The following is a 57671-nucleotide window of genomic DNA, read 5'->3' on the forward strand; positions in this document are numbered from 1 at the left end:
TTTGTTTTTCACTAAAAATGTATATGTTGATTTAGGTTATCTTGGTATTCAGAAAGAATACAAATTTTTGTCTTTAAAGATTCCATTTAAAAAGCCCAAAAAAAGCAAAAAAAATCCTTATCCAAGCTTAACATTAGAGCAAAAAAACTACAACAAGTCTATTAGTAAAAAGCGAGTTTTTGTAGAAAATGCAATTGCAGGAATAAAACGTTATCATATTTTAATTAACAAGTATAGAGGAAAATCTAAGGAAAAATTTGATGAAAGTATTGAATTATGCGCAGGCCTTTGGAACTTCAAAATCGACTTTAAGAAAAAGATAACTTGTTAGTAATCAACAAGAAAACAACTCTACTATTTTAGAATCACTATTTGTATCTATGACTTTAAGAGGCATTGTTACTTTGTTTTCCGTTCGTATTGCTGAAAAGCTTCTATAATTGAATTGTCAATACTCAAATATCCATCTGATTTTTTGTCAAAAAGTTCTCTAAAGAAAAAATGAAAAAACAATCTTTGGTCATTACCTATTTTTTTTGCAACAACTCTAATACTATCAAGCCGTAGAATCAAATTTGTTAAAGTTGTATTGGCATTTACAATTGTTAAGGCTTCAATTTTATCTTTTATATCAGAGGGATTTTTTATTGCACCAAAATCTACAAGTTTCCCCAATGCAGAGCCGAATCCCGTCATAACTTGCGACTTATTGAAAATTTTCAAAGCATTTTTCGCAAAGGGTTGTCCTATAAGTTTTTGTTCAAGATTTTCTTCATCAAATTCCCAACCTTCTGAAATAGCAATCATTTTCCGCACAAACTTGTCATATACTATTAAAAACTCTGAGAATAAATCATTATCTTGATTTTCTGTTGCAAGCTTTTCTAAGCTTTTAATGTTGTCTAGTATATCAGTCCTGTCAATTGTTAGATAATCTCTATCCAAATAGGAGGTAAAACCTTCTATTATATCCCTAAACTTATACTCACCAGTTTTATTGGGTGTATCCCCGTCCACTTCTGTAAGTAAGGTAATTCCCTCAATACCATTTTGAATATAGTCCGAATATATTATTTCAATTTGATGTCTGCTTGACATTGGCGTTTGTCCAGTATTAAGCGTTAGCATACGATACAGAATACCCAACTTGTTTATTCCGATATAAACCTCTACTCGTAATTTCCTTTTTAAGATATTATCTTTTTCTGGGTCGCTCCTTTCATTTAATTCATTGACTAAATCCCGGATTGTGTATGTTCGTTGCAAACCATCAAGGATAATTAGTTTTTCCTTATGTTGGTTGATTGTACTTACAAGGTCCTCATCTGTTTCATCTTGTTTGGGTTTAGCTGCAATTGAAAGAGCAAGAACAATAGGTGGTATAACACAACCCGCGCGAAGGTCATTTTTGAGTAAACTATAAACAGAAGAAGATGATTTAACCCTTCTTCTTTGAAATTCATTTTTATCTAAAATATCTTTAGAAAGGCTAAAATATTCTTCAAGGGTTGTTTCTATTAATAGATTTAAAGAATCTATTCTGTTGTCATACATTTTATCTTTTACAATCATTTCTCACTTTTTTTATTTATGATAGTCAACTATCTATTCTGGTTGGATGTCGCCAACGGGTTACCACTAAATCCCCGTAAATATACCTAATTTCATTTATACCTCCTATGAGAGGGATAAGACCTTCTGAGATTATTTTTCGGGGTTCAAGATGTGTCGGGAGTGGAGTTCAAAGATGGCTTATCCCTTCTTGGGTCAATTAAAACGTGTTTCATTGTCACGCAAATAGTACATGGCTTCTTTTACTGCTTGCGTTGGGTTTTTGGGATTGAAACCCAGCTCTTTTCGTGCTTTTGAAATATCAAAGTCTTGCTGAAGTCCCGAAAACATAGCGATGTCTTTGGTGGTCAACAAAGGTGCTTTACCGCTTATTTTGCTTCCAATTTCCATCAACCACGCCACCCCAAACAAAATGGGTTTGGGTACAGCAGTGGGTAGTTTTATTTTTAATTCGGGAAAAAGTTCCTGCGCGATTTTTGTGGTTTCTTTGAGAGAAGTACATTTTTCGTTGGCCAAAATATAACGTTCGCCATTTCTACCTTTTATAGCGGCCAAATAACACCCCTCTGCCACATCTTTTACATCAATCCAATTGAGGGTAATGTTGGTTTCGACCGGAATTTGCTTCTTCAAAATCAAATGTATAATGTTGTAAGACACATTGAGCGGGGCAAATGCTTCGCCGCCAATCATTCCTGACGGCAATACCGCCACTAGCTCAATGTCGTGTTTTTTTGCCAACTCAAACGCCAGTTTTTCTCCGTCATTTTTTGAATTGTAATACATATCTCTGCGGTCGGGATTATAGCCATTTTGTTCTTTGGTAGGGAGTCTGGAATAATCCAAAGCCGCCACCGAACTCACGTATACAATACGCTTTACCCCTGCTTCGGCGGCGGCCTCTATCATATTTTTTGTTCCTGAGAGATTTACGTCGTAGATTTCTTTTTTTGGGTCTTTTGCCCAAAGTTTAAAAGCAGCCCCCACAGCATAAAATGTCTCGACGCCTTGCAATGCTTTTTTCAAAGATGGCTTATTTGTGATGTCGGCTTGTACAACTTCGCAATCCAATCCCGTAAAAGGTTCTCTGTTTTTGAGGTTACGAACCGACGCCCGAACAGGTACGCCTTTTTCAATCAGCAACCTTACTAAGTTGTTGCCCAAATGTCCGTTTGCTCCTGTGACCAATGCTAAATTTTGCTGTGCCATATTTTTAAAGTTTTAATGATGGCACAAAATTCTATCGACCAAGCTTAAATCTACTTCACAAATGTTACTTAATCATTTCTTTTCGTATTCGGCTCAGGCTTTTGGGGTTCATCCCCAAAAAAGAGGCGATGTATTGGAGCGGAACGTTGTGCAAAATAGCGGGATAGTTGTCCATCAGTTTTTGATAACGTTGTTCTGCTGTAAGAGTAGCCAACTCCCTTGAGCGGTTTTCGTTGTACGCAAGTGATTGTTGAAAAACCGAAATACTAAAATCTTTAAATGCAGGGCTTTGCTGCGTCAATAGCTCCAAATTAGCTTTTGTAATTCTTAGCAAAGCACATTCCGTAATACATTCTAGGTTTTCGGGGGCCTTGGTCTGATGGATAAAATTGAAATAGGAGGTAATAAATCCAGGCGGACAATTGATATGAGTCGTAACTTCCTCGCCTTTGTCATTGTAGTGAAACAGCCGCACAAAGCCCGACACCACAAAATACAAGTGTTTTGGAATTTTGCCTTCTTCTTCTATCACGCGGTTTTTGGGAAAAAGCACAGGTTCAAAATACTGCTCACACAATACTTGATCAGCATCGGTGAGGGTGATGCTTTCCGCTATGAGTTTTAGTAGTTGTGCGTGCATTTGACAAAATTATGAAAATGACAAAAGTGGCGATTTTGCCAAGAATCTTGCTTTAGAGAACCAATATTTGATTGGAAATAAAAATATCTTTGAAGTACAAAACCGCCACTTTTGTCAAAATGATGCTAGCCGTTATTTTTATTTTCTTTTGTTATAGTTCACAAAAACTTCAAACTCCACTACATCAATATTGACTGAAATGAGAGTTTTATTATACAACTATTTTATAAAGGTGAACTATCAGAAACGTACCCTTTAACTTCTTCACCATTTATTTCTGTTGTTACTCTATAAATTTTAAAGGGCTTTTGTTTTAATAACTCAAAAACACCATTTAATTCATCTTTATCCAAATTTTCATTATTTGGCAATTTTAAGGTGTAATATTTATCTCCAACTGCTTTGTGAATATTACTTTTTAGTTTTTTCAGTTTACTGTTTATTATTTTTACATTTTTATCAGAAACCTCTTCTTCTTGTAATGTAATCGAATTACAATTATTTATATATGCAATCAACATCGGCAAACTAACTGTTGTATCTTCAAAATACGTCCTTCCAAGAAAATTATTATCTTCGAATTCAATAATTGACGAATTTGTATATTGTATTGCTAAATCTCTTGCCGTTTGAAAGTCGGTAAACTTTGCTGACTTACGACCTTTTGGTGGTTTATTGACTAGATAGAATCCTTTTTCAGGTGTGCTTCTGCTTTCAATTACTCCGTCGGTTTTTAACTTATCAAAGACTTTTTTTCCCCAGAAATCATAATTCAATTTTACATAAATTGATTCTTTTATATCTTTATATTCAATTATACGATGAAAATATGCTTTAGCTATTCTCAAAATTTCATCTAACTGATCATCTGTAGCATTCTTAGGCGGAAGAACTTCATAATGATTAAATTTTCCGTCATAAAAAACTTCTTTTATACTATCATGCCAATTTTGACTTTTGTAATATTCAATCAAACTATTAGTAAAATCATTGCCGTAAGCATTTTCACTGAAGCCCATTAAATCACTTGACAAATCATAGCTATTCATAGTTAGCAATGATTTTCTGTCAGCATTAGCTTTAGCATTTAATGCTTCTTCATAAGTATCATATATTCCGATACAATGCGCTAATTCATTAGAAGTTACATACCATTCATCGGTATAAAAAAACCAAAGTTTGTGTACTGCGTATTTGCTCATATTAATAAATTTTGATTTTGTTTAGCACTATTTGGGTAATCAAATCCATTGTTCATCCAAGGTTCAAATCTCATCCTATCGAACAATTGATTAGGCTTAATATTAAAGTTTTTAATTTCCGGTTCTCTTTTGAGTATTTTGGGCACGATTTCATTGATGAACCAACTATTATGAGTTATCAAAAGCGACTTAATACTACCCGTATTTGCCAAAGGTGAAAGTAGTAAATCTGAAAGCTCCTTATCATCTTTATAAGAGGCAAAAAAATCATTAAATCTTTGTAAATCATCTTTTTCTTCTTCAATAGCCATTACAAAATCATTCAATGTTGGAATAAATCTATCCCTATAATCAGGCAAAATATGATCTTGTTCACACAAATCTTTAACGTTCACTAGTTTATTATCTGAATTTTTTATGGTGTGGCCAAAAATAGGTATTATTACTCTCTTTACTCCCCACATCGTATGCAGAATTCGATGTCTATTATCACTACATAATTCTTTAGTGCAATCAATAAAATCATGTATTGAATAGTAATCTTCAATAATTCCACTTCTTCGCCTAACTGATATTTCCGAATGTTTATAAGCGTTCAAAATATTATTTATGTTTTATGTAAGTTGATTTAGCTTAATTTCTCAAAATAATGCGGCTAAAATAGCCACCAACCTCTACGCAAATGTAATTAATCTCACCCACATCCGCTACGGCCGTACTTTGTTTTAATGCTTTGAATAACATAGGGCCGCTCCCTCTAACCATATTACCCCAAAAAGTTTGGCTCTTTGTAATTGGCTTTCTCAAACAAAGATGACAAAAGTTGGATGATTCCTAGTACCTTAGTGTTTATTTTAACCGCATAGGTATGACTTTTGAAGAATTAAATCTCAACAAACCACTCCTCAACGCCCTCTCTGACTTAGGACTTACTACCCCTACTACGATCCAACAAAAAGTGTTTTCGGTGGTGATGTCGGGGCAAGATGTGTATGGAATCGCTCAAACAGGTACGGGCAAAACCTTTGCTTACTTATTGCCCTGCTTGCGCCAATATCAGTTTTCGAAAGAAAAAAATCCCCGATATATTATTCTGGTTCCTACCCGCGAGTTGGTGACTCAAGTGGTAGAGTCGGTCAAAAAACTATCTACTTATCTCAATCTGAGAGTAGTAGGTGTATACGGCGGTGTCAACCTAAAACCCCAAGCTTTGGAAGTCTCCAATGGGGTGGATGTACTCGTTGCCACGCCTGGCCGTTTGGTAGATTTGCTTTCGAGTGGGGTTATCAAACCCAATACCGTCAAAAAATTGATCATCGACGAAGCCGACGAAATGCTCAATTTGGGCTTTCGTGCCCAGCTAAAATTGATTTTGGACGCCCTGCCCGAAAAACGTCAAAATTTACTTTTTTCGGCCACTATCACCGAAGAAGTAGAACAATTGATGACCCAGTACTTCAACAACCCCACCAAAGTAGAGGCCGCGCCTACGGGCACACCGCTCGACAATATCTACCAAATGGCCTATGAAGTCCCTAATTTTTATACCAAAGTCAACTTGCTAGAGCTGCTGCTCGAACACGACCCCGAAATGCACAAAGTGCTGGTGTTTGTGGCAACGAAGCAATTGGCCGACCAATTGTACGAGCAAGTGGAGAAAGATTTAGGAGAAAAAATAGGCGTGATACACTCCAACAAAGCCCAAACGCAACGTTTTGAGGCAGTAAATCGCTTTCAGAGTGGCGACTGCCGAGTGCTGATTGCTACGGATGTTATTGCAAGAGGCTTGGATGTGTCGGAAGTATCGCACGTCATTAATTTTGATTTGCCCGAACTTCCCGAAACCTATATCCACCGCATCGGACGGACAGGAAGAGCCGATAAAAAAGGGATTGCGATAAGTTTTGTTACCGAAAAAGAAAAGGAACAACAAGAAGCTATCGAAAGCCTCATGAAACTTCCGATTCCAGTGCGGCCTTTGCCCAAACTTCTTGAAATATCCGAAGAGCTTACCGACGACGAAAAGCCCAAAGGTTTTATGAAAACTATTGAGGTAAAAATCGTTAAGAGCGACACTTTTGGCGGAGCTTTCCACGAAAAATCAGAAAAAAATCAAAAAGTAAACGTGCGCCGCAATCACGCCAAAGAAATGATGAAAAAATACGGAAAGCCGATCAAAAAAACCCGTAAATCTTAATGCCTTAAAACAGCAAATTTCCACCAAATCAAGTATATCCGCCTTCATTTTGCCTTCCTAAGTTTTAGACTTTTTAGGTTTAGCCTATAAAAAAAATGAAGGAAAAGTGCTTGATTTTGGTGTTGCTGTGGAGTAGCGGGCTATTTATAGCGGCGAGTTATTCGCCTTTTCATGCTCCCCCTCAACGCCCCTTAGATATTTGGGCTTTTCGGTCGGTTTTGGATAAAAAACCACGGATGCTCACCATCGCTCTCCACCAAGAATGCTACCTTGCCTATGATTTGACCCAATGCAAAATCTACAAAGTGTGGAAGGGGGGAGTCGCGATGGACGGAGCCGCCTATACCAACAAAAAAGATGTTCAACCTACTTCGTGGGGGGCGCCTTATCTGCTTGACAGCCTTCAGCCTTTTCGGTGGAATATCCAGATTTCTCAACAAACGCACACACCTAAGCCCCTTTATAAGGGTTATGTTTTCAGAAATCAGCAGATTTATCTACAATACGCCTTTGTTCTTCCTTCTCGCGATACCATTTGGGTAGAAGAAAGACCCGAATTTGTAAAAAACAAAGAGGGAAAACCGACTTTGGAGCGCGTTTTCAAAACAACTCGTGTACCACAGGGGGTACAAATCACATTGCAATCTCCTCAGACCAAGATTGTTTTAGCACCCAACGCCGAGACTTCTTTTGTTCATACTTTTGACCCGCTACCCGACCAAGCTCCTCCTACACCTACCCAAACTTTTGCACACGTAGGCAGAGCATTGATGGAAAAAAGCGATTGTTTTGTTTGTCATAAAATCGCCGAAGATGAGGTAGGGCCATCTTTCCAAAAAGTGGCCCAACGCTACCAAAACGACAAAAAAACCACCGAGAAGCTCGTCGAAAAAATCAGAGACGGTGGCACAGGTGTGTGGGGAAATGGCGTCATGAATTCTCATGCGTTGCTTACGGAAGGCGACCTTACGGCAATGGTCAATTATATCTTTACGCTCAAGCCCAAAGCCGCTCCTGCCCCTAAAACTACCACCTCCAAAGACCCCTCTCCTACTCGCCCTACCAAGCCGGGCTTTGGGATGCCGCTAGAAGGGGTACACCCAAGTTATGATTTGCAAACACTCCACACCCCACGCTTCAACCCTCGCGTGGGAGCCATCGCTTTTTTGCCCGATGGGCGCTTGTTGGTCACCACTTGGGACACCGTAGGGGGAGTGTATGTATTGGACAATGTCACTACCGGAGATACCAACCAAATCACCGTCAAACGCATCGCCTCTGGCTTGGCCGAACCTCTTGGGATAGAAGTGGTTGATGGCAAAATATATGTACTTCAAAAACAAGAGTTAACCCAGCTTATCGACCACAACAACGACGACATCATCGACGAATACCGCGCTATTTGTCATGGTTGGGGAGTCACGGCTGATTTTCATGAATTTGCTTTTGGACTGGTTCAAAAAGACGGATTTTTCTACGCTACTCTCTCCATGGCAATGCGCCTCAAACCCGACGAAAAGCAACTTCCCGACCGGGGCCGAACTATCAAAATAAGCAAAGATGGTAGTTTTGAGTCGGTAAATTATGGACTGCGTACCCCCAATGGCATCGGGCTGGGAGTAGATAATGAGCTATTTGTGACCGATAATCAAGGGCAGTGGCTACCAGCCAATAAGCTCATTCATATCAAAAAAGACGAATATCACGGCATGGAGTGGGGATGGCTCCACCACGAAGCTCCGCCTAAAATGGCTTTACCCGCTATTTGGCTACCCGAACATGAGATTGGAAATTCGCCTTCTGAGCCTGTTTTGGTCAAGGAAGGCCCCTACCAAGGGCAATTGCTGCATGGCGATGTCACTCATGGCGGTATCAAACGCGACTTTTTAGAAAAAATAAAAGGGGAATACCAAGGAGCTGTGTTTCGGTTTTCGCAAGGTTTTGAAGCGGGCGTCAATCGCCTTAGATGGGGGCCTGACGGAGCGTTGTACGTAGGCGAAGTGGGTATGGTAGGCGGTGGTTGGAGCTGGCACGATAAGGTACGAGGGCTTCAAAAAATCAAATACAATGGCAAATCTACCTTCGAAATGCTGGCCATAAGGGCTAAAAATCGCGGTTTTGAAATAGAATTTACCCAACCTCTCGCGGAATCTCAACAGCTTCGTCCCAACGATTTTTTGATTCAGCAATGGTGGTATCAACCTACCAAAAACTACGGCGGCCCCAAGAGGGGTTTGACTACCCTATCGATTGCCCAATGGACTATTTCGAAAGACCGCAAACGACTTTATCTTGAAATCCCTCATTTAAAAAAAGAACACGTGATTTATTTCCGCCTTCCTGACGATTTGAAAAGCCAAACCGGTAACGTCTTGTGGTCGTCGGAAGCATGGTATACGCTCAACCGCATTCCCGATTGATTTCCCAAACCTTTTCTATCCAAATGCTTGACAATCCTTCCCTCAATCGTCGCGAATTTATGAAATACAGCGCATCGATGATGGCTATCGGCCTCAATGAGCCTTCCTTCGCAGGTCTTTCTGAAAAACGCATTCATATCAAAAATGTAAGTGCCAATTTTGAACGCGAGCCCTTGACACCTTACCGATTCAAGGGAAGCGCTATTACGGATAGTTGGCAAGTAGCGGCCATGTTGGAGTCGAGCAGTGGAGTCCGAAAAGTAGGTTTAGGAACCCAAGGCGTATTGTGGTCAGATGCGCGCGTGTTTGCGTGGCATTCTGAAAGCGCTGGCAATGCCCTCATGTATGCCATGAGCGAGCACGCCCTTCAACTCGTCAAAGGCCAATCATTTACCAATCCTGTGACGCTCATGGAAGAGCTTTTGCCACAAGTATTGGCCTATGGCAAAAAAATCACGGGCATTAGCGACCTCCGCAAAACCTTTGCGCTCAATGCCTTGGTATGTGTTGACAACGCCGCTTGGATGCTCTATGCGCACGAAAACAACCTCAAAACTTTTGATGAACTCATTCCCACCGCTTATCGTGGAGGTTTATCAAATCGGCACTCCAAAGTAGCGAGTATCCCGTCTTTTAGCGTTGGCACTACCGCCGAGCAAATCAAAACCGCCGCCGACCAAGGGTATTTTATTATGAAACTCAAAACTGGCGCAGCAGGTACACAAAAAGAAATGTTGGAGAAAGACATTGCTTTTCTTACGGCTGTTCACAAAGCCATTGGTCATTACGAAACCCCTTATACGAAGACGGGCAAAATCCCTTATTATTTTGATGCCAATGGCCGCTATGAGCACAAAGACACGCTACTGAGGTTTTTGGATCATGCCAAAAAAATCGGTGCTTTTGACCAAATCGCCGTGGTAGAGGAGCCTTTTGAAGAAAGCAATGAGGTGTTTGTAGGAGACTTGGGCGTCAGAATCGCCGCCGATGAAAGCGCTCACACCGTGGAAGATGCCGCGCGGCGTATTGAGCAAGGCTACGCGGCCATAGCGGTCAAGGCCATTGCCAAAACCCTTAGCATGACCATGAAAATCGCCCAACTTGCTTACGAAAAAAACATCCCCTGCTTCTGTGCCGACCTCACTGTCAATCCTATTTTGGTAGATTGGAACAAGTCGGTGGCGGCGCGTTTACCGTCTTTTCCGGGCATGACTATCGGGCTTCAAGAAACCAACGGACATCAGTATTATAAAAATTGGAACAAACTAATGAGCTACCATCCCAAAGCCAACGGCTCATGGACACAAACCCAAAAAGGAGTCTATGAAACTGATGCTTCGTTTTATACCCAAAGTGCGGGTATCTTGGAAGATTCGGAGCATTATTTATCGCTGTTTCCAGTGTAACGTAACATTACCCCTTTTACGAATGCTACCACTTTTTTGGCCTCGAAGAGGCTCAAAGTTTGTAGCCAACAAGTCCCCACAAAAAACAAACGACTTCGGAGAAGTCAAAAGTTGATTTAGCAGAACATTCATTACATTGTTAAGTAAAAAAAGTTTTGTTTTTTACCCGCAGAAGTGCGCTGAATAATACAGACGCAGATTTTCGCTAAAAAAGGGCTTGAGACAGTCTCCTATCTGCGTTTGTCTGCGACTTTCAATCTGCGCCAATCGGCGGGTAAAATTTAAAAAACTTAGCTAACAATGCATTCATAGGTATAAAAAAAACCTTCTGCTCAGATTTGAAAGGTAGTACCTATTCAAACACAAATCAGAAGGTTTTTTATGAATCATCTACATTCGAGATGACTTTGCTATTTCTTAGGTGCTTTGTAAGTGATGCGGAAGAGCGCACCGTTCAAGTCGTCGGTCACAAACAGAGAGCCGTCGGGGCCTTGGGCAAGGCCGCAAGGACGGTGCTGAACCGGGCCTGTAGGTTTGGCGAGGTCAGTTCCGGCAAAATTGTCCGCAAAAATCTCCCATTTGCCCGAAGGTTTGCCATTTTTGAAAGGCACAAAAGCTACCATATACCCTTTTTTGAGCACGGGCGATTGACCATGAAAGGCAATAAAAGCGCCATTTTTGTATTTGGCAGGAAACATTTTTCCCGTGTAAAAAAGCAACGCATTGGGACCTAAGTGCGCCGGAAAATCCGCCACGGGGTCAATCGCCTTTTCGCCCCCTGTTTTTTTACCATCTCCTCCATATTCAGGACAAAGGATTTTCTTTTTCTGAAAAGGGTCATAATACACATACGGCCAGCCGGCATCATCACCTTGGTGCACTTCATACATGGTTTCGGCAGGAAGCTTTTCGCTGTCTTGGGGCGAGTAATATTGCGGAAAAGTATCATGAAATTTACCGCGACCGTGCATCATCACAAAAAGCGAATTAGTGCTCGTATTCCAATCTAGGCCGACTACATTTTTGAGTCCAGTAGCATACTTTACCCCATCACTGTATTGTTGGTTGAGTTGATTGGTTTTAAAACGCCAAATTCCCCCTACCGAATCCAACAACGGACAAGGGATTTTACCTTTGTTGGTGCCCGGTTCTTTACATATTTCATCAGGCGAGCCTATGTTTACATACACGTAGCCATTTTTATCGACCGCCAAATTTTTAGCTTCATCGCGCCCTTTCGCTACTAGCCCTTTGACAATCAATTCGGGATTGTTATAGTCAATTACCTCTTCTTTATCATTGAGTTTATAGCGATATACTCCCGTATTAGATGAAGCATACAAATAGCCGTCACGGATAAAAATCCCTGAGCCTTTATAGTCTCCAAAGCCAATTTTTTCGTCAATCACCCCGTCACCATTGGTATCTCTTAGGCGATAAATGGCCTTGCCGTCTTTGAGTTTATTGATTTTGACATAAATATCTCCACCCTTCGAAACTGCCAAGTGGCGCGGCGTTTCGAGGTCTTCGGCCAACAGGCTCACCGAAAAGCCCGCCGGCACTTTTATATCTACATTTTTAGGTTTATTGTGGGTAGCCCCAGGACCACTTTTATAGGCAGTCAACGTAGCCGCCGTAGCTACCAAAGCCCCCGCTACCATGATACGTACAGAAGAATTCATATAATAAAAAAAAGAGGTTGTTAAATACTTACTTTTCTATAAAGCAATTAAACCTCCGATTTTAACCCCGCTTCGTAAACAACCCTTCAAAATAACCACTAAACAACATACAGTATTTTCAAAATATAAGATATATTAGCTCTCGAATTCAGGAGAGGAGTCATGAAAAAATCTTATTATATACTAAAAAACGGAGTTATATCCCTAAATAACGAATCATTAATTATTGAAGACAACGCTCATAAAAGTCATAAATTAGAAAAGCTAATAGGTATATCAAGTGTTGTGTATGGGGTTTCAACTGCCTTGAAAAGTTATGAAGAAAAAGACGCTTTAAACCTTTTTTTTGGAATATTTTTAGCAATATTCTGGACAGGTCTTTTGATTCATTATTTCTTTAGAATCACAAACCGTTCTGAATTTTCGCTTCGCGAAATAAAAAGAGTAGAATTAAAAAAGAATCGGTGGGACATAACAATAACAGCCCGATTTGTTGTTTCTAGGCAACAAATCAGGCTTATTTACATTGATAGTTCAGAAAAAAATCTTCAAAAGCTAATCCAAGACCTCCGAAATCATGACATTGAAGTGATTGAATGAAGCCTCAATCACTTCACTTCTGTAAAATTCAACTTGGGAAGTTTCATCGCATTTTCGATGAGTTTTATTTCTACTTCTAGGATACCTACTTCTGATTTTACGTCTATTTTTTCCCAGTCATCAGTAGGCATATGATAGTCGTCGTGCCCCCCTGTATGAAAAAACAAAACAGGGAGCTTTTTGGTATAAAACGACGCGTGATCCGCCCCACCGCTACCCGAACGGTCAGTAAAAAATTTGATGCTTCCCGTCACCCCTTTAAACACCTCAGGCCAGGCGTCGCTTGTGCCATAGCCACCAATTCCTACCCCACGGTCAGCATTATAACGGCCAATCATGTCCATGTTGACCATGAAATTGATTTTATCCAAAGAAAGCGTCGGATTGTTTACAAAATACCTCGAACCCACCAACCCTAATTCTTCAGCTCCAAAAGCGATAAAAAGAAAATTGTAAGGTTCTTTGGCTTCGTTTTTAGAAAAATAACGTGCCAATTCCAACAGCCCCGCCACTCCAGAGGCGTTGTCGTCGGCACCATTGTGAATCTGCCCCACGGCTTTGGGGTCGCGTAAGCTCCCTTGTTTTCCTTCTCCCAAGTGGTCATAGTGTGCCCCAATCACAATCGTATAAGGCGCACCATTATCCAAAAAACCCAGTACATTGTTGGCTTGACGAATGCTATCAGGCACTACTACTCTTCTGACTTTGGCCGTAAAAGGCTGCAAAAAACCGTTGGTGCCGAGTGGTTTGAGACCTAGTTTCTTAAAATTTTTGGTGATGTATTTGGCCGCCTTGGCGTTTTCTTTGCTTCCAGTACCTCTCCCTTTCATTTTATCGACAGAGAGGTATTTGATATGTTTGATAACCATATCTTCGGAGGGACTTTGACCCAAGACCGAAAAAGAGACAAGCAATAAAAAAATGGCGCGTAGTTTTTTCATGTAATTTTTTTGAGGATAATCAACCCCGCAAAGATAAGGCGATTATTCCTTAAAGAAATACATCACTAGCATCAAGGCCGTTGTGTCGCCCGTGTTGAGGGGCTTGTGGGGGAGGTTGGCATCAAAGAAAATCGAATCCCCCGCTTTCAGAGCGTATCTTTGATCGCCTACGATGTACTCTACTTGTCCACTGATAACGTACTTATACTCAAAGGCATTGGTCTTTACCATAAAAGACCTGGTCGCTTTAGGAGCCAATTCGAGTATCACAATATCGGTAGGGAGATTTTGGATGTTGCGCGTCATCACTCGGCGGTATAAAAAGCCTTTTGATTGTTCTTTTTCGAAGGGATGATACTCTTCACTTCTTTTCACAATCACCTTACTTTCGGAAGCTTGCTCTACATCGGCAAAGAAATCATTTAAGTCCACCCCCAACGAACGAATCAGGTTGATAAGTACCAAAAGCGACGGAATAGTACGATTGTTTTCGATTTGGGAGATAAGTCCTTTGCTCACTTGAGCGCGGTCGGCAAGCTGCTGAATAGTGATTCCTTTGGATTTACGATAATCTTTAAGTTTACTACTGATTTGCAGGATTACTTCATTGGCCATAAAACTCAAAGATAGTTTAAGTGGGTATTAAATAATAACGTAAGAGATAGTTTTAAAACCCCAAAATAGTCTATTGTTACTTATCTACCGACACTTTCTAGGCAAATACCGCAATCATTTTTAGGAAGCGGTTTTGTTTTGTAATTTTCCTTTCTAAAATATTTCCTCATGAAAAGCCCCTTTTGGCGTATAGGTATCCATCTATTATTGGGAGTATCGTTTTTGGTTTTACCCTATATATTTGCCCCCAATGGTCTGGGTCAAATAGCACAAGTGGCCCATAACCCCCATGAACGCACTAATCTTTTTGCATATATCCTGATGTTGGGCTTTTTTTATCTCAACTATTATGTACTTATCCCTAAGCTTTATTTCACCCAAAAATATATTTATTATGCCCTAAGTATATGCGTTTCGTTTGGGATTATCGTCGGCATGTTGTTGTCGATAGATAGACAAGATATTTTAGAAACTACTACTCACTTGGAAGTGCCACCGCCACCCTCACCTCACTTCCCTCCGCCACCTCCTCCTAAATCATATCAGCAAAAACCTCCTTTGGGATTTGAATTGAGTCATGCCTTGTTTTTGTTTTTAGTGGGCATTTTTGTGTCTCTTTCTCTTCAAATCAACGAGCGACTCCGCCAAACCGAACGCGAAAATCTAAACACTAAGCTTTCGTTTTTGAAAGCCCAAATCAATCCTCATTTTTTGTTCAATACGCTCAATACGATTTATTCGTTGGCCATTGAGCAGTCGCCCCGTACCGCCGATGTAGTCGTAAAACTTGCCGCTTTGATGCGGTATGTGATGCGTGAAGCAGATACCGAAAAAGTGCCTTTGGCTAAAGAACTTGAATACATCGATAATTATGTAGCCCTTCAACAACTACGCCTCGACGAAACCGCCGCTATTGATTTCAAAATCGAAGGATACCCCAATGGGCTCCAAATTGCACCGCTTATTTTGATTTCTTTTATCGAAAATACTTTCAAATATGGTATCAATCCCCAAGAAAAATCAATTGTGAAGATTCATCTTTCGATTGAAAAAAGTATTTTGCATTTACATACTTTCAACAAAAAAGTAAGGAGATTTCATGACGAAGAAACCTCTAGCGGAATTGGCCTTGAAAACGCCAGAACGAGACTAGGCTTGTTGTATCCCAACAAAAACTTATTGTTTGTTAATGAAACCGATGAGGATTTTACGGTAGAGTTAACTTTGGAGTTGAGTTGATATGTTTTTTTTATAACGATTCACTGATGGGTTGAAGCGTATTTACTGGTATTCAAAAAATTCATTTACAGGCTGGTAGCCTGTGCTACATATTTATTTATAATTTATTGACAGGCTGGTAGCCTGTGCTACAATATGCTCAAAGCTGTTGCTGTCGACGACGAACCTCCCGCTTTACGGGTCATCAAACATTTTTGTGGTCAAGTGGATTTTATTACCCTTGAAAAAACATTTTTGCGTACCGACGAAGCCCTCGCTTACCTTACTAATCAGGAGGTTGATTTGATTTTTTTGGACATTAATATGCCGTCTATGTCGGGCATTGATTTTTATAAAATCCTGCCCAAAGAAGCAATGGTGGTTTTCACTACGGCTTATGCAGAGTATGCCGTGGAAGGATTCAACCTCAATGCTGTCGATTATTTATTGAAACCTTTTACTTTCGAACGTTTCTTACAGGCGGCACATAAAGCCAAAGAGTATCATCAATTTCTTAAAAATGCCTCCGCTGCCCCCGAAGCGCCTCAGTATTTGTTTATCAAGGCAGATTATCGGGTGTATAAGATTGCTTTTGGTGAGATTTTATTCATTGAGGGCTTGGATGATTATCTCAAAATCCACCTTGAGACTGGCAAGCCTATCGTAGCCCGTATGACCATGAAAACAATGGTAGAAAAACTCCCTGCTGCTGATTTTATGCGGGTACATCGGTCTTTTATCGTCCCTTTCAAATGGATTGAATCTGTTCGTAACAAAATCATCACGCTCCGGGGCGAAGAAATCCCCATAAGTGCGAGCTACGAAGCCGATTTTTTCAAACGTTTTCAACCCTAAATAAACAATAAGGCTCCATTTTTAGGTACCTTTTTTTTTAAGATTAACTTTTCTAAAAATAATTACCATTAGCAACGCCCAGCTGTAGCCTTGCGTACTGTGTATTGTCAAAAGACAATCTTTATACGTTTTGTCAATCACTTTTACCCTCATTCTCTATTTGAATTTGCTCAAACTCTCCCTGTTTTTTCTTTCACCTTAAACTAAAAACAGACAATGAGTAACATTGCAAAATTCACCGTGGGGAGTGTGATAGCCTTCGCTTTGATGGTAGTGAGTTGCAAACAAAACGACCTCGACCCACAAAATACAAACCCAAGTACCACTACTACCACCACTACAGCCGATATTCGCGATTCGCTGTTGGCCTATATGCAGGATGTGTATCTGTGGTATGATAAACTTCCTTCCAACTTCAATCCGCGCTCTTATGCTACCCCCGAAAGTGAAATGGATGCACTCCGGGCTTATCAACCGCTCGACCAATGGTCTTTTGTAGAAAAAGCGAGCTCGTTCAACAGTTATTTTTCTGATGGCGAAACGAGCGACTTTGGGTTTTGGATTAAATATGACGCCAACAACGACCTACGCGTGAGATATGTCTACGCCCAATCACCCGCTGGAAAAGCAGGTGTCGAACGCGGCTGGAAACTTACTACTATCAACGGGCAATCTGTCAAATCGCTTTCGGACGATGCTCTCATCAGTGCTTTTTATGAAGCGACTTCTACTACATTTGGTTTCCAAAAACCTGACGGTAGCACCGTAACAGCCCCTCTTACGACCGTCACTTATACGCTCAATACGGTACTATACAATAAAGTATATGAAGTAGCCGGCAAAAAGGTAGGGTATTTTGTGTTTAATAGTTTTACAGGAACACCTTCTCAAAACGAACTCAAAACTGTATTAAGCACTTTTGAAGCGGCGGGTGTCAATGAAATGATTGTGGATTTGCGTTATAATGGCGGTGGAGATGTAGATACCCAAGTTATGCTCGCTAATGCCCTTGCCCCTAGTTCGGTTAGTCGGTCGTCGGTGATGTTTAGTTATCTTCACAATACGAAGCTTTCGGCTTGGAACGAAACCATCCGATTCTCCAAAACTGGCTCCCTGAATCTTTCTAGGATATTTTTTATTACTTCGGCGGCATCGGCCTCTGCTTCGGAGTTGCTCATCAACAATCTCAAACCCTACCTCGACGTAAAAACCCTCGGCAAAACCACTCACGGCAAACCCGTTGGAATGTACGGTTTTGAAGTGATGGATTATGTCATAGCTCCCATAGCCTTCAAAACAGTCAATGCCAAGAATGTAGGAGATTATTATGATGGCATCGCAGTGGATGCCGATGTAGCGGATGGACTTGATAAAAACTGGGGTGACCCGCTCGAAAGTTGCCTCGCTAGTGCTTTGAATTATATTCAAACAGGCAGCTTTGCCACTACCACTCAAGCTAGAATATCGGCCGAAACTGAAGCCTCCAACCGCCCATTAGATCAAAAATCGGTGCGCGATTTAGTGGTCAAAGCACCCGCCATAAAGTAAAATTCACCGCAACAAAAACCTCATTTACCTCAATTGGCGGCCATGACACAACGTCATCATATGATCTAACGTATTGGTAAGTGAAAAACAATCACATCTCCAAATAAACACAAAGAACATGGAACGTAAGGATTTTTTGAAAAGAAGCTTGTCAGTCTTAGGAATCGCGACCGTAGCCCCGTTGGTAGGAGCTTGCAGCAAAGACAGCGTTGACCCCATTACGACTGGAGGCACTACTACCAACCAAGGCTCCACCAATGGCACTACGGGTGGCACCTGTGACGTGACTCCCTCCGAAACCGAAGGCCCCTTTCCTACCAAAACTCCTAGCTCGCTTGTCATGAAAGACATTCGTTCAGACCGAACGGGGGTTCCGATGACTGTGGCTATTACTATCAAAAATAAAAACAGCAGTTGCGCAGCTTTAGAAGGAGCTATCGTGGATATTTGGCACTGCGACAAAGACGGCAACTATTCTGAATACGGTGGTACAGGCATGCAAAGTACCAATTATACTTCAGTACACTTCTTGAGAGGTCGCCAAACTACTGATGCTAGTGGGGCAGTCTCTTTCACAACGATTTTTCCGGGATGGTATTCGGGAAGAGCCGTCCACATCCATGTTCATATTTATAACGCTAGTGGCAAATCATTGTTGGTGACTCAGATTGCTTTTCCTGCCACGGTATGCGACACGGTGTTTATGACCGCTACCAATTTTTATACCAAAGGAAAAGCCGACACCACCAACGAAAGAGACAATATATTTAGTGACGGCTATACCAACGAATTAGCCACCGTAACAGGTAGCGTCGCCAACGGATATGCTCTCACTCACACCATTGTAGTAAGTGCCTAAGCCATGAAAGGTATTATCAGTTTATGTTATCAAAAAGTGATTGATGCTTCTTCACAAAAAGCATGGGACAAGTTCGTGTTTGACGATACTTATCTTGAGTTTTTTATGAGAGCCCAATACTTTGACCCTCAGGGACAATACACTACTCTAAAGGCTCTAGAGGAAAACATTCCCCAAGCCCACCAAATTCATGGTATGGTGAGTACAGCAGCTATGGGATATCTCCAACAACTAAAAGATATCATGCCAGAGATAGTGAATGCACATGGCAAGTTGTGTCTTTCATTTAAGCGTTTTAAATTTGAAATCATCCATTCTCACATCCAAAATAAAAGCGAGCACAAAATCGCTATTTATTTTTATAGTGAGCCTCTTACTTGGATTGATTCCGTAGGCAACCATCTTTTGGTTGCCTATGGAAATCAAACAGAAGCAATTAAAAATGGCATAGATGTTGCTACAGACATCATTGATTTACAACCTAATCTGAGCATTTCTTTTTTCAAAAAACACTTACCCTATGATTTCCCAACCTGAAGCTACCATTTTTTTGGCTGAGCAGCGCGGCCATTCTGAAGTAGATTGGTTCCGAAGTTTTCATATCTTCAATTTTGGTGAATACCACGTAGAGCATCGTCAACCTTTTGGCACTTTACAGGTTTTTAATGACGACACACTCGCTAGCCAAAAAAGCCTCTCTATGAACGTCGATGACAATATGGACGTAATTTTGTTGCCTTTGGTAGGAGCAATAGAATATGAAAATAGTTTAGGAGAGGCAGGTATCTTAGAAGCAGGTCAAGTACAGATTCTGAAATCCTCACCTTCTCTCACTTATAAGCTTACCAATCCCTATTCTGACGACCTTATCAATTTTTTGCAGATTTGGATTAAAAACGAAGGTGAGTCTTCCTCTCCTCAATTGAATAATTTCACCTTTGACTTTAAGAAAAAAAACCAACTCTCACCTCTTTTTTCCACCCAAGCTCACGGTTGGTTGGGACGTTATGATGGCCGCGCCGAAGACACGTATCCCTTACTGGACGAGACTCACGGAGTATTTGTATTTGTGATTGAAGGGGCATTTGAAGTACAAAACCGTTTATTGCATCCTCGTGATGGTTTGGCTCTTTCACAAGTATCGGAAGTTGAGTTTGAAGCACTGTCAAACAATGCTATCATTCTCATCATCGAATTGCCGATGTAAATCTCATAACATAATTATATATCTCTTTGCGACTCATTTTCGTTCATGAATTGCGTTTTCATTGGATATGAATTGGTTTAGTCTTAGTAGCTTAATCCGATTATGATAACTTATGGCAGCCCTCGCAATTCTTAACGAACAAACCAAAACCGTCACACTTTTTGCCAAACTCTTCTTTTATGGAAGTGAGGCAAAAGAAACAATAGCCTTCAAAATCACCGAAGAAATTCGGACGATGTACCACGAGCCAAAAGGCATTGTCCTACTCTATAACATTCCCTACTCTATCAACTTTCAAATTGATTTTGAAATAGTTAGTTTAGAACAAGCGTTTGGATTGGCGTATCAAAACACGGATTTTAGATACAATTTCGTACGTATCGAACCTCAAAACCACGTGACACGTTCGTTCATGGGATTTGGATTAGGCGACAACGTGGGTCATTGGATTACCTCCGACAACCTAGGACAATCTACTACTGCCGCGCACGAGTTTGGTCACGCTCTTGGCCTAGACCACCCCGTGCTTACAGATTTTCGCGGGCTTGGCAATCCTGGCATTATGTCGCCACGCGGCACCCTCGTCGATGCGCATCTACAGTGGAGTCCCCTTGCCAAAGCAGGCGAATACGGCGGCACCCTCAATCCTATACATCGGCGTGTACAAGCCTACGAAATTGAAGCTATTTTTGAGGGAGTTGTTTTTGACGACCAAGGCCACGCAAAGATTGGTTATCTAAGCAATATTTTGTTTTCAGAAAATGGGGAAGTCCTCCGTTTTATCGTGTAAAAACTTGGAAAGTCTAACTCATGTCATTCCAAAAAGACTTTCCAAGTTTGAAATGAGCCTTAAAAACAAAACTTGGAAAGTCTGGTTAGAACCCCTCTACTAGTTTTGCATCAGACTGAGTTTGCGATAAAAGCCTTTTTCTTCCATCAACAAATCGTCGTGCGTGCCACGTTCGATGATTTTTCCGCCGCTCAATACCAAAATCTCGTCAGCATGTTGAATAGTGCTCAAACGGTGCGCAATTACCAGCGTAGTACGGTTTTTCATTAGATTGGTCAAGGCTTCTTGTACCAATTTTTCAGATTCAGTATCAAGGGCCGAGGTGGCCTCATCTAAAATCAATATAGGGGGGTTTTTGAGAATAGCGCGTGCAATACTCAATCGCTGACGCTGCCCACCCGAAAGCTTCGTGCCTCGGTCTCCGATAACGGTCTGATAGCCTTCGGTTTGCTCAATGATAAATTGGTGCGCATTCGCGATTTTGGCGGCTGCTATTACCTGCTCTTCAGTAGCCTCAGTTCCAAAAGCGATATTGTTGTAAATGCTATCGTTAAATAAAATTGATTCTTGGGTCACTATGCCCATAAGGTCGCGGAGCGATTTGGTGGTTACTTCTCGCAAGTCTACGCCATCGATTTCAATTTTTCCTTTTGTAGGGTCATAAAAACGCGGAATCAAATCCGCAATCGTGGATTTGCCTCCTCCTGATGAACCTACTAATGCGATAGTTTTACCTTTTTTGATTTTGAAAGAAATATCCTGCAATACGGGAATCCCCTTTTCGTACTCAAAAGACACATTTTTGACCTCAATCATATTTTCAAAACCACGAATTTCGGAAGCTCCTGGTTTATCATTTACTTCGATAGGGGTATCTATCAGTTTCATGATACGCTCGCCCGAAGCCACGCCGCGCTGAATCCCGCTGATGGCGTTGGAAATCTCTTTAGCTGGACGCAACACTTGAGAGAAAATAATAATGTAGGTAACAAAGGTTGAAGGTGAAAGCTCAAAATTGTTGGACAATACCATCGAGCCACCGTACAATAAAATCCCCGCTACGACCGACACCCCCATAAACTCTGACATAGGAGGGGCGAGCTCTTGGCGAAAGACCATTTTCAGCAGGGCATGACGATAACTTTGGTTTTCATTTTCAAAACGTTTTCTGATTACTTTTTCGGCATTAAATCCTTTCACCACCCTAATCCCCCCAAAAGTTTCGTCCAGCACTCCGATGATATTGCTGAGTCGCTGCTGCACTTCCGAAGCAGACTCTTTGAGTTTTTTGGCCAAACTCCCAATAATAACCCCTGACAATGGAATGACCACCAATGTAAAAAAAGTCAGCTTTACCGACATGGCAAACAACGTAACAAAATAAAAAATCAGGGTAAAAAGCTCCTTAAACAACGCACTGAAGGCTCGCCCGAGAGAGTTTTCTATTTCTTGTACATCGGTAGTGACGCGGGCTATCAAGTCGCCTTTGCGCTCGTTGGAGAAAAAAGAAAGGCTCAATCGAATGGCATTGTCAAAAACAGCCTGTCGAAGTTGGGCCACCGTATGGGCTTTAAAATTTTCGATGATGCGAATCGATATGTACCGAAATACATTAGCTAAAAAAACACAAAGCAAAATAGCGCCACACACAAACTGCAATGCCCCCAACTTTCCGTAATTCTGGATGGCATTTCCAAAATAATATTGAAATAAATCTACCAGATACTCAGCATCGAATCTAAACGCTGGAAATACAAGCTTGGCAGGAATCTGGGCTTTGCCAAAAAGCACATCCAAGAGGGGTTGAATCAAGGTAAAATTGAGTACACCAAACAAGCTACCCAATAATGAAGTAAAAAAGTAAGGCCCTACATATCGGCTTAGAGGGCGTGCATACTGTAAAATGCGCCAGTAAATTTTCATGACGCAAAGGTAGGGGTTTTTGGGAGTGACTACAAAACATGCAGGAAGTTAGACACAAAAAGAAAAACGGGAAAAATCCCGTCCCAAAAAGGGGAAAAATCCCTTATTAAAATCTTCGCAGGTTTCAGAGTTTTGCTACCGTATTAGTCTATTTCTTTATTACTTACATTTTCTCCAATGAAAATAATTATACCTTCATTTTTAGTTTCCTTTCTCTTTTTTATTAGTTGTAAAGGCCCAGCTGGACCCATTGGCCCTACAGGTCCCACAGGTGCTCAAGGAACAACAGGCCCACAAGGCCCTGCGGGACAAAACGGCAATGCCAATGTTCAACAAATCAATTTTACGGCCAAAACTCATACAGGTACTACTGATTTATTTCTAGCTTTTCCCAGCACTATTACTTTCGAAATTGCCGAAAAGAGCCTGTTTTATGCCTATGTCAAACAAACTACAAAGGGTACAGATGGTAAGGATTACAGTTATTGGTTTTCTATTCCAGGCGAAACTATCACGGGCAACGAATACAGTTTCTATACTTTTTCTGGTAGTACTAGCAATACGGGCGGTATTTTCTTGAGAAGAGTGGTAAACTATATCCCTGGCAATGAATCTTTTGAGGGGATTCGAATTTTGGTTATTCCCGCCAATACCGTCACTAACGGGCGCGTCAGCACTGTCAATTTTAAAAATTATCAAGAAGTCCGTACGGTATTCCAGTTAGCTGATTAAAACTTGTTTGTAAAGACCTTTTTATGAAAAAGTTTCTAGTTTTCATTCAGGGGCAGTAGCTTTCCACCATGCGCGAGAGTAATGTTTCCACCTTTTTTAATCAGAAATCATGAACCTATTCCGATGTATATTGTATTTCAGCCTTATAATCATGCTAACATCTTGTCCGTGGAACGAACCACCCGCTCCATTAGCACCTCTTAGTACGCCTAAAACCAACAAAGAGAGTTTCAAAACGCAAGTATGTCGCCTCAAGGTAATTCAAACTATTTCAGGCTCCGGAAATACATTCCGCTCTGAGTATTTATACGATATACAAGGCAATCTCATCAAAGCCGGTAGCAATACTTACGAATACAATTCAGCTGGTTTTTTAATTAAATCTACTTTTCCAAATCAAACTCTTACTCATGAGTACGATGCGCAAGGATTGATCAAAAGAGAAATTATGGTATTTTCGCCACGCGACCTTAGAGAAAAAGAAGTTTTTGAATATACCAACGGCCTACTTACAGGATGTACTACCACTCCAAAAGGGAGCTCTACTCCATATAAATCTTGTGAAGTGGATAATGCAGGACGAATTATCAAAAAATTCGTAAACGCAGACTTGAATGACTTGTACACTGATATTTACACTTACGATTCCAATAATAACCTACTTTCCCTTACGTATCGATTCGATAGCGATGACGGACAAGCAGGCGCACGTAGTTCAACTTGGAGCTATCAATATGATGACAAACCCAATCCTGACATCACAAAAATACCCAAGGGCTATAAGCTTCATCCTGCCTATTTTACCTCCTCCTTCAATAATATTAAAAGTCAAGTAATCAAATATACCAATCCCGATGTAGTAAGTTTTGAATTTTACGCCACTTATACTTACAATTCGAAAGGATTACCAATACGTGCTTCCTCTCAGGAGAACGCTGATGGCCGAAAAGAAACTTACACTACTATTTATGAGTATGAAGGTTGTCAATAACCTCAAAAAACTTAATTTTTAAAAGGAGAAGAATAGAAATCCCTCCCCTTTCAAAAAAATCAAGTTTTACTCAAAATTGGTTCTTCTACCTCAGAGGTGACGCTATCTGTAGGTTGCTTTTTAAACCAATTGGCTAAAGCCGAGCCAGTGACATTTTGTAAAGGCCCAAAAATAGCCGATGCAAGACCTACCGTGGCTACTTTGCCCATTTGTAATGCCAAGCCCGTAGCTACTCCCCCATTTTGCATTCCTACCTCAAATGCAATGGTACGACGATCTCGTTCGGGCAAACCAAATAGTAAAGCTGTAAAATATCCCACGCTCAATCCGATTAAATTGTGGAGTAAACAGGAAATAATCAGCCATCCCCCCACTTGCAAAAGATTGTCGCGCCCCGAGGCCGTAATGATAACAGTATTGATAACGATTCCCAACATCGCCATAAACGATAGCATATTTTCTAGCTTCAATCGGCTCACTTTCTGTCTTTTGAAAACAATAGCACTTATCATGGGCAAGAGATAAAACCATCCGAAGGATTTCAATAGCGATACCGCTAGCCCCCTAATATCCGATTCCATCACAAACATCATCAATAAGTTGAACACTATGATAAGCACAGCAAATCCTACTAGCTGCAATGTGCGGGCGCGTGGGGTTTCGTTGCCGAAATAAAAAAGATTAAAAATAAAACCTGCCACTATGGGGATGATAATCATGTTGGTAATGTCAATCATCATATGGGCAATGTCCACTTCTACAAACTGTCCGGCCAGCCATTTCATCAAGAAAGGAGTCACAAAAGGCGAAAGAATGGTAGAACAGGCACCAATCGTTACGGCCAAAGCTAGATTGGCCTTCGACAAGTAAGACATTACATTGGAGGCCATGGCACTCGATACACAGCCTATCAAAATAACCCCTCCCGCAATCTCTGGCGAGAAACCAAACAAATGCGACAAGGTATAACCTACCAGAGGCATCACTATAAAATGACAAGCTATGCCTATGAGTACACCTTTTGGCATTTTTACGACTCCTCTAAAATCCTCAAAACTCATATGTGCCCCCATCCCAAACATGGTCAGTTGTACAAAAGGCACGATTAGGCGTTTAAGCTGGAAATCTCCTACCGTAAAAAAATACTGTGGATAAAACATGGCAAGACTCACCGCTGTCAGAATCCAAAGGGTGTAGGAAAATCCTTTTAGGCGTTCAAATCCTCTAAAAGCAAGTGCCAAACCAATGAGACCTATCAACACAAATGGACCAATCGCCTCGAAATAATCGAGCATCCAAAAAACTCCTACACCAACCAAGGCGCATCCAGCCAAAATGAGCAAAACAATAGACAAACGATGAGGCATATTTTTTTTCTTTAAAAGATTTTTCCACGCTTAAAAATCAACTTTCAACCACCGCAGCGGGGTATTCATGACATAAAAAACAATTTCTGGGTTCATCTTCTTCAATCTCCGGAAACCGTACTCCGTAATCAACCAAAAAGACATTGTCGTTCCAGTCGTCGCACACGCTCGAAATCTCTGAACTAAGCGTATATCCTACTCCATCTACCCTCCATCCGGTGCCTTCTTCGCCCCAAAATTGATGAATCGTCCGAGGATGAATCGTTAGGCTTTCTCCTGGACGCAAGCGTACAATGTCGCCTGGGCCTAAACGGCGAGTACAACCATCTACCTGCGTCAGAAAGGTTTCGGTGGATGGATTGCCTTCTATATCGGCCTTGGTGAGTTGAACGAGTATATTCCCCCCCCCTCTACAAATAATATCCTCTCTTTTTGATAAATGAAAGTGAGCTGGAGCACGCTGATTTTCAGGGTCAATAAGCCATTTTTCGGCATATTGCTTGGGATACCCTTGCCGATTTAAACGCCCATTTCGAACCGTAAATAAAGTCCGACCAATATTATAAAAATCTTTACTACCAAAATCAGTCACATCCCAGCCAAGCATACAATCCCGAATTTCGTCGTATTCGGAGCCAGCGTCGAGCCACTGTTCTTCTGTCCAGTAAGCAAAAGAAGGTAGATGAACCCCAAAGTGTGCCACAACGGTTTTGGCCGTATGAACACTAGCATTTATCATGGAGCGTTTCAAGTTCATGAATTTTTGAGTTGGTTTTAAATGTGTATTTTCCTAAAAAAATGGTTTTTATCTTTTATAAGCCCTATAATTTCCAATGGCTTCCGAGATAGTAAGCGCACGATTGTAAATCGATAGTTGAGAGATTGTACCTGTCAATTTTTTTCCAACCGTGAGGTGAGACGCCCCTGCTGCCGATTTTAAATAAGGGCTAAACCGCCCCCAACCAAACTGTCGTGTCTCGCCTCCATCGTTCAAGAGGCCATCTACCACAAAAGCCACGACTTTGGGACCACCATCTACTATTATACTTAGATAATGGGGTTGATTTTCGGTCAGCAATCCTTCATCACAAGCCCAAGATGATTGCGTGCGACCATCATTCATGACCAATTCCACCGTTTTTTGAGGGGTGATTTGTACATACCAACCTTTCCCTTGACTATCGCGGGCGTCTACAAGTATCTGATTTGGGGTTGCTTTGTTTAAGGTAAATACCAAGTCAACCGTAAATCCATTCGGAACATTCATCCCAGGTTGCTCCAATTTTTGGGTATCCCGTTTATAAAAAACGGGTAACGTTGGAGCAGCAAGCGTATGTGGCAATCCTTCTTTTTGATATACCCAGTCTAATACTAACCCTTCTTTGGTTCGGGTACGATTATCAAATTGCTCCCATAAACCGGCAAGCAGTTTGTGGTCGATTTTGTGAATACGGGCAATGTCTTTTTGGGTTTCAGTAATATAGTAATCCCCTTTTTCTTCTATCAAATCAGGGTAACTCATTCGAATGAGTGGGTCATCGTCGTACAGCAAGATTTCGGGCTGAGTCCATCTAATGATTTTTCCTTTGGGAGAATCGGCTTCTATACCACCCATTAGCCAAGCAGGATTACGGTCTTCGTAAGCCATGTTGCGGCGGTCGGGATGCTCTCTAATAAAACGCCCTCCGTGGTTGTGAAACCAATAGAGATATTTGCCATTTTCGCATTTCCAAGCAAAATTGGCCGCCCTTGGATGTTTTACCAACCTTGCGTTGTCGTAGCGAAGATACTGCGGCGACTCCCATGTATGACCACCATCACGGCTATAAGTATATACAGGATGCCCATCGATAGTACGGTAAACGCAATAAAACGAGCCGTCGCTTAGTACCACAAAATTTTGCTCTTCGGCTATTGGGCCGCCCACCTTATCGGGCGTTCTGAGGCCAATATCTCCATCGGGAAGGGTATTCCAAGTAGCTTTGGTAGGATCGCTAACACTCAGTAAATCTGGACTTCGCAGAAGTGCGCCCTCGCTTGATGTAAAAAAACCAACGCCAAAGCCACCTACTTTATGCACTGGTACAAAGGCCGCCCCTTGATAAGTAAAGGCCCTCCCCACATTCCAAAAATATTGGATTGTACCACCATACGGATTTTTTCGGTCAATTTCGAAATTACGAATCGGAATTCTAATTCGCTGAGGCGACCATGTTTTACCGTTGTCGTCTGAGTATTTAAACACAAAATACCCTTGACTATCCACCCGTTTTACCAAGCCGTCCTTATAAGGAGGATTATCTGCTTTGACAGCTCGAATATTATCTGTGTTGTGATTATAAAATACAAACACCCGTCCAGAAGGAGCTTTAAGCAAAACCGCATACGAAGCTTCAGGGCCATCGGCAGGCTCCACTTCTCGCTTGTCCACCCAAGTTTTGCCTTGATCAAAACTTCGTTGGGTGATGATGTGCTGCCCCGATGCTCCTTCGTGTCCCGAGCCAGTAGTCAGTACGCACAGCCAAGCCCCATCGTTGGTTTTCACAATATAAGGCTGGTCACTGTAGGTTTCGTCAGGAATGATGCTACCCGTAGTCAGGTTTCGGCCGTCTTGACCATACACTCCCTGTTGTAATAGTATCCACAATCCCAAAATAAGGTGCGTTTTTCGGAAGTTTAAAAACATACAACAACGTTTTTTTTAGTGAAATTGAAAATAATATAACCCCTCTTTAATACCCGGGATTCTGAGGTAGTAAGTTAGGATTAAGCATGATTTCAGTATAAAATACTGGCATAAAGGCTTTCTTATCTACTCCCAAAACTGCTTTTACGCGACCAGTGCGAAGTAAGTCATACCAGCGATGTCCCTCAAAACAAAGCTCGATAAAACGCTCCTGCTCTATCGCAGAAAGCAAGTCGTTTTTTGAAGTTGCGGTAGTATTGCTCAACCCAGCTCTATTGCGAATACGGTTGATGAGTGCTGCCGCTTCGGCTGTTTTTCCAACTTGGGCCAAAGCTTCGGCCTGCATCAAAATAACATCGGCCAAGCGCAAAAAGATGAAATTGCTATCGCTAAACCGTGCACTTCCTACTATAGTGCCAGTATATTTACCTACTGTGGGGAGATTAGGAAATTGGTCTGTTGTGGGATTACTGTAAAAAATACTAGCCGCTTTTCGAAGGTCCCCGGCCTCAAAAGCCTCTATTAGTTTTGGCGTGGGAATCAGCGTTTGATTTCCGCCTGTTTGGACTTTGCTACTACGAGGTAAAAAGTAAGAAGCCAGTGCATTGGTTTCTTGGTTGTTATAATTGTATTGTAGCTCAAAAATAGATTCAGTGGTATTTTTAGCGGTGAAAATCGACCCATAATTGGCTCCCGATACCAAAGCATAGGTGGTATTGGCGAGTACTTTATCTGCATAATCGCTAGCTAACTGCCACTCGTTGGTTTGGAGATAAGAACTTCTCCATAAATACACTTTACACAACAATGCTTGAGCGGCTCCCCGCGTGGCTCTTCCTCGGGTTTCGATATTGGAGGCATAAGCGACAGGCAGTAAGGTTTCAGCCTGCTTGAGGTCCGTTACGACTTGCTCTAGTACTTTATCGGCAGGAGTGCGAGAAGGCTGCAAATCTTTGTCCAATGAGAGCGTAGGCTCTACTATCAACGGAACTGCTCCCCATATACGTACAAGATTAAAATAATGAAACGCTCTCAAAAAATACCCTTCTCCCATGATCCGATTTTTTACGCTCGTGATAGTAGGGCTTTGTATCGTAGGCACTTGTGCTAAAACATTGTTTACTTTATTGATTCCGTTATAGAATTTAGCCCAGTTGCCATTCCCACTACTACTGCTGATATTGTCTTTCTGAAACTCCAGCATATCGGGGTCAGTAGCGCCGATAGCCTCTAAGGGGATTTTGAGATTGTCGGCACGGGCATCTCCCCACGCAATCCGGCGTACTTCGTCGCCCTGTAAAGCGTCATAACAGGCCAACACAGCTGCTTCAGCATCGGCTGCTGTTTGAAAAAAAGAACTTTGGGTCAAAGCACTCAAGGGCTTTTGGTCAAGAATCGAATCTGTACAACTGCTAAATGTCCCGAATGCAGTTCCGATAAAAATAGTATGTATGAATTTTTTCATGCGCTTTGTTGATTTACAAACCAGTAAGACTTTTTAAAACCCTAAATTTATACCACAAGTAATGGTACGTACTTGTGGATAAGTACCCAAGTCGATACCTTGCAACAAGGGCAGCCCTGTCCGAAAATTTGCTTCAGGGTCCATACCCGAATACTTCGTAAAAGTGAAGAGGTTTTGTCCAGATACATAGATGCGTGCATTATCGACTCCAAGTTTTTTTAGAAGCACCGCAGGCACTGTATAACCCAAAGTAGCGGTTTTCACGCGTAAATAGGAACCATCTTCTATCCAGCGCGTGGATACTAGGCCATTTCTGCCGATAGTACTAGGTGTACCTCTTGGCACATCGGTGACATCGCCTTCTTTGCGCCAGCTTCGAAGTACTTCGGTAGTAGCGGCATTATAAACAAAACTGCGGTTGGAGGATTGTCGGGTTTGGTTGTAGATATCATTGCCATACGAAGCTTGTAGGAAGATTGATAAATCGAAGTTTTTGAACGTAACATTGTTGGTTAGCCCGGCGATAAATTTAGGATTCGCATTCCCGATAATCGTCCTATCGGCGTCATTGATAACCCCATCTCCATTCAAATCTTTGTAAATCATATCACCAGCCACATATAAAGCCCCGGTAGGACTACCATCTCTCATATTAGCAGCCTTGGCTTCATCGGTCGTAGCATATACTCTACCTGTGTATACATATCCATAAAAAACACCAATAGGCTGGCCCAATCGCCCTATTCCCACTGGACTTGTACTGAAGAAAGTAGCATCCGAACTTGTCTGGATGATATCGGCATTGTTGTTGGAGAGTTTTATGATTTTGTTTTGATTGAATGAAATATTGAAACTTGAATTCCATTTCAATCCTTTCACCGCCCCCGTAATATTCTGAGCAGAAATACTAAACTCTAAACCCTTATTTTGGGTATCGCCAACATTTTGTAACGCAGAACTAAACCCTGAAGTAGTCGGTAGATTTACCAGTAAAAGTAAATCTTTGGTCTTTTTTAAATAGGCATCTGCCGTAAAATGGAGGCGATTGCTAAACAATGAAAAATCGACCCCGATATCAGATTGAGTAGTTGACTCCCAACTCAGATTAGGATTAGGAATCGCCGAAAGAGCAATACCCGCTTTACCTACATAATTGCTTCCTGTGCTATACAAACCTTGCGCACCAAAATCACTAATCGACTGGTTTCCAACTACCCCAATGCTTGCTCGCACTTTCAAATCATTGATAAACGTCAAATTTCGCATAAAAGACTCTTCTGACAATCTCCAACCCACCGACACCGACGGAAACAAACCATAACGCTTGTCGGCACCAAACCGAGAGGAACCATCCCGACGGAGGGTAGCAGTAATGAGGTATCTATCATTGAAACTATAATTGAAGCGCGTATAAAATGAGACCAATCCCCACGAAGACTTACTGCTTGAGGCTGCCGTAGGAGTGGCGGCGGCATTTAGGGTAGTGATATTGTCGGTAGCACCTTGATTTCCCGCCGCCGAAAGATTAAAGATTTTGGAAGCCTGAACACTATAACCAAGCAAGGCCGATACACTATGCTTACCGAAGGATTGGGCATAATTAAGGGTATTTTCGCTAATCCAAGTAAATACATCCCCGTACGAAGCAGTGGCGGGGCGTGCTGCACCTCCTTGAATACTACTAGGCGTGAAGCGTTCGTCGCGCGTTCCTGAATAATCGATATTTAAAGTAGAGCGAAAACTCAAGCCTTTTCCAATATCATAATCTCCGTATATATTTCCTACTAAGCGATTGTTGATTGTAAACCATGAAGTGAGGGTGGCTAGCCCAACGGGATTGGGCCGCTGGATTTGATCAACAAAAGTATAATTACCATCAGCGCCATAAACGGGCGAAAATGGCAGCATCCTCATAGCATTGGTAATCACCGCATTGAGGTCATCTCCTTCGGGTACTCTGTCTCTTTTTGCTGTTGACAATAAAATATTGGCTCCTGTTTTAAAGCGATTGGATGCCTGATGGTCAATACTAAACCGCCCCCTGTAAGTATCAAATCCTGAGCTTATTACGACTCCTTTTTGATTAAAATACCCCAAACTTGCCGCGTAAGTTGTTTTGTCATTTCCTCCTCTCAATGATAGCTCATAATTGGAGATAGCACCTTGCCGATACATTTCATCTTGCCAATTGGTATTATATACGGCTTTGCCGTCTCTAAAAAGTGTATCTAGTCCTAAGCGTACCTCCGCTGTACCTGCGTTGGCGTTGGCATTCAAGATATAATCTCGCTCTTGGTATGCATCCAACATCGGAATTTGTCGACGCACATCCATTATGCCAGTATAGGCACTCACATTAAAACTGGTTTTGCCTGACTTACCGCGCTTTGTAGTTACGATAATGATTCCGTTTGCACCTCTCGCCCCATAAATAGCCGTAGCTGAAGCATCTTTGAGTACCTCTATCGATTGAATATCATTAGGATTGACTACATTGATATCCCCCGTAACCGGTACTCCATCTACAATATAAAGGGGGTCATTGCCAGCATTTAAAGAAGTAACCCCTCTAATCCTTACATTAGGTGTAGCTCCTGGTGAACCACTATTTTGCACAATCTGTACTCCTGCTACGCGGCCTTGTAATGCTTCAAGTGGCCCTCTTACAGGTATATTTTCAAGCTCTTTCCCCTTTATAGAAGCTACGGCTCCCGTAAGGTCTTTTCGCTGCTGAGTACCATAGCCTACTACTACGACCTCAGTGAGTGCTTTCACATCACTTTTTAGCACCATATTGATGATAGTTTGGCCCCCTACAACTATCTCTTGCTTATCGTATCCTACCGAACTAAACACCAAAATAGCATCGCTATTAGGAACACTCAGACTGTATTCTCCACTAGCATTGGTAGTGGTACCGATGGTGGTTCCTTTGATTGTTACGCTCACTCCCGGAAGAGTTTCACCATTTTCGGAAGATACTACTCCCTTGACTGAAATCGCATTAGAAGGTCGGTACCCTCCTCCCCACGCCCACAAGGGTGCTTGGGTAACGAACATGCCAATTAGTACAAGCAGATACACTGCAGGGTTTAGAAGTTTATTCATATACATTTCAAATTGGAATAATTATAAAAATTCATTAAATTTCACTTTCTCTCCATTGTATTTATCACCTACATAATCCACTCTAAAAAGGGGATTAACTACAAAGCTTGTTGTTGAAGTTATAGGAAAACAATCACAGTAGTCAAGAAAAATTGACTATTTCAGAGTTTTTTTTGTGAAAAAACGTTATCGGAAACGTTGCCGAAAATTCTATTGAAGAATTAATTTGGAGAAAAATTCTTAAAGAGCTAAATCGAAAGCATGAACTACCAAGGCCAAAAGGAGAAGAAGCAAAAACTATCGTCTCAACCCTAATGCCTACAAAAAGTGCAAAAATGGAGATGTTAATACCTTTGTTTAAGCTTGTATATGAGAAACAAACAACCAACCATTTGGGACATCGCTATTAAACTCAACGTCTCTATCTCGACTGTTTCAAGAGCATTACGCAATGCCCCCGATATAAACCCAGAGACGAAGAAAGCTGTGCTAGAGTTAGCACAAGAACTAGATTATCAGCCCAATACAATTGCGACAAGTCTACGAAAAAACAAAACCAATATTATTGGAGTGATGGTGCCGGAGTTTGTGCATGCTTATTTCCCTAATGTCATACTTGGCATTCAAGAAGTAGCCAATGCAGAAGACTATAAGGTTATGATTATGCAATCTGCGGAATCATTGGAGATTGAAAAGCATAATCTACAGGCTATGATGTCGAGCAGAGTAGAAGGCCTCATCTTGGCCATCACTCGAGAAACCAACGACTATGGGCACATTATATCCGCCCAACGCAAAGGACTTCCAATCGTTTTCTTTAATAGAATTGTGGACGAACTACCCGGCTCTAAAGTGATGGTTAATGATTATCAAGGGGCATTTATGGCCGTTGAACATTTGATTCAGACGGGCTGTCGGCGGATAGCTCACCTTGCAGGCCCCCAAAATCTTACCATCGGTCGCAACCGACTCAATGGCTATTTGGATGCATTGAAAACTTATCAACTCCCCATTGAAGAATCTTTGATAATGCCTTGCAATTTTGAAGAAGGCAAAACCCGACTATACACTCAAGCGCTACTCAACCAAACCAATCGCCCTGATGCACTATTTGCCGTCAATGATCCAACCGCTATTGAAGCCTTAATCTGTATTCAAGAAAATGGGATGAATATTCCGGAGCATATTTCTTTGGTTGGTTTTTCAAATGCACCTCATAGTGCTTTCATCACACCTCCGATGACTTCCGTTGTGCAGCCTCTCCATGAGATAGGCCGTCATGCAGCCGAGTTGCTGATTCGACAACTTAATGAAGGAACCCATTTTATACCCGAAACTCATACCTTAGATGCCAAACTAGTGATTAGAAAATCAACTCGCCAAGCTTGAAATTTATCTTGTGCACAACGATACTCTGCCTCTAAGTCAACCCACTTTTGTCTAGGTTAACTATCATTCCAAATTATTTTAGTAGCTTATAACAAGATTCTCTTTATCCAAATATTATCCAAAAAAATCACACTAATTGTGCAAAAATTAGTTTTTAATTTTTTTTAAAATATATTTGCACTTATTATAAACTGTTGTCCTTAACTGACGTGAGACCTTTTGCTAGAGCGATTTCTTTCTTGCTCAAAAACAAGCTTTTAGTAGCTATTGTAGTGGCTGTTTCTTACATCACCACTGCTTGCTTTCTCAATCGAGGAAACGCCTCTGCGGCAGCCATTCCCGATGAGGTGGATTATAATTACCACATTCGGCCTATTCTTTCGGATCGCTGTTTTAAATGCCACGGCCCCGATGCCAACAAACGCGAAGCTGATCTTCGCCTTGATACCGAAGCTGCCGCTTACGCAGCCTTGAAAGACAACCCCAAACTTCATGCTATCGTACCCGGCAAACCTGACCAATCGGCAGTTTGGTTGAGAATCGTTACGAAAGATACGGCCGAAATCATGCCTCCTCTGGAATCTAATCTCAAGCTCACTGAGCACGAAATCGCGCTCATTGAAAAATGGATAAAACAAGGAGCCAAATACAAACCTCACTGGGCATTTATTGCCCCTACTAGTCCCAAACTTCCGAAAGTAAGTGCAGACTCATGGCCCAAAAACGAGATTGATTATTTTACGTTGGCAAAAATGGAAGAAAATGGCCTCGAACCCAACGAAGAAGCCGACAAAGAGCGTCTGCTCAAAAGAGCGGCTCTTGATATCACAGGTTTGCCTCCAAGCCTAGAGTTGCAAGAGCGTTTCTTGAAAGACAAATCCGACAATGCCTACGAAAAAGCGGTTGACGAGCTTCTAAAAAGTAAGCATTATGGAGAAAAAATGGCGATTCCTTGGCTAGATGCCGCTCGCTACGCCGACTCACACGGCTACCAAGACGATGGCCTGCGTACCATGTGGCCGTGGCGCGATTGGGTGATTCATGCTTTCAATCAAAACTATGGCTATGACAAATTCCTCACTTGGCAGTTGGCGGGCGATTTGCTACTTCGTCAGCAAGGTAAACGCTATGATGACCCTACTGCCAAAGAAATTATGCTAGCAACGGGCTTTAATCGAAATCATAAAATCACCCAAGAAGGCGGGGTTATTGATGAAGAATACCGCATCGAGTACGTCACCGACCGCACCAATACGTTTGGAAAAACATTTTTGGCGCTTACTTACGAGTGTGCCAAATGCCACGATCACAAATATGATCCTATCTTACAGAAGGATTATTATAGTGCTTTTGCATTTTTTAATCAAGTACCAGAAAAAGGGCTTTTTGGTACCATCGACGCCAATTTTGCCGACCCTCCCAACATGAAAATCACAACCCAAGATGTAAAAGACATCTTGAAGTTTGTGAACAAAACTGATACTGCCGCAGTGCTAGTAATGGTAATGCAAGACCTTGATACGCTGCGTCCTACTCACATCCTCAACCGAGGCAACTACGATCAGCCTACCGATGTAGTAGCCGCCAATATGCCTAATTTTATTCTCCCTTTTAACCCAAAAAAATACCCTCAAAATCGTTTGGGATTGGCTCAATGGATGCTCGACCCCAAAAATCCTCTCACAGCACGGGTGTTTGTAAATCGGGTGTGGCAAGAATTTTTTGGGCGCGGTATCGTCAAAACCGTCGGCGATTTTGGAATGCAAGGAGAACTACCATCTCATCCCCAATTGCTAGACTGGTTAGCGGTAGATTTTCGTACCCACGGCTGGGATATCAAACGTCTCGTAAAACAAATCGTAATGTCGGCCACCTATCGGCAATCATCACGTATTACCAAAGACCATCTTGCCAAAGACCCTGAGAATGTGTTTCTTGCTCACTCGCCTCGTATGCGTCTGTCGGCCGAGCTTGTGCGCGACTTGGTACTATCAAGTAGCGGCCTGCTCAATCCCGAAATCGGTGGCCCGAGTGTAAAACCATATCAGCCCAAAGGGCTGTGGGAATCGGCAACCTCAGGACGTGGAATTCTCAAGACTTACATCCAAGACCACGGCGATAGCCTCTACCGACGGGGTATGTATGTATTTATCAAACGTACTGTGCCACCACCTACCATGTTGATTTTTGATGCTAGCAACCGTGACCAATGTGAAGTAAAACGCTCACGTACCAATACTCCCCTTCAAGCGCTTGTCATGCTCAACGACCCCGTTGTGCAAGAATCTGCGCGGGTATTGGCAGAGAAGCTCTCGCTCGAAAAAACTTCTACCGAAGATAAAATCACTAAGGCATTCCGGCAAATCGTGTGCCGACAGCCCCAATCCAAAGAACTTTCGGTAATTCAGAAATATTTTGAGGAAGAAAAAATGGCTTTTGCTAAAGACCCCAAAAAGGTGACAAAAGTGCTGAGTATTGGCGAAAAACCTCAAAGTCGTGTTTCTGACCGAGCTTCTGTAGCAGCTTTAATGCAAACTATTTTGATGGTGTACAACCTCGAAGAAACCATCATGCGCTAATTGATTGCTTCATCTATGACTTCAATTCCACAAAAAGATATGAAAGAGTTTTTAGAAAACCGTTTCAACATCACTCGTCGGCATTTTTTGGGTAAAATGACGGCGGGCATCGGCAGCGTTGCCCTTGGCTCTCTGCTCGTACCAGATTTGTTTAAAGGCAGCAGCGACGACTCAGACACCTTGCCCTTGGGTATTCCGCATTTTGCACCCAAAGCCAAACGAGTCATTTATCTATTTCAAAACGGTGCTCCCTCTCAATACGAAAGTTTTGAATACAAGCCCCTGCTCAATAAAATGGCGGGCGAAGAGCTTCCTGCTTCTATTCGGATGGGTCAACGCCTAACAGGCATGACCGCTAATCAAGCCAAATTCCCCTTGGTGGGCTCTAAATTTCAGTTTGCTCAATATGGTCAATCAGGAATGTGGATGAGCGAATTGTTCCCCAATATCGCTGGCATCGTAGATGATATTTGCATGATTAAAACCATGAATACCGAAGCCATCAACCACGACCCTGCCCTTACTTTCATGCAGACCGGTGCGCAGCAAGGCAATCGCCCTAGTATGGGCGCTTGGGCAAGCTACGGGCTGGGAAGTGAAAACAAAAACCTCCCCGCATTTTCGGTGCTTTTGTCACGTGGGAAAGGCAACGGTCAAGGAGTTTATTCCAAATTATGGACAAACGGCTTCTTAGATTCTATTCATCAAGGCGTGGTTTTTAGCAGTGGAGAAGAGCCAATCCTTTATCTCAACGACCCCGCTGGAACTGACCGCGCCGCTCGTCGCAAAATGCTTGACAATCTATCAGAACTCAATAGCATGGCTTTCGACGATTTTGGCGACCCCGAAATCAACGCCAAAGTGCAACAATACGAAATGGCCTACCGGATGCAAACGGCTGTGCCAGAACTGACCGATTTCTCCAAAGAACCTGACCATATCATCAAGATGTATGGTCCCGAATGCCTCGTACCAGGCACTTTTGCGGCCAATTGCCTCTTAGCTCGCAAACTGTCGGAAGCAGGAGTACGATTTGTCCAGCTTTATCATCAAGGTTGGGACCAACATGGCAATATGGTGGGCGAAATGCCGCTACAAGCCAAAGACACCGACCGTGCCTCGGCAGCCCTTATCAAAGACCTCAAACAGAGAGGCCTCCTCGACGAAACGCTTGTCATTTGGGGGGGTGAATTTGGACGTACCAATTATAGCCAAGGCACTGCTACCCAAGACAACTATGGCCGCGACCATCACCCTCGTGCTTACTGTACTTTTATGGCAGGAGGTGGGGTAAAACCAGGATTTGTTTACGGCGAAACCGACGACTTTGGCTACAATATCGTGCGCGACCCCGTACATATCAACGACTTTCATGCCACGGTTTTGCACTTGATGGGTCTCAATCACGAAAAACTTACTTACAAACACCTAGGTCGTCGCTATCGCCTTACCGACGTAGCGGGAAAAGTAATCCCAGGCTTAATTGCCTAACCCTTGTAGTCGTTTTTGGCTGTCTGACTACAACAAAAACCTTAACATTGACCCTTAAAAATGCCACGTTTCCAAACCCTTGTTTCTTATTTATTACTAGTTATCCACACCTTACTGGTGTTTTTGTTGATATTTCAAGAAAAAGTAACCATTCCCAGTTGGCTTCAACCCATCGGACGAATGCACCCCGCCCTGTTACATTTACCAATCGGGCTTTTGATTTTGGTGGGTTTACTTTGGGTATTCAGGAAAGAATTTGAGGGAGTACAGTTTGCCAAAATTTTTGGTTTTATTTTATCTTTTTCAGCATTTACCGCAGCGTTGGCAGCGTTGATGGGCTTTTTCTTGTCACGCGAAGAAGGTTATACGGCCGAATTGCTCAATTGGCACAAATACACAGGTATAGCTTTAAGCTTTCTGATGTATGGTCTAGTGCTACTTCACCAACAGTACGCTTACCTTAAAGCTCTTTTCAATATTTTTTTAGGCAGTAGTTTGATTGTTTTGATGGTTACGGGCCATTTTGGAGCAAGTCTCACCCACGGAGAAGATTATCTTTTCCCTTCCAAAAATGAAGAAAACGCGCCCCTTACTTTCGATGAAAATACGCCTATTTTTGAAGCAGCTATCCAGCCTATTTTAAAGGCCAAATGTTATCAATGTCATAACGAACAAAAAACCAAAGGCGAACTGCTAATGACTACCATTGCGGGACTACTCAAAGGCGGAAAAAATGGGCCGATTTGGGTAGCTAACGATGCACTCAATAGTCATATCATTCAGCGGGCAAACCTCCCGCTTGATGATAAAAAGCACATGCCTCCCAAAGGCAAACCTCAACTTACTCCTCAGGAGGTAGGTATACTTACGGCATGGATTCAAAACGGGGCCGATGTCAAAAAAACACTCAAAGCTCTCGCCGCCAACGACCCTCTCAGAGGATTGGTAGAGGCTTTTGTAAAGAAGGCTTCCGATGCCCCCTCTCCTCAACCATACACTTTTGAGGCTGCTTCTGAGAGTACGATTCAAAAACTCAACAATCCCTTTAGGGTTATTTTTCCCATAGCCAGTAACTCCCCCGCTCTCCAAGCTGATTTTTTTGTAAGACAAGCCTATAAACCTGAGCAGCTGGGCGAATTGAGCGAAATAAAAACACAACTCGTGGCCCTGAATTTGTCAAACATGCCCATCAAAGATGATGACTTAAGTACGATCAGCAAATTAGAAAACCTCGAAAGACTCAACTTAAACAATACTGACATTACAGGGGCTACACTTTCCAAACTAGATGGGTTATCAAAACTCAAATCGCTCTCATTGTCAGGCACGAAAGTAAGCACCAAAGCACTCCAATCTTTATCCAAACTACTTCAATTAGAGGAAGTATTTATCTGGAATACCGAAGTGTCAGAAACAGACCTCGCAAGTTTAAGGAAACAAAATCCTAAGCTTAGATTTGAATTAGGGCACGTTCCTAAACCTTCGGAAATCTTAAAGCTCAATGCGCCTATTTTAGTAAATGAAAATTTTGTACTCTCCGAAACAGACCTAGTGACCTTCAAACATCCCCTCCATGGCGTAACAATCCGCTATACCATCGACGGTTCTATTCCTGATACTCTCTCTTCGCCGATTTTCAAAACTCCTTTTAAGCTTACAAACCCCTATACGGTAGTGAAAGCACGGGCAATGAAAGACAATTGGTATGCAAGCGATGTTATTGAAATTCCATTTTTCAAAGGCACTTATCGCCCTTCATCGGTAGAATTGCTCAAAGAACCTAATCCTACCTACAAAGGTGAAGGCTCGCACACACTTATCAATCGTAAAAAAGGCGACCCTAATGATTTCAAAAACCCTGCGTGGCTAGGCTATCGCGAAAGCCCCTTTGAAGCTCTTTTTACCTTTGCTCAACCTACCCCTATCAAAATAGTAACTTTGAGCCTTGGCATCAACATCGGTAGCTCCATTTTCCCTCCTACCTCAGTCGAAATTTGGGCAGGGTCTGACAAAAACAACCTGAGTCTTGTCCAAAAAATCCAACCTACGGCTCCTCAAAAAGTAGAAGCAGCTCGGATACAAGCGATTGAAAGTCAACTAAAAGAAGGAAAATATGGCGCTATAAAAATAATAGCTCGCCCCATAGGGAAGTTGCCTGAATGGCATTCAGGCAAAGGTCAACCAGGATGGGTTTTTGTAGATGAAGTATTCTTCAACTAGCGACTAATTCAACAACTTGATTTTGAGGACTGAGGAGCCATTGTCTTTGACTTCAAAGGCGCAGTCCTCAAATTTAGGTCCCGTAAAAATAGGACGGTAATTGTTGCTAAAGCCAAAGGGTTCTTTGGGATAGCCTACAAAGTTTTTATCTAGCTTCCAGTTGTCGTTGGTATCATGATAAAGCGCCAAGGCATAGCGTCCGGGCGGTAGCGACATTACAGTTCGCTCTTCTTTTTTTCCACCTACGGGTACCATTTGGCCAAAATCTGGCTTAGTGTAGGTACTTCCAAAAGTACTGCCTTCTTTAAAAACACCCACTCGCAATGTACCTTTGGTATGGCGAATGTTGGTGATTTCGAGGGTAAGTTTGGTTTCGTTTGTTGAAAACAACAAAGCGCTTAATAAACTTAAAAACAATGACTCCATACTCGGGCTGCAATAATCTTTAAAAGGTTTAGAATAGATATATTTTAAGGCGTCAGAATAATTTTTGTCCAATTTACTAACTAAAAGCTATTATCGGTTGTTCAAAGCCTTCCCTTCTTATTATTTTCATCCAAATTTTTATAACTTAAATATAAGTCAGGGTTTGCAATTAGTGGCGAAATGCCTATAATTGCGAAACGACTTTTGAAGGTTTTTATTGGAAGCCTTCAAATTCAAAATTATCTTAACCTATGATAAAAACAGACAAACCAAATCTATCATTTTGGCAAATTTGGAACATGAGTTTTGGCTTTTTGGGAATCCAATACGGCTTTGGATTACAACAAGCAAATATGAGTCCAATTTTCCGGTACTTAGGTGCCGACGAAGCTTCTATACCCGGTTTGTGGCTTGCAGGTCCTCTTACGGGGTTGTTGTTACAACCTATCATCGGAGCTATTTCTGACCGTAGTTGGTCGCCTACTTGGGGACGGCGACGGCCTTTTATTTTAGCAGGTGCACTTTTAGGAAGTATTGCTATGATTATGATGCCCAATTCGTCGGCAGTATGGATGGCGGCTGGCTTGATGTGGATTTTGGACGCGGGTCTCAATTCAGCAATGGAACCTTTTAGGGCTTTTGTGGGCGACATGCTCAACGAAAAGCAACGCCCACTCGGATTTGCAGTCCAATCTTTTTTTGTAGGTTTTGGCCAAACACTCGCCAACCTGATGCCTTATATTTTACCTCTTTTGGGAGTATCTATGGTCTTAAGTGATGAGCAACTCGCCAATGGGATTCCCAATTCGGTACGCTATCCTTTTTACATTGGAGGGGCTTCTATATTGCTAGCCGTTTTTTGGACCATGCGCACTACCAAGGAGTATCCCCCCGAAAATGAGGATTACAAAAAAGCCCATGTTTTTACGGAGGAAGAAAAAAAATCAATCTCGTTTTGGCACTTAGCATTAGCCGTTGGAGGGGCTATTTTAGCGTTTGGGTTTGCTTATTTTTCGGGCGGCTTGGCCAACGGACTTAAGTGGGGCGTAGGCGTACTTGCCGGAAGCTATCTGATTTTGATGCTGCCTGTTTTCAAAGAGATTTTGGCCCCTCTTTCTTCCATGCCTACCGTAATGAGACAGTTGTGGTGGGTCAAGTTTTTTACGTGGTATGGTCTGCCTTTGATGTGGCAATATTTATCATTAGCGGTAGCGAAGTATGCATTTTCTGCCCCTGACGCGATTTCCAACCCCAAAGGATTTGAAGAAGGCACCAAGTGGGGAGGACTTTGCTTTGCCATGTTTAGTGTGTCTTGTGCGGTGGTTTCGTTTCTTATTCCGCGCATCGCCAAAGCCGTGGGCAGCAACCGCGCCACTCACGCTTTATTTATGTGCATTGGGGCCTTAGGATTCTTCATGACTTTGCTTTCAAACGATAAAATGATCTATTTGATAGGCATGACTATCATCGGCCTGATGTGGGGTTCTATTATGTCGATGCCTTACCTAATGCTAGCGGCTGCCGTGCCCAAAGAGCGCATGGGCGTTTATATGGGTATTTTCAATGGTTTTATTTGTGTACCTCAGTTTATCGGAATGCTCACAGTACCTCTTTTTTATAAAACATTACTAGGCGACGACCCCCGCAATGCCCTTGTATTGGCAGGTATTTGTATGCTCTTAGCGGCTGGGTCTTGTTTTTTGGTAAAAGAGTCAAAATAAGCGCTTACAAAATATGAGTTATCTTGAATATTAGATGACTTTCAAAAAAACCTTCTGATTTGTGTTTGAGTAGGGATAAACAACTAAACAGAAGGTTTTTTTAAGATGATTACAGTAACTACAATCCTTGCGCCTCGCCGAGGCAGAATGACAGAAAAGTGTTTTAAAAAAATAGCTTCGGAGAAGCTTAATCTTTGTAGCATGAAGTTTTCACCTTCACAATAAAGACTTCGGAGAAGTCAAACCTAAACCTTTTTGACTACAAATTTTAAGCTTCTACTCCTACCTGGCACGTCTTATTAACGCTCTCTTATCTTTGGGATAACTCACGTTTGTATCTGTACTTTTTTATTTTTTTCTAAAATTATAACCTATGGTCACAAAGAATATTTGGGATTCGGTACCTGCATAGGGTCTGCTTCCTCCTTCCGAAAATGAAGGGTTCAGGAAATCGTTGAGATAATACTGGAACTTAAGTCCAAAACCATTTTTGGCCTGAAATCCGGCAAATACGGCTGGCATAAATTGATTGGTACGATTGCTAAACCACTCATTAAATTTATCGACTTTTTCACCGTTGATAAATGTTTTTTGTTTGAAATTGATTGCAAACCCTGCTTCTGCGCCCCCATATACATAAAACTCGCGAAGGTTACCGATTTTGATACCTACCGGAATCCCAACCGAATACACCCGTTGTTTGAGTTTAAATTTGTCGGTTTTGACAGTCCCTACAATCTCTTCTTCCGTAATCATCCCAATATTGGTAAGATTAAGCCCTCCAAAAAGCCCAAAGTTGTTGCCTAAATCGATATTGGCATTGGTACCCATGTTGAAAAATAAAGTAAAACGAGGGATCGTTCCGATTTCGTCTCCATTGCGCGAAACCTTCGCAAACGACAAAACAGCGCCATTACCTCCGTGAGTGTAGTACACTTTGGAGTTTTCTTTAGAAGTAGCTTGAGTGTCGCTATCTTGAGCGGCTACGTTGAAAGCAATAGCAAGGGCGAGTACAGTGAATAATCTTTTCATGGCTGTAAAGCGATTTTGTTTAGTTAAGATTGATTTTCATAAGCAAGATGCAATGAGTCATAGTCAGGGTGACACACAAGAGGACAAACGGAACTTTTTCTTGATAAAACCCCTAAATTTTAATTTTATCGGTAATTAGGCGATTATCGTACCCCACTTAAGAACACAAATGCCTGTGTATTGACAACAAGAAACTAATTTAACTTGCGTATTTTAATAAATACTACTAACTTTGCAGCCCATTTTGATAGAGAAGTGAAAGCGTTAACACAGTACGACATAGACATTTACGGCTTAAAAGACAAGCAATATGTCTATGATTTTGAATCAGGGAGCGAATTTTTTGAGGAGTTAGAGCAAGATTTAATCTCAAGTGGTCATTTCAAAACCCACTTAACCCTCGACAAATCAGCGACAATGCTCATCTTGAATTTTGATATTCAAGGTGAAGTAGGTTTGGTCTGCGACCGTAGTTTGGAAGATTTTGATGAGTCTATCGACCTCAAAGAGAGATTAATCTTAAAATATAGTGACCATGATGAAGAGTTGGGTGACGAGATCGAACTCATTCGCCATGAAACTGTTCGTATCAATGTAGCTCGTTATATTTTTGATTATATCGCCCTAGCTTTACCAATGAAGAAGCTTCATCCTCGTTTTCGGAGTGACGAAACCGAAGATGAATACGAAGAAGATGAGGAGGGAATATTGGTATATCAGTCGCAAGATCAAGATACTGACTCAGACGATACCGAATCTGAAGAAGTAGATCCACGCTGGGAAGCTTTACAAAAACTAAAAGGAAAACAATAACCCTAAGATTTTAGGTAATCTGGTATACATTCTATATCTAACTACCTAAAATTCATTTTTATAAATCACGAACATAAACAATTATTAGCAACATAAGGCAATGGCACATCCCAAACGCAGACACTCAAGCACCCGCCGCGATAAACGCCGTACACACGATGCAATTCAAGGCAAAGCGCTTTCTACTGACCCTTCAACGGGTGAAGTACACTTGATGCACCGCGCACACGTTTTTGAAGGGAATCTAGTTTACAAGGGTAAAGTAATTATCGAAGGCTATAAGCAGGCCTAATCCATAACGCCCTGTATGTGAAAGCATTTTGTTACAACTCATGTAGAAAGTTGTAATAAAATGCTTTTTTAGTATTACATATCTGCTATTTTTACAGCCTAGTTCAAAACCCTTGAGACCTCTTGATACTCAATATCTCTAAACAATAATGAAAATAGGAATAGACGCAATGGGGGGAGATTTTGCCCCCGAGGCTATCGTAGAAGGCGTTGTGATGGCAACTGCGGGACTACCGCCCAACGCCCATATTGTGCTTATAGGTAAACAGGATATCATTCATGATTTGCTCAAAAAATACGGTTATCAAGGCACTCAAATCCAAATCGTCCATGCCGATGAAGTAGTAGAAATGGGTGAGCACCCCACCAAAGCTTTATCTCAAAAGCCTCATTCGAGTATTTCAATTGGGTTCAAATTACTCAAAGAGAAACAAATAGACATTTTTTGTGGCGCAGGCAATACAGGTGCGATGCACGTCGGTGCGCTGTTTAGTATCAAAGCTATTGAAGGTATCATACGCCCCGCTATCGTAGGATTTGTACCTCAGAAGAAAGGTGGCCACGCCGTAATGCTTGATATTGGTGCCAATGCAGACTGCAAACCAGAAGTACTTGAACAATTTGGCGTGATTGGTTCTATCTTTGCTCAATATACTTTCAATATCGAACGCCCTAGAGTAGCATTGATGAATATTGGCGAAGAAGAGCAAAAAGGCTCAGTGGTGGCCCAAGCAGCTCATCAACTTCTCAAAGATAATACTCGTATTAATTTTATAGGCAACATGGAAGGAAGCGATTTTTTTGATGACAAAGCTGATGTAATCGTCACCGACGGTTTTACAGGCAATGCTCTCTTCAAACTAGCCGAATCGTTTTATACCGTTGCCAAAGAAAGAGGAATACAAGACGAGTATATCGATAAAATGAACTATGAAGCCGTAGGAGGAAGTTCTATCATTGGCGTCAATGGCAATGTCATGATTGCCCACGGAATCTCGTCGGCTACGGCTATAAAAAATATGATTACTTGGGCACGCAAACAGGTCGAAACTCAAGCCTATGTGCAAATTGCCAAAGCCCTTAGTTAAAACAGCCTTTAATAGTTAATGCGGTACTTTGCAGCACCGCCCGTTGGTTCCACTTCCAACGGCTATATTCAAACCTAATAACTTTTACGAGGTAAAAATGAGTCAAATTCGAGCGGCTATCACGGGGATACAGGGATACGTTCCCGACTATATTTTGACCAATGCAGAATTGGAAAAAATGGTTGACACCAATGACGAATGGATTGTTAGCCGTACTGGCATTAAAGAACGTCGCATTCTCAAAGGAGAAGGGCTCGGAACCTCCCATATGGCAGTAGAAGCCGTCAAAGGTTTGTTGGCAAAAACCCACACTTTGCCCGAAGAAATTGACTTGCTCATTTGTGCTACTACTACTCCCGACTATATATTTCCGAGCACCGCCAATTTGGTTTGTGATATGGCAGGTATTAGAGCTATTGGAAGCTTTGACATCCAAGCGGCTTGTTCGGGATTTGTGTATGCGCTTACTGTAGGTTCTCAATTTATTGAAACAGGAAAATACAAAAAAGTGATTGTGGTAGGCGCCGACAAAATGTCGGCGATTGTAGATTATACCGACCGTACCACTTGTGTGTTGTTTGGGGATGGTGCAGGAGCTGTATTGCTCGAACCCACCACCGAAGGCTTTGGCGTACTGGATAGTATCATCAAATCTGACGGAGCGGGGCAGCCTTTTTTGCATCAAAAGGCAGGAGGCAGTCGCTATCCACCTACGCACGATACAATCGACAAGCGCTGGCACTATGCTTATCAAGACGGCCCTTCGGTATTTAAGTTTGCTGTTACAAATATGGCTGACGTAGCCGCCGAAATCATGGAAAGAAATCATCTTACCGGCGAAGATGTGGCTTGGTTAGTGCCGCACCAAGCCAACAAACGTATCATTTCGGCTACTGCTAATCGCATGAAAGTAGGCATGGACAAAGTAATGCTCAACATCCAAAAATACGGCAACACTACTGCGGCCACTATCCCTCTATGCTTGTGGGATTATGAATCTCAACTCAAAAAAGGAGACAATCTCATATTAGCCGCTTTTGGTGGGGGCTTTACGTGGGGAGCAGTATATGTAAAATGGGGATATTAGATTATACTCAACTCAACCACCTAGTGGAAACACCATAGTAGCTATTTTCTCAACACAACGATTAACCTCAATATAACGATTTTAAAAGTGGCTTGCCACAACAATCACCGCTAGCGCGGATTTTTTCTAATCGCTAATATACCATATCATATGGCAACAACTGCAGACATCCGTAACGGATTAGTTATCAACTTCAACAACGATTTATTCCAAGTTATTGAATTTCAACACGTAAAACCAGGCAAAGGCGCCGCTTTCGTACGTACAAAAATCAAAAGTCTTACGAGTGGTAAAGTACTAGACAATACTTTCAACTCAGGTGCGACTATTTATCCTGTACGGGTAGAGCGTCGTGAGTTTCAGTTTTTGTACAAAGATGAAGCAGGTTTCAACTTTATGGACAATGAGACTTTTGACCAAGTTTCTATTTCAGAAAAACTCGTTGGTAATGCCGATTTGATGAAAGAAGGCCAACTAGTGGAAATTCTGCTCAACACCGAAAATGACACGCCTCTTACTTGCGAACTCCCTCCTTTTGTAGAATTAGAAGTAACCTATGCTGAACCCGGTATCAAAGGAGATACCGCCAACAACCCCCGCAAAGCCGTAGAGGTAGAGACGGGTGCTCGAATCATGGTACCCATGTTTATTGAGCAAGGCGACAAACTTCGTATCGATACCCGCACCTACGATTATGTAGAGCGCGTTAAATAATTTTTATAATATAGTTAGTAAGTAGTTGCTAGTTATGTATTTATAAAAGAACTAACCGCTGAACACTAACCCCTAAAAAAATGGAAATCAAAGACATCCAAAAGCTCCTCGACTTTATCGCAAACTCTGGTTTAGATGAGGTCAATATCGAAACTGGCGAATTGAAAGTAAGCGTAAAACGCAATAATACTACCACTACGTACGTAGCTCCTGCTCCAGTCCCGGTAGCCACACCTGCCCCAGTAGTAGCAGCCCCCGTAGCTAGTCCTGCGGCTGCTTCAGCACCAGCTGCGGCTCCTGCTCCTAAAGCTGATGAGTCTAAGTACCTCACCATTAAATCTCCCATGATTGGAACATTCTACCGATCAGCAGGCCCAGATAAGGCTTCGTTTGTAGAAATTGGTGACGAAATCTCTTCAGGCAAGGTAGTATGTATTGTGGAAGCAATGAAACTCTTCAATGAGATTGAGTCCGAAATCTCAGGACGCATCGTAAAAGTGCTTGTTGAAAATGCCACTCCCGTTGAATACGACCAGCCACTTTTCTTGGTAGAACCTGCTTAACAATTTGAAAATGAGTCAATTTTGGAAATAAGCTAAGCTGTTATTCCCAAATGAAAAAATTCTCAAATTTTCAAATTCTCAAAAACTATGTTTAAAAAGATACTTATTGCCAATCGAGGCGAAATTGCGCTGCGGGTTATTCGTACATGCCGCGAAATGGGCATCAATACCGTAGCCGTATATTCGACCGCCGACCGCGACAGCCTTCATGTACGCTTTGCCGATGAAGCAGTTTGCATAGGACCTCCTACCAGTCGTCAGTCTTATCTTAGTATCCCCAATATCATCTCTGCTGCCGAAATTACCAATGCCGATGCCATTCACCCTGGCTATGGTTTTTTGTCCGAAAACGCCGAATTCTCACGAATTTGTTCGGAATATGGGATTAAATTCATCGGAGCTACTGCTGAGCAAATCAACTACATGGGCGATAAGGCTACTGCCAAAGCAACCATGAAAGCAGCAGGAGTACCTGTCATTCCTGGCTCAGAAGGACTACTTGAATCAGTAGAAGAAGGAAAAGCACTCGCCAAAGAAATCGGCTATCCTGTTATCGTCAAAGCTACCGCAGGGGGTGGTGGACGTGGAATGCGCATCATCAAAAATGAAAGTGAATTTCAAAAAGCGTGGGATGATGCCAAAATGGAATCAGGGGCGGCATTTGGCAACGACGGCCTTTATCTTGAGAAATTTGTGGAAGAACCACGTCACATCGAAATTCAAGTGGTAGGTGACCAATTCGGGCGAGTTTGCCATTTATCCGAACGTGACTGCTCTATCCAACGCCGTCACCAAAAATTGGTAGAAGAAACCCCCTCTCCTATTGTTTCGCCTGAGCTTCGTGAGCGTATGGGCCAAGCCGCTATCAAAGGTGCATCAGCCATTGGTTACGAAGGAGCAGGGACGATCGAGTTTTTGGTTGACAAATACGGCGAGTTTTATTTCATGGAAATGAACACGCGTATCCAAGTAGAGCACCCTATTACGGAAGAAGTTACTAATTTTGACCTTATCAAAGAGCAAATCAAAGTAGCCGCAGGGCAGCCTATTTCGGGACAAAATTATACGCCTCAGCTCTATGCAATGGAGTGCCGTATCAATGCCGAAGACCCCGCCAATGGCTTCCGTCCTAGTCCTGGAAAAATCACGCAATTACATTTTCCGGGTGGACATGGGGTCAGAATTGATAGCCACGTGTATGCGGGCTATACCATTCCGCCCAACTATGATTCTATGATTGCCAAGGTAATAGTGAGCGGTCAATCACGCGCCGAAGTAATGACCCGTATGAAACGTGCTTTACAAGAGTTTGTGATTGAAGGTATCAAAACCACCATTCCGTTTCATATTCGTCTCATGGATGACCCAGGTTTCCAATCGGGGAATTTTACAACTAAATACCTCGAAACTTTCGATTTTAGTGGGTTATAAAACTCCCCTAATCATAGTAAAAGCGGGCCTTCGAGGTCCGCTTTTATTTTGAATGACTATTGGCTCTCTTCAATACCACTTTTTGAAGATTGTCAACCGAAAAATTCGTCACTTCGGCTTTTGTGGCTTGTTTTTTACCTGAGGTTACTTCAAAAATCAATTCTTCTCCTCGTAACTCGTAAGTAGCAGTAAGGGAGATTCCTTGTGTTTCAAAAAGGCAGTATAGTTTATTATCAAACAAATAATTGATTAGCTCTATACCGTCGCCTTCGTCTATTATGTAGATGCCTTTGGAGGCGTCTTTTGTCTTCAATTTGTAATCTTTCACCATAGGCATTTTGGAGGATAGATACTCGGTTTTCCAAGTCCATTCTCCAGAAGATGACATAGGCGCGACGGTGAGTCGCACCTCCACGCTGTCTTTTATACTTCCAGAGCGATAGATGTACATTTGTCCTTTCCAAGTGCCTACACAATTTTGGACAAACGTATGTTGACCCTTTACAATGTGCCCTAGACTGGCCAATATAAGCACCAATACTCCCTTTTTGAGGAGCATTTGCCTCTTTGTTATTTTAGTTAAGTTCATTCACTGTATCAATATAATAGCAATGAGGATGGTTTTTCATCCCTATTTTGGGATAATATTCCACTGCTTTGGGCGCAGAAAGCAAAATAAGTTTAGCCCGTGGGGCTGCCAATTTTGTTTGACGAATCAACTCTTTGCCAATTCCTTGTTTCTGATAAGCTATATCCACGGCCAAATCTGACAAATAAGTACAAAAAGCATAATCCGTAATAGCGCGTGAGACTCCGATGATGACGCCATTTTCACGAGCGGTCACAATCAAATTAGCATTTTGTAGCATCATCGCAAGGCGTTCTGTATCTTCTATAGGACGGCGTTCTCCTAAAGTAGAGCGTACCAATACGGATTTAAAATCTTGGACTGACAAGTCATTTTCAAGCTGATAAGTAATCATGGAGTATCTAAAATTTGCCTTATGGGTTTCCAAATTAGTTAAAATTTTGGTATCCCGAAAATATCTATTTTAATTTAGCGTATCAATGTCAAAACTGATTATTAACATTTTTTTATAACCCTCCTCCCTTTAGATTTGGTAAATTAATATAGTATTTACTTTATCAGCATTTACCTATCCCCTCCCTATGGCTGCTACCTTAAAATGTCCAAAATGCGATAGTTTAGAAACTGTCAGAAACGGAATTATCAAAAATCGCCAACGATTTCGCTGCAAAAAGTGCGATTATAACTTTACCGTAGAGAAGCTCGGCAAAGGCATTAGTTCTTATTATGTCATTAAAGCTTTGCAGCTTTATATCGAAGGAGTAAGCTTTCGCGAAATTGAGCGTCTTTTGGGTGTAAGTCATGTATCGGTAATGAACTGGGTGAAAAAATACCAAATCAAAATTCCGGATCGTATCACACATCATGCAACTTACAAAGTCATGAATCATAAAGAATTAGCAGAGTTTTATGCTGACCGCAAAAATCTGGAAGGGACAGGCATGATTGTGACCGAGCTAGGCGACAAATTCATGATGATTAAATGGGAACGTTTCAAAGATTAGTCGCTTCATTTTTTTCTTTTTTGTTAAGCCACGACCTCCCGTTGTGGCTTAATTTTTATAGTTTCTCTTCGTTTTTTGCTAATATGATATACTTTTGTTAAATTAATATAGATACTATTTTTTGCTATTACTCTTTCAGATTCTACTCTTTTGACAGCTAAGTATCCTATATTATTTGGCTAATATCTTCCCAAACCACATTTTATTGAAATTTTTAGCCATCAAATAATACTCAAATCCCCCTTCTGACTCTTCCAGAGTCATACCTATACTTTTTGACCAAAGCTATATCAATATTTTCTTTATTAATTGGATTTTATTGTGCTTTGAATCGTCATTGAAATTCAAGGCGCCAGTGTTTCAGTGGGTTTACCAAGACTTCTCTCAAACCTTTCTTAACCTAAGATGAAAAAAATAATTTTTGCAATAGCTATTATTCTAGCCTGCGCTTCCAGCGGATATCTACAGGCTCAAGGGTCGTCAGAGTATGGCGCAGGAATGAAACTAAATGTAAACTCGGAAGGCACCAAATATGTGCGCTTCATCACTTGGAGTCAAATTTGGATGCGTTCTGTTCAGAACAACCCCGGTACGCTTGTCAATGGCGTAAGTCAAAACAATACCTTCGACATTGGGGCCCGTCGGCTTCGGATGCTCGTCCAAGCCCAAATGAGCCCTCGATTTATGGTTTTAGCTCATTTTGGTATCAATAATCAAACTTTTTTGAACGGCGGTGCCCCCGGAACCTCGGGTACAGGAGGCTACGGACAAGGCAAAAAACCAGAATTGTTTTTTCATGATTTTTGGGGTGAATATGTTATCATTCCTGCTCTTAATGCTGAGACCAAAAAAGCTAACCCTTTTTCGATGTCGTTTGGCGCTGGTTTGCACTATTACTTAGGTTTAAGCCGCATGACCATGCATAGTACCCTCAATTTTATGGCTGTAGATTCGCCCGTTTTTACGTGGGCAACTATCGAAAACTCAGACCAATTTGCCCGGATGTTTGGGGTGTTTTTGAAAGGAAAAGCCAACAAATTTGAGTACCGTTTGAGCCTCAACAAACCTTTTGCTACCAATCTTACCCCCGTAGAAGGAGTAGCGGTAGATAACAATGGTGTCAGCAAAGCCTCTACCTCTGGCTATTGTGAGTATCAATTTTTTGATCAAGAGTCCAACGTATTGCCATTCAAAGTCGGCTCCTATGTAGGAACCAAGCGTGTGTTTAACATTGGTGCGGGGTTTTATCACCAACCCCAAGGCACCCAAAGTCTAAAAAATGGAGTCGTCCAAAAACATAATATAAGTTTGATGTCGGTCGATGCTTTTTTGGATATGCCTATTGGTAAAAAAGAGAAAAATACGGCCTTAACTCTTTACAGCGGCATTTATAAATACAACTTTGGCCCCAACTATATCAGAAATGCGGGTATTATGAACACAGGCACTTTAGACCCAAAATTTGAAGGGCAAAAGGCACTTGCCGGAGCGGGCAATGCCCGCCCTCTACTCGGTACGGGCACTATGTTTTATACACAAGCAGGGGTATTATTACCAAAAAGCAGCGAAAAGCCTAAAGTAAGAATACAGCCTTTTGGCGCTTATACATGGAAAAAACTCGAAGCTCTCAGCAAAAGTGGCAACTACTACGATGTAGGGACTAATTTTTATCTTGAGGGACATCATTCCAAAATCACTCTCCAATATTCTACCCGCCCTATTTATCTTGCTAAAGATAAGATAGATGGCAGTAAAGGAGAGTTTATTATTCAATTTCAAACGTACCTTTAGGAAGCTATTCAATACCTAGAGTGGCATTTAAGCTAAGTAAAATCATACTCAAAAACCCTTACTATTTTTTATAACACCTTAACTTTTTAAAGTAATGTCTGAAACTGCAAGCGCTGCCGAAAAAGGGCAGAAAAAGCAAAGCCTAGCCGCAATCATCGGCGCCTCATCGGTAGGAACGATGATCGAATGGTACGACTTCTACATCTTCGGAAGCTTGGCTACCATCATCGCTACCAAATTCTTTCCGGATGGCAATCCCACCGCCGCCTTTCTTTCTACCTTAGCTACCTTTGCCGCTGGGTTTGTGGTGCGGCCTTTTGGCGCTATTTTCTTTGGGCGCCTTGGTGATTTGATTGGCCGCAAATACACCTTCATGGTCACGCTACTGCTGATGGGAGGGGCTACTTTCATGATTGGGTTGATTCCTAGCTACGAAACCATCGGTTTTTTGGCCCCTACTTTAGTGCTTCTATTGAGGCTCTTACAAGGGCTCGCGCTAGGAGGAGAATATGGAGGAGCTGCTACCTACGTAGCCGAGCACTCCCCCGCCGACAAACGAGGCTTCTGGACTTCGTGGATTCAGATTACGGCTACAGCAGGCTTGTTTGTATCACTGATTGTGATTCAGGTGACCCAAAACAGCATGTCGAAAGAAGCTTTTGCTGATTGGGGCTGGCGGGTACCTTTTTTGGTGTCTATCCTGATGGTGTATGTATCGGTGTTGATTCGTAAAAATATGCACGAGTCTCCGCTTTTTGCCAAAGCCAAAGCAGAAGGAAAGACTTCAACTAATCCTTTGAAAGAATCTTTTGGCAATCGATACAACTTCAAATTTGTGCTTCTTGCTTTGTTAGGAGCTACTATGGGACAAGGGGTAGTGTGGTACACGGGGCAATTTTATGCGTTGAGTTTTTTACAAAAAGTAATGGCAATTGACCTTCAGCAATCCAACGAACTTATGACCTATGCATTGGTATTGGGAACGCCCTTCTTCGTATTTTTTGGATGGCTTTCCGACAAGATTGGTCGTAAGGGTATTATGCTAGCGGGGATGCTCATTGCTATTTTATCGTATCGTACGATTTACGAAAAAATGTACCAAACCACCAATTTTAAAAATAAAACGGAAATCACCGACAAGACGAGTATTGAAGTATCTCGCAAATTGGAGGTAAAGGATGGCGTGGCTACGAAAGATTCGTTGATTACGACTACCACCAAGAAAGAATTTACAGACGGCACTAAATATGAAGAAAAAAAGATTGAGAAAATCTTAGCCGTTGCGGCAGCCGACGCCCCTAAACCTGAAATCAAAAAAACCGTTACAATCAACGACAGCGACAAATGGACCTTGATATGGTTGGTATTCATTCAAGTGATTTTTGTCACCATGGTATATGGCCCTATCGCGGCATTCTTAGTAGAAATGTTTCCTACGCGCATTCGTTACACTTCTATGTCGTTGCCTTATCACGTCGGAAATGGAGTTTTTGGAGGATTACTACCTACCATCGCAACGGCGCTTGTAGCCTCAGCTGGCAAAGCCAACGAAACCGCCACTGCCGCTGGTCAGGCTGCTCCATACGCCGCCCCTTATTTGGAGGGTCTTTGGTACCCTATTGTGATAGCGGGTATTTGCTTCGTCATTGGGCTATTGTATATCAATGGCAAAGACCGTAATGTAAACGACTAATACCACTTTTGATAACCAAAAAGCTGACTCACAAAAGCTTTTTTCAAATCCTTTCATCTATTCTTTTCAAAACGAAAATACAATGAACACAATAAAAAGACTTGCCGGTGTACTTTGGCTCATCGTGGGAGCTGCCGCCGGATACTATCTTTTAATCAATCAGGCTATTCCAAAGTTTAGTACTGGCAAATCGGAAGATTTGATTCCTGCCGGGATTTATACCTTCATCTTATGCCCCCTCATTGTGGGAAGCTTAGCCACTTTTGGAATATATGCCCTCAAAGGTGAATACGATAATCAAAATTAGGTTTAGGGTTTAGTAGTATGGATGGTTGTTGAGGTGAAATATATCTTCGACAACCATTTTTTAACCCTCTCTTTACGGTCTTAAATCCAAATACACTCCTTTTTCATGAATCGTAACCGCGAATTATTGTTGGCCTGTTTATGTATATTGACCATGGCGATATTCAATACGCCTCTTTTGTCGATAGCCAATTATGATGCTTTTATAAGCGGGATTCCAGTATTTTATGTTTTTCTTTTTGGAGGTTGGTTGGGGATTATTTTAATCATTGCTTGGCTCGTGCGCCAACCCAAACAAGATACTGACGATGAGTAGTTTGTGGATTATTACATTGTCTTTGATTTATCTATTGGTATTGTTTGGTATCGCCAACTGGGCCGAACGTCGTGCAGTGGCACATCGAAGCCTCGTCAACAATCCCTATGTGTATGCTTTATCATTGGCTGTTTATTGTACTGCTTGGACTTTTTATGGTAGTGTGGGTCGAGCCGCCGAAAGTGGGCCTGATTTTTTGAGTGTGTACATCGGGCCTACTTTTTTGATTCCCCTTTGGTGGGTCATTTTCCGAAAAATCATTCGGATTTGTAAAGTTCAGCGGATTACGAGCATTGCCGATTTTATCTCGGCTCGTTATGGTAAAAATCGAACCTTAGGCGGTATTGTCACCTTGGTGTGTTTGTTGGGGATTGTGCCTTATATTTCGATTCAGCTCAAAGCTATTACGATGAGTTTTTCGATTTTATCGGAGCATCAGCCTTTGGCTACGCAATCGTTTTGGTCAGACCAATCGTTTTATATTGCGTTAGCACTCATTGTTTTCACCATTTTATTTGGTACACGCAAACTCGAAGCCAACGAGCGCCATGAGGGTCTTGTAGCGGCGATTGCGTTTGAGTCTTTGATTAAATTATTCACCTTCATTGCGGTAGGTTTATTTGTAACCTTTGGGCTTTTTAATGGCTTTACGGATATATTCTCACGCGCTGCTAAAGTACCTGACCTACAAAAGCTCTTTGTTTTACCTCAACAACAAACCGGTAGCTGGTTTTGGCACTGCTTATTGGCGGCGATTGCCATTTTGTTTTTACCACGTCAATTCCAACTTACGGTAGTAGAAAACATCAACGAAAATCATCTCCGCAAAGCGCAGTGGCTTTTTCCGCTTTATTTGCTCATTATCAATATATTCGTTTTGCCAATTGCCCTCAGCGGAAAGCTTATTTTCGAAAACGACACAATCCCCTCTGATACTTATCTACTTGCTTTGCCCTTGCATTTCAAGCAACAAGGATTGGCGTTTTTGACGTATTTGGGAGGTTTTTCGGCGGCTACCAGTATGATTATTGTAGAGTGTACCGCCCTTACGGTAATGTTTACCAACAATCTCCTAATGCCTGTTTTGGTAGGCCGTCCAAGCTGGCAAAAGCGGCTTGGAAGTTCAGGCGGAAGTTTTGTACTCAATGCCCGCCGACTATTTATTGGGGGGATTATTCTCTTGGCTTATTTATACTATAAAAACGTCAGTGACAAATACTCGTTGGTATCGGTAGGCATGGTTTCTTTTGCAGCAGTGGCGCAATTTGCCCCTGCCGCCTTAGGCGGGATTTTCTGGAAAAAAGCCAATCTGGTAGGTGCGATGGGCGGCATTTTGGCTGGAAGCACCGTATGGCTTTATACCCTTATTATTCCTTCTATGGTTTCAAACGGTTTTATTTCAACTGATTTTTTAACGTATGGCCCTGCCCACGTCAGTTGGCTACGCCCCGAAGCGCTCTTTGGACTTGAAGGCATGGACAATCTTTCTCATGGGGTATTTTGGTCCTTGTTTTTCAATTTGATTTTTTACGTATGTGGTTCGCTTCATTTCGGTCAAAGTGCCCTTGAGCACAACCAAGCGGCTTTATTTGTTGATATTTTCAAATATGATACATCCTATGAACGCTCGGTCGCTTGGCGCGGAAAAGCCCTCATTACCGACATTGTGACACTCATGAGCAAATTTTTTGGGAAACCACGCGCCGAAAGGGCGCTTACGCTCTACGCTCGCCGCAACAAACTAAGTCTCCAAACCAAATACGCCGACCCCATGCTGGTCAACTACGCCGAAAAAATGCTCAGCGGAGCGATTGGCGCGGCTTCTGCGCGTATTGTGGTAGCTTCGGTTGCTAAAGAAGAACGCATTACGGTCGATGAAGTAATTGATATTCTC

The 57671-nt window shown here is 42.0% G+C and carries 50 protein-coding genes (1 of these 50 running past the window's edge); 32 read left to right on the top strand and 18 right to left on the bottom strand.

Translation table 11 applies throughout. The features are described 5' to 3' along the window. A partial coding sequence (locus tag G563_RS35465) for a transposase family protein (RefSeq protein ID WP_037327746.1) occupies positions 1-331 on the top strand: 331 nt, incomplete at its 5' end. A 68-nt stretch (positions 332-399) separates the two neighbouring features. Here the strand turns inward: G563_RS35465 and G563_RS0120920 are convergent. The 5 genes from G563_RS0120920 to G563_RS0120940 form a co-directional block, all read right to left on the bottom strand. After that, entirely contained in the window at positions 400-1572 is a 1173-nt protein-coding gene (locus tag G563_RS0120920) for a hypothetical protein (protein WP_028667019.1), read from the bottom strand. A gap of 195 nt (positions 1573-1767) precedes the next feature. Next, a complete protein-coding gene (locus G563_RS0120925) occupies positions 1768-2781 on the bottom strand; it encodes an NAD-dependent epimerase/dehydratase family protein (RefSeq protein WP_028667020.1) in 1014 nt (337 codons plus the stop codon). 64 nt (positions 2782-2845) lie between these two features. Continuing rightward, complete coding sequence (locus G563_RS0120930) at positions 2846-3421, bottom strand: Crp/Fnr family transcriptional regulator (protein ID WP_028667021.1); 576 nt, start codon at positions 3419-3421, stop codon at positions 2846-2848. A 224-nt stretch (positions 3422-3645) separates the two neighbouring features. Then, positions 3646-4623, bottom strand: a complete 978-nt coding sequence (locus G563_RS0120935; protein WP_028667022.1) for a hypothetical protein — start codon at positions 4621-4623, stop codon at positions 3646-3648. Further along, on the bottom strand, positions 4620-5222 hold the full coding sequence (locus G563_RS0120940) for a DUF6915 family protein (RefSeq protein WP_028667023.1): 603 nt from the start codon (positions 5220-5222) through the stop codon (positions 4620-4622). The genes G563_RS0120935 and G563_RS0120940 overlap by 4 nt, the downstream gene beginning before the upstream one ends. A gap of 269 nt (positions 5223-5491) precedes the next feature. Here G563_RS0120940 and G563_RS0120950 point away from each other — a divergent pair, with 269 nt between their 5' ends. From G563_RS0120950 to G563_RS0120960, 3 genes are all read left to right on the top strand, one after another. Next, the gene (locus G563_RS0120950; RefSeq protein WP_028667024.1) at positions 5492-6820 is read left to right on the top strand and encodes a DEAD/DEAH box helicase; all 1329 of its coding nucleotides are present in this window, start codon (positions 5492-5494) and stop codon (positions 6818-6820) included. Between the two features lie 95 nt (positions 6821-6915). After that, positions 6916-9240, top strand: coding sequence for a c-type cytochrome (locus tag G563_RS0120955; protein ID WP_028667025.1), 2325 nt, complete (start codon positions 6916-6918; stop codon positions 9238-9240). A gap of 77 nt (positions 9241-9317) precedes the next feature. Continuing rightward, the gene (locus G563_RS0120960; protein ID WP_374754535.1) at positions 9318-10646 is read left to right on the top strand and encodes an enolase C-terminal domain-like protein; all 1329 of its coding nucleotides are present in this window, start codon (positions 9318-9320) and stop codon (positions 10644-10646) included. 410 nt (positions 10647-11056) lie between these two features. On the opposite strand, the gene G563_RS0120965 is transcribed toward G563_RS0120960, so the two are convergent. Next, complete coding sequence (locus G563_RS0120965) at positions 11057-12328, bottom strand: PQQ-dependent sugar dehydrogenase (protein WP_028667027.1); 1272 nt, start codon at positions 12326-12328, stop codon at positions 11057-11059. Between the two features lie 162 nt (positions 12329-12490). Here G563_RS0120965 and G563_RS0120970 point away from each other — a divergent pair, with 162 nt between their 5' ends. Continuing rightward, positions 12491-12928 carry a hypothetical protein gene (locus G563_RS0120970; RefSeq protein ID WP_028667028.1) on the top strand — a complete coding sequence of 146 codons (438 nt, stop codon included), beginning with the start codon at positions 12491-12493 and terminating at the stop codon, positions 12926-12928. Positions 12929-12936: 8 nt separating this feature from the next. On the opposite strand, the gene G563_RS0120975 is transcribed toward G563_RS0120970, so the two are convergent. Continuing rightward, a complete protein-coding gene (locus tag G563_RS0120975; protein WP_028667029.1) occupies positions 12937-13869 on the bottom strand; it encodes a M20/M25/M40 family metallo-hydrolase in 933 nt (310 codons plus the stop codon). Between the two features lie 42 nt (positions 13870-13911). Beyond that, entirely contained in the window at positions 13912-14484 is a 573-nt protein-coding gene (locus tag G563_RS0120980; protein WP_028667030.1) for a helix-turn-helix domain-containing protein, read from the bottom strand. A 168-nt stretch (positions 14485-14652) separates the two neighbouring features. On the opposite strand from G563_RS0120980, the gene G563_RS0120985 reads away from it, so the two are divergent. The 7 genes from G563_RS0120985 to G563_RS35475 all read left to right on the top strand — a co-directional run bounded on the left by G563_RS0120985 (position 14653) and on the right by G563_RS35475 (position 20961). After that, a complete protein-coding gene (locus G563_RS0120985; protein WP_028667031.1) occupies positions 14653-15723 on the top strand; it encodes a sensor histidine kinase in 1071 nt (356 codons plus the stop codon). Between the two features lie 135 nt (positions 15724-15858). Further along, the gene (locus G563_RS0120990) at positions 15859-16557 is read left to right on the top strand and encodes a LytR/AlgR family response regulator transcription factor (protein ID WP_028667032.1); all 699 of its coding nucleotides are present in this window, start codon (positions 15859-15861) and stop codon (positions 16555-16557) included. A gap of 216 nt (positions 16558-16773) precedes the next feature. Continuing rightward, positions 16774-18105 carry a S41 family peptidase gene (locus G563_RS35470; protein ID WP_051211110.1) on the top strand — a complete coding sequence of 444 codons (1332 nt, stop codon included), beginning with the start codon at positions 16774-16776 and terminating at the stop codon, positions 18103-18105. A 118-nt stretch (positions 18106-18223) separates the two neighbouring features. Next, positions 18224-18964, top strand: a complete 741-nt coding sequence (locus G563_RS0121000) for a dioxygenase family protein (protein ID WP_028667033.1) — start codon at positions 18224-18226, stop codon at positions 18962-18964. A gap of 3 nt (positions 18965-18967) precedes the next feature. Next, positions 18968-19501 carry a hypothetical protein gene (locus G563_RS0121005; RefSeq protein ID WP_028667034.1) on the top strand — a complete coding sequence of 178 codons (534 nt, stop codon included), beginning with the start codon at positions 18968-18970 and terminating at the stop codon, positions 19499-19501. Beyond that, complete coding sequence (locus G563_RS0121010) at positions 19485-20171, top strand: pirin family protein (RefSeq protein WP_028667035.1); 687 nt, start codon at positions 19485-19487, stop codon at positions 20169-20171. Before G563_RS0121005 ends, G563_RS0121010 begins: the two co-directional genes overlap by 17 nt. A gap of 112 nt (positions 20172-20283) precedes the next feature. Then, positions 20284-20961, top strand: coding sequence for a zinc metalloprotease (locus G563_RS35475; protein WP_051211111.1), 678 nt, complete (start codon positions 20284-20286; stop codon positions 20959-20961). A gap of 99 nt (positions 20962-21060) precedes the next feature. Here G563_RS35475 and G563_RS0121020 read toward each other — a convergent pair whose 3' ends face one another. After that, positions 21061-22884, bottom strand: coding sequence for an ABC transporter ATP-binding protein (locus tag G563_RS0121020; protein WP_028667036.1), 1824 nt, complete (start codon positions 22882-22884; stop codon positions 21061-21063). A 177-nt stretch (positions 22885-23061) separates the two neighbouring features. Between G563_RS0121020 and G563_RS0121025 the strand changes: the two genes are divergently transcribed. Together G563_RS0121025 and G563_RS0121030 are read left to right on the top strand one after the other, a co-directional pair. Then, on the top strand, positions 23062-23616 hold the full coding sequence (locus tag G563_RS0121025) for a collagen-like triple helix repeat-containing protein (RefSeq protein WP_028667037.1): 555 nt from the start codon (positions 23062-23064) through the stop codon (positions 23614-23616). Positions 23617-23767: 151 nt separating this feature from the next. Then, entirely contained in the window at positions 23768-24607 is an 840-nt protein-coding gene (locus G563_RS0121030; protein ID WP_028667038.1) for a hypothetical protein, read from the top strand. A gap of 59 nt (positions 24608-24666) precedes the next feature. On the opposite strand, the gene G563_RS38990 is transcribed toward G563_RS0121030, so the two are convergent. The 5 genes from G563_RS38990 to G563_RS0121055 are packed head-to-tail and all read right to left on the bottom strand — an operon-like array spanning position 24667 to position 33233. Beyond that, positions 24667-25974: a bile acid:sodium symporter family protein gene (locus G563_RS38990; RefSeq protein WP_051211112.1), complete on the bottom strand. Its 1308-nt coding sequence runs from the start codon at positions 25972-25974 to the stop codon at positions 24667-24669. A gap of 37 nt (positions 25975-26011) precedes the next feature. Continuing rightward, entirely contained in the window at positions 26012-26731 is a 720-nt protein-coding gene (locus G563_RS0121040; protein ID WP_051211113.1) for a D-lyxose/D-mannose family sugar isomerase, read from the bottom strand. 48 nt (positions 26732-26779) lie between these two features. Next, entirely contained in the window at positions 26780-28660 is a 1881-nt protein-coding gene (locus tag G563_RS35480; protein WP_051211114.1) for an exo-alpha-sialidase, read from the bottom strand. Positions 28661-28706: 46 nt separating this feature from the next. Beyond that, the gene (locus G563_RS0121050; RefSeq protein WP_028667041.1) at positions 28707-30125 is read right to left on the bottom strand and encodes a RagB/SusD family nutrient uptake outer membrane protein; all 1419 of its coding nucleotides are present in this window, start codon (positions 30123-30125) and stop codon (positions 28707-28709) included. Positions 30126-30158: 33 nt separating this feature from the next. Next, positions 30159-33233, bottom strand: coding sequence for a SusC/RagA family TonB-linked outer membrane protein (locus tag G563_RS0121055; RefSeq protein WP_028667042.1), 3075 nt, complete (start codon positions 33231-33233; stop codon positions 30159-30161). Between the two features lie 369 nt (positions 33234-33602). Here G563_RS0121055 and G563_RS0121060 point away from each other — a divergent pair, with 369 nt between their 5' ends. From G563_RS0121060 to G563_RS0121075, 4 genes are all read left to right on the top strand, one after another. After that, the gene (locus G563_RS0121060) at positions 33603-34622 is read left to right on the top strand and encodes a LacI family DNA-binding transcriptional regulator (protein ID WP_028667043.1); all 1020 of its coding nucleotides are present in this window, start codon (positions 33603-33605) and stop codon (positions 34620-34622) included. A gap of 209 nt (positions 34623-34831) precedes the next feature. Next, positions 34832-37201, top strand: coding sequence for a PSD1 and planctomycete cytochrome C domain-containing protein (locus G563_RS0121065; RefSeq protein ID WP_229598544.1), 2370 nt, complete (start codon positions 34832-34834; stop codon positions 37199-37201). A 39-nt stretch (positions 37202-37240) separates the two neighbouring features. Continuing rightward, positions 37241-38692: a DUF1501 domain-containing protein gene (locus G563_RS0121070; RefSeq protein ID WP_028667045.1), complete on the top strand. Its 1452-nt coding sequence runs from the start codon at positions 37241-37243 to the stop codon at positions 38690-38692. A 60-nt stretch (positions 38693-38752) separates the two neighbouring features. After that, positions 38753-40912, top strand: coding sequence for a c-type cytochrome domain-containing protein (locus G563_RS0121075; RefSeq protein WP_028667046.1), 2160 nt, complete (start codon positions 38753-38755; stop codon positions 40910-40912). Between the two features lie 3 nt (positions 40913-40915). Here G563_RS0121075 and G563_RS35485 read toward each other — a convergent pair whose 3' ends face one another. Continuing rightward, positions 40916-41338, bottom strand: a complete 423-nt coding sequence (locus G563_RS35485; protein ID WP_051211115.1) for a DUF2141 domain-containing protein — start codon at positions 41336-41338, stop codon at positions 40916-40918. A 251-nt stretch (positions 41339-41589) separates the two neighbouring features. On the opposite strand from G563_RS35485, the gene G563_RS0121085 reads away from it, so the two are divergent. Beyond that, positions 41590-43059 (top strand): MFS transporter, encoded by a 1470-nt coding sequence (locus G563_RS0121085; protein WP_028667047.1) that lies wholly within the window; start codon positions 41590-41592, stop codon positions 43057-43059. A gap of 348 nt (positions 43060-43407) precedes the next feature. On the opposite strand, the gene G563_RS0121090 is transcribed toward G563_RS0121085, so the two are convergent. Next, the gene (locus G563_RS0121090) at positions 43408-44091 is read right to left on the bottom strand and encodes a porin family protein (RefSeq protein WP_028667048.1); all 684 of its coding nucleotides are present in this window, start codon (positions 44089-44091) and stop codon (positions 43408-43410) included. Between the two features lie 204 nt (positions 44092-44295). On the opposite strand from G563_RS0121090, the gene G563_RS0121100 reads away from it, so the two are divergent. The 7 genes from G563_RS0121100 to accC all read left to right on the top strand — a co-directional run bounded on the left by G563_RS0121100 (position 44296) and on the right by accC (position 50078). After that, entirely contained in the window at positions 44296-44904 is a 609-nt protein-coding gene (locus G563_RS0121100) for a YceD family protein (RefSeq protein WP_028667049.1), read from the top strand. Between the two features lie 100 nt (positions 44905-45004). Next, positions 45005-45196 (top strand): 50S ribosomal protein L32, encoded by a 192-nt coding sequence (gene rpmF, locus G563_RS0121105; RefSeq protein ID WP_028667050.1) that lies wholly within the window; start codon positions 45005-45007, stop codon positions 45194-45196. A 148-nt stretch (positions 45197-45344) separates the two neighbouring features. Beyond that, complete coding sequence (gene plsX / locus G563_RS0121110; RefSeq protein WP_028667051.1) at positions 45345-46283, top strand: phosphate acyltransferase PlsX; 939 nt, start codon at positions 45345-45347, stop codon at positions 46281-46283. A 97-nt stretch (positions 46284-46380) separates the two neighbouring features. Beyond that, complete coding sequence (locus G563_RS0121115) at positions 46381-47370, top strand: beta-ketoacyl-ACP synthase III (RefSeq protein ID WP_028667052.1); 990 nt, start codon at positions 46381-46383, stop codon at positions 47368-47370. Between the two features lie 150 nt (positions 47371-47520). Further along, positions 47521-48084, top strand: coding sequence for an elongation factor P (gene efp, locus G563_RS0121120; RefSeq protein ID WP_028667053.1), 564 nt, complete (start codon positions 47521-47523; stop codon positions 48082-48084). 80 nt (positions 48085-48164) lie between these two features. Continuing rightward, positions 48165-48647 (top strand): acetyl-CoA carboxylase biotin carboxyl carrier protein, encoded by a 483-nt coding sequence (accB, locus tag G563_RS0121125; RefSeq protein WP_028667054.1) that lies wholly within the window; start codon positions 48165-48167, stop codon positions 48645-48647. 87 nt (positions 48648-48734) lie between these two features. After that, complete coding sequence (accC, locus tag G563_RS0121130) at positions 48735-50078, top strand: acetyl-CoA carboxylase biotin carboxylase subunit (RefSeq protein WP_028667055.1); 1344 nt, start codon at positions 48735-48737, stop codon at positions 50076-50078. Between the two features lie 43 nt (positions 50079-50121). On the opposite strand, the gene G563_RS0121135 is transcribed toward accC, so the two are convergent. Together G563_RS0121135 and G563_RS0121140 are read right to left on the bottom strand one after the other, a co-directional pair. Next, on the bottom strand, positions 50122-50637 hold the full coding sequence (locus G563_RS0121135) for a hypothetical protein (protein WP_037327754.1): 516 nt from the start codon (positions 50635-50637) through the stop codon (positions 50122-50124). Positions 50638-50653: 16 nt separating this feature from the next. Beyond that, positions 50654-51061 (bottom strand): GNAT family N-acetyltransferase, encoded by a 408-nt coding sequence (locus G563_RS0121140; protein ID WP_028667057.1) that lies wholly within the window; start codon positions 51059-51061, stop codon positions 50654-50656. Between the two features lie 187 nt (positions 51062-51248). Between G563_RS0121140 and G563_RS0121145 the strand changes: the two genes are divergently transcribed. The 6 genes from G563_RS0121145 to G563_RS0121175 form a co-directional block, all read left to right on the top strand. After that, positions 51249-51671 carry an IS1/IS1595 family N-terminal zinc-binding domain-containing protein gene (locus tag G563_RS0121145; protein WP_028667058.1) on the top strand — a complete coding sequence of 141 codons (423 nt, stop codon included), beginning with the start codon at positions 51249-51251 and terminating at the stop codon, positions 51669-51671. A gap of 405 nt (positions 51672-52076) precedes the next feature. Continuing rightward, positions 52077-53462 carry a hypothetical protein gene (locus G563_RS0121155; RefSeq protein ID WP_028667059.1) on the top strand — a complete coding sequence of 462 codons (1386 nt, stop codon included), beginning with the start codon at positions 52077-52079 and terminating at the stop codon, positions 53460-53462. A gap of 94 nt (positions 53463-53556) precedes the next feature. Beyond that, positions 53557-55155, top strand: a complete 1599-nt coding sequence (locus G563_RS0121160) for an MFS transporter (RefSeq protein ID WP_028667060.1) — start codon at positions 53557-53559, stop codon at positions 55153-55155. An 82-nt stretch (positions 55156-55237) separates the two neighbouring features. After that, positions 55238-55462, top strand: coding sequence for a DUF6814 family protein (locus G563_RS0121165; RefSeq protein WP_028667061.1), 225 nt, complete (start codon positions 55238-55240; stop codon positions 55460-55462). A gap of 105 nt (positions 55463-55567) precedes the next feature. Beyond that, entirely contained in the window at positions 55568-55777 is a 210-nt protein-coding gene (locus G563_RS0121170) for a hypothetical protein (protein ID WP_028667062.1), read from the top strand. Beyond that, on the top strand, positions 55770-57671 hold the 5' portion of the coding sequence (locus G563_RS0121175; protein ID WP_028667063.1) for a sensor histidine kinase. 804 nt of this gene lie beyond the right edge of the window; the window shows 1902 of its 2706 coding nt (coding positions 1-1902); its start codon is at positions 55770-55772; its stop codon lies beyond the right edge, outside the window. The genes G563_RS0121170 and G563_RS0121175 overlap by 8 nt, the downstream gene beginning before the upstream one ends.

Origin of the sequence: Runella zeae DSM 19591 (assembly GCF_000423565.1) — a bacterium.
Lineage (GTDB): Bacteria > Bacteroidota > Bacteroidia > Cytophagales > Spirosomataceae > Runella > Runella zeae.

What these genes read in the sequence shown, in the direction of transcription:
- G563_RS0121025 (WP_028667037.1), top strand. Translation starts at nt 23,062, where the DNA reads ATGAAAATAATTATACCTTCATTTTTAGTTTCCTTTCTCTTTTTTATT.
- G563_RS0121135 (WP_037327754.1), bottom strand. Translation starts at nt 50,637, where the DNA reads ATGCTCCTCAAAAAGGGAGTATTGGTGCTTATATTGGCCAGTCTAGGG.
- G563_RS0121145 (WP_028667058.1), top strand. Translation starts at nt 51,249, where the DNA reads ATGGCTGCTACCTTAAAATGTCCAAAATGCGATAGTTTAGAAACTGTC.
- G563_RS0120965 (WP_028667027.1), bottom strand. Translation starts at nt 12,328, where the DNA reads ATGAATTCTTCTGTACGTATCATGGTAGCGGGGGCTTTGGTAGCTACG.
- G563_RS0121160 (WP_028667060.1), top strand. Translation starts at nt 53,557, where the DNA reads ATGTCTGAAACTGCAAGCGCTGCCGAAAAAGGGCAGAAAAAGCAAAGC.
- G563_RS0121020 (WP_028667036.1), bottom strand. Translation starts at nt 22,884, where the DNA reads ATGAAAATTTACTGGCGCATTTTACAGTATGCACGCCCTCTAAGCCGA.
- accB (WP_028667054.1), top strand. Translation starts at nt 48,165, where the DNA reads ATGGAAATCAAAGACATCCAAAAGCTCCTCGACTTTATCGCAAACTCT.
- G563_RS0121005 (WP_028667034.1), top strand. Translation starts at nt 18,968, where the DNA reads ATGAAAGGTATTATCAGTTTATGTTATCAAAAAGTGATTGATGCTTCT.
- G563_RS0120975 (WP_028667029.1), bottom strand. Translation starts at nt 13,869, where the DNA reads ATGAAAAAACTACGCGCCATTTTTTTATTGCTTGTCTCTTTTTCGGTC.
- G563_RS0121170 (WP_028667062.1), top strand. Translation starts at nt 55,568, where the DNA reads ATGAATCGTAACCGCGAATTATTGTTGGCCTGTTTATGTATATTGACC.
- G563_RS0120925 (WP_028667020.1), bottom strand. Translation starts at nt 2,781, where the DNA reads ATGGCACAGCAAAATTTAGCATTGGTCACAGGAGCAAACGGACATTTG.
- G563_RS0120955 (WP_028667025.1), top strand. Translation starts at nt 6,916, where the DNA reads ATGAAGGAAAAGTGCTTGATTTTGGTGTTGCTGTGGAGTAGCGGGCTA.
- G563_RS35480 (WP_051211114.1), bottom strand. Translation starts at nt 28,660, where the DNA reads ATGTTTTTAAACTTCCGAAAAACGCACCTTATTTTGGGATTGTGGATA.
- G563_RS0120930 (WP_028667021.1), bottom strand. Translation starts at nt 3,421, where the DNA reads ATGCACGCACAACTACTAAAACTCATAGCGGAAAGCATCACCCTCACC.
- G563_RS35470 (WP_051211110.1), top strand. Translation starts at nt 16,774, where the DNA reads ATGAGTAACATTGCAAAATTCACCGTGGGGAGTGTGATAGCCTTCGCT.
- G563_RS0121040 (WP_051211113.1), bottom strand. Translation starts at nt 26,731, where the DNA reads ATGAACTTGAAACGCTCCATGATAAATGCTAGTGTTCATACGGCCAAA.
- G563_RS0121000 (WP_028667033.1), top strand. Translation starts at nt 18,224, where the DNA reads ATGGAACGTAAGGATTTTTTGAAAAGAAGCTTGTCAGTCTTAGGAATC.
- accC (WP_028667055.1), top strand. Translation starts at nt 48,735, where the DNA reads ATGTTTAAAAAGATACTTATTGCCAATCGAGGCGAAATTGCGCTGCGG.
- G563_RS0121060 (WP_028667043.1), top strand. Translation starts at nt 33,603, where the DNA reads ATGAGAAACAAACAACCAACCATTTGGGACATCGCTATTAAACTCAAC.
- G563_RS0121050 (WP_028667041.1), bottom strand. Translation starts at nt 30,125, where the DNA reads ATGAAAAAATTCATACATACTATTTTTATCGGAACTGCATTCGGGACA.
- G563_RS0121030 (WP_028667038.1), top strand. Translation starts at nt 23,768, where the DNA reads ATGCTAACATCTTGTCCGTGGAACGAACCACCCGCTCCATTAGCACCT.
- G563_RS38990 (WP_051211112.1), bottom strand. Translation starts at nt 25,974, where the DNA reads ATGCCTCATCGTTTGTCTATTGTTTTGCTCATTTTGGCTGGATGCGCC.
- G563_RS0120960 (WP_374754535.1), top strand. Translation starts at nt 9,318, where the DNA reads ATGATGGCTATCGGCCTCAATGAGCCTTCCTTCGCAGGTCTTTCTGAA.
- plsX (WP_028667051.1), top strand. Translation starts at nt 45,345, where the DNA reads ATGAAAATAGGAATAGACGCAATGGGGGGAGATTTTGCCCCCGAGGCT.
- G563_RS0121115 (WP_028667052.1), top strand. Translation starts at nt 46,381, where the DNA reads ATGAGTCAAATTCGAGCGGCTATCACGGGGATACAGGGATACGTTCCC.
- G563_RS0120950 (WP_028667024.1), top strand. Translation starts at nt 5,492, where the DNA reads ATGACTTTTGAAGAATTAAATCTCAACAAACCACTCCTCAACGCCCTC.
- G563_RS0121070 (WP_028667045.1), top strand. Translation starts at nt 37,241, where the DNA reads ATGAAAGAGTTTTTAGAAAACCGTTTCAACATCACTCGTCGGCATTTT.
- G563_RS0121075 (WP_028667046.1), top strand. Translation starts at nt 38,753, where the DNA reads ATGCCACGTTTCCAAACCCTTGTTTCTTATTTATTACTAGTTATCCAC.
- rpmF (WP_028667050.1), top strand. Translation starts at nt 45,005, where the DNA reads ATGGCACATCCCAAACGCAGACACTCAAGCACCCGCCGCGATAAACGC.
- G563_RS0121010 (WP_028667035.1), top strand. Translation starts at nt 19,485, where the DNA reads ATGATTTCCCAACCTGAAGCTACCATTTTTTTGGCTGAGCAGCGCGGC.
- G563_RS0121165 (WP_028667061.1), top strand. Translation starts at nt 55,238, where the DNA reads ATGAACACAATAAAAAGACTTGCCGGTGTACTTTGGCTCATCGTGGGA.
- G563_RS0120935 (WP_028667022.1), bottom strand. Translation starts at nt 4,623, where the DNA reads ATGAGCAAATACGCAGTACACAAACTTTGGTTTTTTTATACCGATGAA.
- G563_RS35485 (WP_051211115.1), bottom strand. Translation starts at nt 41,338, where the DNA reads ATGGAGTCATTGTTTTTAAGTTTATTAAGCGCTTTGTTGTTTTCAACA.
- G563_RS0120980 (WP_028667030.1), bottom strand. Translation starts at nt 14,484, where the DNA reads ATGGCCAATGAAGTAATCCTGCAAATCAGTAGTAAACTTAAAGATTAT.
- G563_RS0121140 (WP_028667057.1), bottom strand. Translation starts at nt 51,061, where the DNA reads ATGATTACTTATCAGCTTGAAAATGACTTGTCAGTCCAAGATTTTAAA.
- G563_RS35475 (WP_051211111.1), top strand. Translation starts at nt 20,284, where the DNA reads ATGGCAGCCCTCGCAATTCTTAACGAACAAACCAAAACCGTCACACTT.
- G563_RS0121155 (WP_028667059.1), top strand. Translation starts at nt 52,077, where the DNA reads ATGAAAAAAATAATTTTTGCAATAGCTATTATTCTAGCCTGCGCTTCC.
- G563_RS0121085 (WP_028667047.1), top strand. Translation starts at nt 41,590, where the DNA reads ATGATAAAAACAGACAAACCAAATCTATCATTTTGGCAAATTTGGAAC.
- G563_RS0120985 (WP_028667031.1), top strand. Translation starts at nt 14,653, where the DNA reads ATGAAAAGCCCCTTTTGGCGTATAGGTATCCATCTATTATTGGGAGTA.
- efp (WP_028667053.1), top strand. Translation starts at nt 47,521, where the DNA reads ATGGCAACAACTGCAGACATCCGTAACGGATTAGTTATCAACTTCAAC.
- G563_RS0120920 (WP_028667019.1), bottom strand. Translation starts at nt 1,572, where the DNA reads ATGATTGTAAAAGATAAAATGTATGACAACAGAATAGATTCTTTAAAT.
- G563_RS0121055 (WP_028667042.1), bottom strand. Translation starts at nt 33,233, where the DNA reads ATGAATAAACTTCTAAACCCTGCAGTGTATCTGCTTGTACTAATTGGC.
- G563_RS0121090 (WP_028667048.1), bottom strand. Translation starts at nt 44,091, where the DNA reads ATGAAAAGATTATTCACTGTACTCGCCCTTGCTATTGCTTTCAACGTA.
- G563_RS0120970 (WP_028667028.1), top strand. Translation starts at nt 12,491, where the DNA reads ATGAAAAAATCTTATTATATACTAAAAAACGGAGTTATATCCCTAAAT.
- G563_RS0120990 (WP_028667032.1), top strand. Translation starts at nt 15,859, where the DNA reads ATGCTCAAAGCTGTTGCTGTCGACGACGAACCTCCCGCTTTACGGGTC.